The organism is Helicobacter sp. 16-1353 (assembly GCF_003288815.1).
GTDB lineage: Bacteria > Campylobacterota > Campylobacteria > Campylobacterales > Helicobacteraceae > NHYM01.
Genome location: NZ_NHYM01000006.1, coordinates 1 through 57,671 on the forward strand (window position 1 = coordinate 1; position 57,671 = coordinate 57,671).

Sequence of the window (57,671 nt, forward strand, 5' to 3'; positions counted from 1 at the left end):
CTAGAATCTAGTGGATTAGATTCCAAATCCTACTTTGCTGGGGCTAATTACTTAGGAAGTTTTACAAATATATTCTATGCTGATTTGGGTGTGAATTATGGTGTTAAGTTTAATGATAATATTGGATTAGATTCTATTCTTGGACTTAAATATGCACTAAATAATCCACAAGGAAAAGTTGAGATTCTAAATACAATCCAAAGCTACGATATTGGAGCAGATAGATTTATAGCTTACTTTGGACTTGGAGTAAACTATGCCGTAACTTCAAATATCGAACTAGGTCTAAACTATCTAGGCAACTTTGGAGATGAATCTATACAAAATAGTGGATTTTTTAATGTTAAAGTGGGGTGGTAAATGGAAATAGGAAATTCATAATGCGTGATATAGAATCTGTGGAATCTAGGATTCCACAATAAATCACCCGAATTTCCCAGCGATGTATTCCTTTGTTAGCTTTTCTTTTGGGTTTTCAAAAATCTTTTGTGTTTTATCGACCTCGATTAATTTTCCTAGATACATAAATGCCGTGTAGTCGCTTATTCTGTGGGCTTGCTGCATATTGTGCGTAACAATTATAATGCTAATTTTTTTCTTCAATTCCACCACCAGCTCCTCAATCGCCTGTGTGGAAATGGGGTCTAGTGCACTCGTAGGCTCGTCAAATAGCAATATCTCAGGCTCGATTGCAATCGCTCTTGCGATACAGAGCCTCTGCTGTTGTCCGCCGGATAGCGAATCGCCACTTACCTCAAGCCTATCTTTGACCTCATTCCATAGATTTGCCCCCTTTAGGGCAGATTCTATTCTGTGAGCCAACTCGCTCTTATTTTTTATACCCTTCAAACGCAGTCCATACGCTACATTATCAAAAATCGACATTGGAAATGGCGTGGGCTTTTGAAAAATCATACCGATTTTAGAGCGAAGCGTGATATTGTCAATCTTTTTTTTCAAAATATTTTTGCCATTAAATATTACTTCGCCCTCGTATTTCACGCCATCATAAAGGCTGTGAATCTTATTTAGACACCGCAAAAGCGTGCTTTTCCCGCAACCACTTGGACCAATGAGTGCCAAGACCTTATTATGCGGCACTTCCATACTAACCCCGCTAATACTCGGCTTTTTTGCGTTTGGATAGTAGAATGAGAGCTTTTTAATCTCTAGTGCATTTTTCATTTTTCCCCCCTTTTGCTTATATTTAAGATAATTTTGCTGGTGATATTTATGCTAAGAATGGTAAATGCCAAGATAAATGCCGCGGCAAAGCCCAGCTCCTGCCACTCTGGGTAGGGCGAAGTAGTGTATTGAAACATCGTAATTGTAAGTGATGGAAAAGGCTCATTTAGATTTAGGCTTAAGAATGAATTATTAAGCGAAGTGAAAAGTAGTGGTGCAGCCTCGCCCATAATGCGGGAAAATGCGAGTAAAACCCCAGTTAGGATTCCTAGTTTGGCACTTTTATAAACTATGCTAATGGTGGTTTTATATTTGGGTGCCCCAAGTGCCGCAGACGCCTCTCTAAGGGAATCTGGCACAAGGGAGAGCATATCATCGGTGGTTTTTAATATGATTGGAAACATAATAATACTAAGTGCAACTATCCCAGCCCAACCGCTAAAATGTCCGCTAGGGACGACGATTATGGCATATACGAAAGTGGCGATTATAATCGATGGTGCACTCATCATAATATCATTTACATTGCGGATAAAGGCTTTGATTTTGGCATTCTTAGCGTATTCTCTCAAGTATGTCCCGCCTAAGATTCCAAAAGGTGTGCCTATGAGAAATGCCCCAAGGCTAAGGATAACTTGCCCTATGATTGCATTTCTAAGACCGCCATTATCCCACGGAGAAGCCGTGTCGCTTATAAAAACATTTAGATTTAACGCTCCAATGCCCTTAAATACGATAATTCCCAAAATTGCAAGTAAGATGACAATGGCAATTAATGCGGCAATTAGGCAGATACTTAGGGCGATTTTGCTAATTATTTTTCGTGTATTTAATCTGTTTAGTTTATGTTGTGCATTCTTAGGCATTTTGAATCCTTTTTAAAAGAATTGCTTTTGATAGGTAAATTACAAGAAAGCTAATAGCAAATAATATCAATCCTAGGTAAAATAGGCTTGATTGGTGCAAGATTCCATCGGCTTCGGCAAATTCATTTGCTAGAGTGGCTGGGATATTGGTAGCGGGGCTTACAAGCGAGCTAATCTTATGCGAATTGCCGATTACAAAAGTAACAGCCATAGTCTCGCCCAACGCCCTACCAAGTGCCAAAATCACCCCACCAATCACGCCAACTTTCACATAGGGGATAATTACATCTTTGATAACTTCCCATTTTGTCGCCCCCAAGGCGTAGGCAGATTCCTTTAAAATATCGGGCGTTTGAGCCATACAATCACGCGTAATAGCACACATAAAGGGCAAAATCATAATGCTAAGCACAATCCCAGCACTTAGCACCCCAAGCCCGATTCCACCGCTAAAATAGCCAATTATAGGCACCACATAAAATAGCCCAAGCATTCCATAAATGATAGAAGGAATTGCAGCTAAAAGCTCAATGCAAGAGCCTAGAATCTGCTTGATTTTCTTAGGGCAGCTTTGGTCTAGGAAGATTCCAGCCCCAAGTGCAAGTGGAGTGGCGAGGAGCATTGCAATAAAAGTCCCTAGCAATGTGCCAACAATCGCACTCCCACCGCCAAAAATCTCCTTATTTGGAATCCAGCTCGTATCAATTATAAAGCCCAGCCCAAAGGCTTTTATAGCAGGTAACGCGTTTATAAAAAGCACGATTCCAATGCCAAGTAGCACCATAAAGCATACAAACGCCGAAAACTTCGTGGTATTTTTAAAGATAGATTCAAACATTTTAGCCCCTAAATATTGCAATTTTTAGAATTATAATGTTGGATAATTACAATTAAATTACAAAATAAATCTAATATTTATAGAATCTCTTAGAGGGCTTTAACTTTATATTCTATCGTTTAGATACTGCTTTCATAATTCTACTATTAAAATCTATCGATGAAAAATCCCACAAGATTCTGCAATATGAACTCATATGCTTTAAATCCTAGCTATAAATCTTAAATCTATACAGGCATAACCCCATAGTGTTGTAGTTTTGATTCCACATATGGAATATCTGCAATTAGATTACTAGCCCACCAAGTGCCGATATTGCCGTCCATATGGTCTGTATCCTTTGGATTGTCAATCTCGCAAACTATCGGTAGAAACTCCACGCCAAATATAGAATCTATTGGATATTCAGCCATATTTGAAGCCCTTAGAGCGATGGCTTTTGTGCCACTTTTCATATATCCATAATTCATTATAGAAGTTCCATCGATACTTAGTAAAACCTTTGCTCTGCTAAGGATATTTATCTTATCTTTGAAGCTAATTTCTTCCATATAAATAGTTTTAAAACCATATTTATTTTCTAAGAGATTGCGGAATTCCACTTCATTGCTTAGGAATCTTTTTGCACTTTTTGCCCTTGAAATGTAGATTCTCTCTCCTATATCCTTAAAATTTTCATCATAATAAAATTCCCTTAAAAACTTCATTGCACTAACTAAGTATTTTTTATTACATTTTACTTGTGTGGGGATAAATACATTATTTGCTTTTGAGAGCATTTTTTTAGGGATTTTAGCGTCATTTACGCAAATGATATTTTCTTGTCTTATGGCAAATGGGCAGTTTGGGTTATGCTCTTTTGTGAGGCTTAAAAGTGCTGGATAAATGTATTGGTTGAATTGCCAAGAATTTCGTATTGGAGCGATTATAATGAGATTATCAAAATCAATTTCTGGAGTTTCTAGCGTCGAGCTTTCCTTGTTCCCCCCCCCCATATGGATAATTTTTGATTTAGCATATAGAGCTTTTAAACAGGCTAATAATCTAGGGAATTCCTCAAAACTAAAATGCGAAAAGCAATCCCAATTTGGCGAATGATATAGAATCTTTGGCTTATTATTTTTTAGTTTTCTTTGCTCTCCACCAAAAAATAAGCTAAGCAGAATCTTAATAACTTGCTTACATTCTGCTGCATTTAATGGGATAAAAAATCGCTTCGATAGATTCTTGTAAAAATTATAGTTATGATTGACAAATCCGTGATTTCCAAATCCACCTGTATTTTCTTGGATTATTTTACCATTACTAAATGCCCCTCCGCTTGTCGTTACAATCTCAATATTATCAAAATGTAAAATATCAAAAGGGCTTAGTTTGAATTTCATATTTCTTGATAGCTTCACAGGCTCATTTGCCCTCCCGCGTGTATTTAATAATTTTGTATTTATATCTTGCAAACTGCTATGTTTGTTTTCATCCATTAGGCTTTTATATTCTTTGGAATCTTCATCTATTAGATTTGAGATATTAACCTCAAAATATTCTTGCATTTGCTCTCCTTATATTTATTTTGGCAAATTATATCCAATCCAAAAAGATATTTTTAATATTATTATCTTTAATGGCATTTCTTAATTTAGCGATTTTTGCTTCTCCGTCGTTGAAGTATCGTTCGTGCGTTTCACAGGCGATATAGTCGATTTTCTCATACAACTTTGTTTCTATGATTTTATCCATAATGTCAAACTCAGCACCCTCAACATCAATCTTTAAAAAATAGATTCTTTTATAAAATGGCAGAATCTCATTTTGCACATACTCCACCAAATCAACCACTTTCACCTCGCAATACTCATCATAAATTTCCTCATTATCCCCAGCGTTATCTATGCGATTGCCTTGCGAGAGAGTGCTATTTCTAAGGAATTTTGTCGTGCCGTTTTTATTGGAAACTGCCACTTTATTTAATAACACATTTGGATTATTTTTGTATTTAATTTCTAGGATTGAGTGGAGATATTCATTTGGTTCAAATAATGCCACTTTGCTACCACATTGTAGTAAAATATCAGTAACTAGCCCAGCATGAGCCCCGCAATCAATGCTTATAACCCCCCCCAATTTGAGAATCTGCTTTAAGATTATTAGAATCTATATTGTCAAATCTACTCTTAGTGATTGTTGGAAGTTTATAGAAAATATCAAAATATTGCGTTGGAATATGTGCGTTATGAAGTCGCAGTTCAAGCAATCCCAAGCCATTATCCGCTAGGGCATTTTGTAATAAATCCAAACGATTGGTATAATAGGCAAATTTATCGCGGATTCTTAAAATTGGATTTAGTCGCCTAAGATTATATAGCACCCTTTGGGAGAATAGAATCTTATTTTTATAATCGCCTTTTTGCTTTTTAATCTTTCTATTTATGTATTCCCAAAATGTTTCTTGTTGCATTTTCTACCTTTAAGTAAATTTAAACGCAAATTAAAGCATATAATTTCTTTAAAATATATTTATTTTCTTTGTTGCTCTATAAGTTTATGCCATAAAAGCAGCGTTTTACTATACCAATCATAGTATTTATCATTGCTATTTTTATTTGATTGTAGGTGTTTTTCTAATAGATTTATTCTAGAATCCACATTCATTTTTTGTGTTTCAAATGGGCTTGGACGAGTGTATAACACTTCGTTATTTTTCATAATGCTAAATATGTCTTTTTTGGCATTTGAATCTAGCGAGATAATTAATCTATTATGTTTTCTAAAAGTAGCCTTAAAGCCATATGTTTCATTGTGATGTTTATTAAATGATGATTTTTCTATTATTTCATATCCAAGATAGGCGCATAGGGCGATTAGGTGGATTCCAAAAAAGTTTATCGCTCCGCCACCATCTTTATCATTTCTTTTCCAAGTTTGTAGATTATTTTTATAATGATGTGCTTTAAACTGCCAATTTATAGATATTACGCTAGATTCTCTTGTTGCTAATTCTAGTATTTTAAACCAATTGCAATATATAAATAAATAGGCGATTCTAGCGTTTAGATTCGCATTAGCAAATAGCTTTGTTTGAATCTCCATTGCTTTTTGCGGGTTTGTGGCAAGTGGCTTTTCTAAAAAGATATTGTTGATGTTTTTAAATTGCAGAATCTTATCGATTAAAATCTCTTGTTTTAGTGGATTTGTGGCAATTACACAAGAATCTATTGTGCTTAAAATATATTCCAAATCATCGCTAAAATCTACCAAATCCGCCAAATCCCTTATATCATCTCGCTTTAGGATAATTTCCCTTGCTTTTAGTGGCAAGATAGTTTTATAGCTTTTGGCAATTGCTGGTAGATAGCCATATAGCCCAAATCCACTTCCAAAAATGCTAAAGATTTTCATCTAAAATATCTATGATTTTATCAATTTTGATATTATAAATCTTAGCATTTTGGGCTAGATACCGCCTTATTTCATCTTTGATATGCCAAGCGATATTTAAGATAATTTGATGATTTGTCTTAAAAAGTTCATTATCGCTTAATATGGGGATTCTAGTTCCCGGAGCATAAAATCCTATCTTTTTAGAATTTGGTTTTTCATAGATGGCGTTTATATGTTTTTCATTTAAGGAAAGCATTTGTAGGAGAATCGCCCCTCGACCCGGAAATGCCTTTGCACTTAATCTGCCATATTTTTCTATATATTTTAATAATTCTACGCTTTTATTTTCCTGCCAGATTTTTATATCTTTATCCATTTTGCTAAATTGATTTAAAAATTGACTTTCATTTATTTGTGAGGGATTTTGCGGAATATTTTTTTCTAGGTTGCCAATAAAGATTCGTATATTTCCGCCATATCGCTTTGGGAATTCTATTTTTTCTATGTTTTTACCCAGCCTTTTTGCTATAAATTCAAATGATTTTAAACTATAGGTTCTTGGGTGTTCGTGGTAAAAAGTATCAAATTGCAGATTCTTTAAAACTGCTCCTAAGTAGTGATTTTCAATGATGATTTTTGTATTTTCATTTGTAATTATTTTTAAGGATTCTATAAGTTGTCCTAAATCATCAATATGTGCAAACACATTTGTAAAAGTGATAAAATCAAATGTGATATTTTCTAGCTCCCTTGCGGTATTTATATCAAAATACTTATTTATAACCTTATGATTTTGCTTTGCCTCAAGTGCGGCTAAAGTTGGCTCTACGCCAAAAGTTAGCGCGTTTGCATTTTTAAAAAAATTCAAAAGACTTCCGTCATTACAGCCTATATCAAGCACCTTTTTCCCGCTTAAATTGCCATAGGATTCTATTACGCTATTTACTAGATTAGACATTCCATCTAGCACATCTTGCGTTTCTTTTGCCCTATAGTGATATTCTTTGGGGAATAATTCCTCTCGTGGAATTTGATATTTTTGATGAGCAGATAGGCAATTTGGGCAAAATAGTATTTCTATGGGATATGTTTTTGTGATTCTACTATCATTTATTTTTACTAAATCATCGCATAATGGGTGATTTCCTAGATTTAAAACGGGTATTAAATTATCATTATTACAAATTTCGCATTGTTTTATTATTTTCATTGTGATTCCTTTTTTTAGATTTGGTTGTTTTGTGATTGCGAGCATATAAAGCTAAAGAATGAAGATTGAAAATATGTATTATGAGCCAATAGAATGTTGAAATAAATAATTATGTTTTTGTGTTGAAAGAAATTATATGTATGAAGAGTATATAAAGTGTAGCAAATGAGATTTAGTCTGTAGCAAATATGCTCTAGTCTAGTCCCCCCCCCCATAAGGATTTTTTAAGATTTTCTAAAAGCTCGGCATTTTTAAGGAATGGAGCATTTTTATCTTTTGTAGAAATATCGCTAATTTCAAGCTTCCACTTGATATTTATCATTGAATCTAGCGGATTTATAATCGCTTCGGCGTTTTGATTATAAGATTCGCTAACAAGATATAAAACCTCTACATCATTGCTTAATGTTTGGAATCCATGTGCAAAACCCTCTGGAATATATAAATATCTATTATTTCGTTTGCTTAGAATCGTCCCAAAATATTGCAAAAATGTCGGCGAATCCGCTCGTAAATCTATCGCCACATCATAGATTTCACCCTTTAGAGTGCGAATTATTTTTATCTCGCTATGTGGCGGAAGCTGAAAGTGCATTCCGCGAAGTGAGCCTTTTTGCTTTGTAAATGAATGATTGATTTGACAAATAGGCTTATTTAGCCCGATTTCTCTAAAATCATCACTGCAAAAATATCGCTCAAAATAGCCTCTTGTATCTTTAATCTGCTTTGGGATTATGATATTTAGATTTTCTAGTGGGGTTTTTAGAAATGTAAAGCGTCCCATTTACGCCACCAAATCTAAAAATGGAGAATCTAGTAATTGTGAATCTAGGGCAGAATCTAGCGTAGAATCTAATATAAAATAGCGGAATCTTGGATTATAGAATCTAGAATCTACATTGGATTCTAGAAGTGTAGAGCATAGATTCTTAGAATCTAATGCAATGTAGTAGAATCTAGAATCTAGATTCCCCCCCCCATTTATGTTTTTGTTTATTAGATTCTTATCGCCAAATTTATTTACAAATTCATCGATATGTTGGGCGATATATGCGATTTTATGTTTATTTATACCCGGATACACACCAATCCAAAATCCATCATTCATAATCTTATTTGTTTGCTTAAGCTCCCCGCACACACGATAATCTATGCCCTCTATCAAGCTATCAAATGCTGGGTGAAGTAGCATATTTCCGCCAAAAAGATTCCTAGTTTGTATATTTTTAGATTCTAAAAATTCGGTGATTTGATTTCTGCTAAAGCCCACATTATCCCTTAAGATAAGTAGGAATCCAAACCAACTTGGAGTAGAATCTTTTGTTGCCTGTGGTAGATGAAAAATACCGCTTAAATGCTTTAGGGAATCTAATAAAAGGGAATGATTTTCTTGTCGTTTTTGAACGAAAGATTCTAGTTTTTCTAGCTGAGCTACGCCGATACTTGCTTGCATTTCGGTGGCTTTTAGATTGTATCCAAAATGTGAATATACATATTTATGGTCATATCCAAATGGAAGCCTCCCAAAACTCTGGGAAAATCTCGCTCCACAAGTATTATCCCTACCACCTTCACACCAACAATCTCGCCCCCAATCCCTAATGCTTAGAGCGATTTTCTTAAGTAGCGGATTATTCGTATATACCGCTCCTCCCTCGCCCATAGTAATGTGATGTGCTGGATAAAAGCTAGAAGTCCCAATATCACCAAATGTGCCTGTGAATCTACCATCATATTTCGCCCCCAAAGCATCGCAATTATCCTCGATAAGCCAGAGATTATATTTATTGCATAATTCTTTTATCGCTTTTAGATTAAAAGGATTCCCCAAAGTGTGAGCGATAAAAATCGCTTTTGTTTTAGGACTTATGGCGGATTTTAGGTTAGATTCTAGATTTTCAATATCGATATTTGCATTATCCAAGTCAATATCCACAAAAACGGGAATCGCACCAAATTGAATGATTGGTGAAATCGTAGTGGGAAATCCCGCAGAAACAGTTATAACCTCATCGCCCTTTTTTATCGCTCTATCTTTTAGAAGTGGCGAAGTTAACGTGGCAAATGCTAGGAGATTGGCACTTGAGCCGGAATTCACCAATAATGCAAAGCTAATTCCTAGATATTTGGCGAGTTTAGATTCAAACTCTGCGGCATATTTATGTGCAGTGAGCCAAAAATCAAGCGAAGAATCTACAAGATTTACCATCTCTTTTTCATCATAGATTCTACCAGCATAATTAATCCTATCGCCAGCTATAAAATCCTTATCTTGCATTGGTTTATGAGCTAGTTCATAATATTCTTTTACTTTTTGCAATATCTCAAGCTTTAGATGTTCCGCTTTCTCCATATCCTTATACCCCGATTTTGGCTTTATAATGTGGAATTATATAGTATTTTGTAGTAATTGTATAATTTTTTAATCCCAGATTCTAAATCCCTAAATTTAACATTTGGCAATATCGTTTTTAGCAGACTATTATCGCCCGTGTAGATTTTGCCCTCTTTGGAGATTCTATAATCCACATAATGTATTTTTTGAATCTTAATGGCAATTTCTTCCATACTATAGGCTTCATCTGGGGTTATATTTATAGATTTTTCGCTTGGAAAATTATCCAACAAAATCTCCAAAATATCGCATAAATCTTCTACATCTAAAAAGCTAAAAGTGCTATTTTCATTAATTTCTATTGGTTTATTACTAAGTGCACAGAAAAGACAATAGCTTATAAATCGCTTTTTTATTTCATATTTCCCAAAACAGCCAAAAAGATTCAAGCTAATAATATTATTAGAATCCATAATATCCCGCAAAATGTAGTATTTGCTAAGCCCATATTCATCTTTTGGGATAGATTTGCTAAAATCGCTTTCTTTGATTTTATGGAGATTCTGCATTCTATTATATTGTGCTCCTGAACCAAAGGAAATCATTTTCGTATCGCTACTCATTATATTTTTTAGATTCTCATACATTAGGATATTTTTTTGACAAATATTTGTTGTGTGTTGCGTTATGCCATAGCTTGCGGAGTGGATTATAAAATCGATATGTTTAATTTGCTTAAAGCTTTTTAGGGCATTGGAATTAGTTAAGTCTAATTCGCTACTACTTGGGGCGAAAATATGGTATTTATTTATAAAATATTCTTTGATATGTCGCCCGATAAAGCCATTTCCGCCAGTTAAAAATATGGTTTTCATAATTATAGATTTAATAAATATTGATATAGTTTTCGCTCTAAGGGCGGAAGTTGGTCGCAATTTGGCTTGTTAAATTCTAGCTTTGGAAATACATATGTATCAAAATCAAATATTACTTCGATAATGGCGGCTTTTGGGTAGGAAAATATATGTTTTTTAATATCTTGCTTTTTTATTATCTTAAAATATTTTAATCCATAGGCTTTTGTGATTTTTTTAAAATTTGGGGTAGAGTAGCCAGAATCTTTGGTTGTTGCAACATAGTTTTTATCAAAATAAATCTCTTGAAAATGTCGTATCATACCTAGCGATTTATTATTTATGATGATTATTTTAATGGGTAATTTTTCTTTTCGTATGAATTCTAATTCTTGGATATTCATTTGGAATCCACCATCTCCGCAAATACAATAGATTTTTGTATTTATAGAATCTTGGGAAATATTAGAATCTTTAGAGCCAAAATATGCCCCAATTGCCATAGGAAGTGAGCAACCCATCGCCCCAAATGATGATGAAAAAAGGATTCTTTGCTTATCTTTGATATTAAAGCATTGTGCCACCCAAACTTGATTTTGCCCTACATCTGTGGTTATTATCGCATTATTTGGGATATATTTGCTAATAGCATTTATAGCTTTTGTTTCAAATCTTGCGTCTTTATCTTTTAGTGTTTGTCTAATCTCTTTGCATATTTTTAGCCATTTATGCCACATATAATTTCTAGTTGTAAAATCGTTAGAATCTCTCAAACAAACCGCCAATTTATCGATAAAATCTCCGCAATCACTATGGATTTGTAATTCATTTTCTTTGATTTTATTGATAAATTCATTTTCATCTATATCAATTCGTATTAACTTTGCATTTGGGGCGAAATTCTCCTTTTTTGCACCAATTTGGCGAATATCAAGCCTTGAGCCGATACTTAGAATTACATCAGATTTATGTATGATAAAATTTGCCATTCTTAATCCATATGCACCTAAAAAGCCGAAATTTAGCGGGTGTTTTGTGGGAAGTAGGTCGATATTTGGCATTGAGAGAATGATGGGGATTTGCAATAATTCTAATAATTGTAAAAAATTATTTTTATATGGATTTACGCCCATTCCAGCGATAATACAAGGTCGCTTAGAATCCTTTAAAATCGCTAGAATCTCGCTAAAATCCATCTCTTTTTTACTAGTTATTTTGTATTCATATTGCCTTAGTGTGGATAAATCTATATTCTCTTTAAAAATATTCATAGGAATATCAAGCACCACAGCCCCACATCGCCCATTTTTGGCTATATGCAAACTTTTTTGTAATTCATAGAGAATCTCATTTTTATCGTTGATGTATGTTGCGTATTTTGTGCAGTTTTTAAGTAGCGGGATTATATCCATCTCTTGGAATCCCTTTTGCCTAATTGGCAGATTCCCCTTGCTCTCGTCTATATTTACATTTCCAGTTATAAATAAACAAGGAATTGAATCAAAATATGCATTTGCAATTCCCGTGATTAGATTTGTAGCACCCGGTCCGCTTGTAGCATAGGCAACACCGATATTTCTACTAGCTAGGCTATATCCACAAGCCGCAAAGCTAGAGCCTTGCTCGTGGTAATTTATATGATTTGTTATCTTATCCTTACGCTTATCTAGGGCATTTATAAGGTGGATAACCATTCCGCCCGGATAGCCAAAAATATCTTTTATACCATTTTGTATTAGAAATTCCACGATTAAATCTGCCACATTCATATCATTTGGCATAGAATCCCACTTCATACGGCAATCCTTAATGTGGAATCTGCTGTTTTTGCGTGGATATTATTGATTTGGTGGAATGTGTGGAATCTAGCGTGGAATCTAGATTTTTCGCGGAATGATGCTAAAAGTCTTATTTTATATTTTTGTGCCACCCCCCCCCATTTTCATCTATTAGCTTTTTAATCCCTATTTCAAAGCTTGTTTTTTCTTTCCAATTTGGCAATGTATCTCCTCCCTCAAATGGAATAAAATTTTCTCGCTCCATATATGGTTTTGCACCCCAACGAATATCTAGCTTTTTATTTGTGATTTTTTGGAAAATATCTGCTAATTCTCGCAATGTTTTTCGCTCTTTTGAATGTAGGGCAAATCTCTTGTTTTCCGCAAGATTCCTATATGGAGAATCTAGCAAGTCTATCAATACCTTAAATGCATCTATAATATCATCGATATAGATTAAATCTATAAGTTGCATTCCTCCGCTCATCTCTAAAATCTCACCTTCTTTCATATTTATCCAAATATTAAATATCTTATTTCTCGTGTCATTTGGTCCATAGGTATCATTTAGAAACATCGAAGTAAAGGTGATATTCGTAGTATTTGCGTAAAAATCAATAATGCTATTAAAAGCACTCTTACTTGCAGCATAGAGATTTAGCGGATTATTTGGCATATTTTTATAAAACTGCCAAAAAGTGCCGACATTTATAAACCATCCTTGAAATTCTATCATCGCTAATGCTTGACAAACCTCGCTCCCAAAGGTGATATTTGAATCGATTAGATTTTTTACATCATTTGCATTATGATTTTTAAGATACAAAGTAGCTAGATGGATAACGCCTAAAATATGCATTTTTGTGGCTAGAAAATCCGCTAGATTCTTAGTATCAATATAGCGGTAAATCTCGCAATCATCTAGATTCTCTACATTGGAATCTTGCCTAACAAGAGCGATAATTCTATATTTTTTATTTAATGCTTGAATTAGATTTTTGCCGATAAATCCACTTGCCCCTGTTATTACAATACTTTCAAGTGCAAATTTTGGTATTTGTGGATTAGCCAAAAAATCATCTAATCCATCAAATCCTAAATCTCGTTTTGAGATAATGAAATCCCCTATATTGTGATTTTTAGCGACTTTCTCCCAATTAAATCCAAAGCTATCATAGGCAATGCCACAATCGCAATTTTGACTATATCCGCTAGTTTGCATATAATGGACTTTTGTAGCATTTTCTAAGCTTAAAAAGCCGTGTGCAAAGCCTTTTGGGATATATAGGCAGGTGCTAGAATCCAAAACAATGCTAAAATATTGCCTAAATGTCGGCGAATCCACTCTTAAATCAACAACTACATCTAGGATTTTCCCACTTGATACAAATACAATTTTTGTATGCTCTTTTGGTGGAAGCTGAAAGTGCATTCCCCGCAAGACACCTTTTTTTGAAGTGGAATAATAAGATTCCATAAAATTAGAATCTAAATCATTTTGCTTGAAAAAATCGCTATTAAATTGCTTTATAAACTCGCCTCGCTCGTCCTTAAACACATCTAGTTTTAAAATAAATAAATGTTGAAATGCTGTTTTTAGTATCTCCATTAGGCGACCTTTTGGAGATAAGCTAGATTTTGCTTATCAAATTTAGTAGAAATTTGCGGGGAGATTCTAAATAATATTTTTGTAGCGATTTGCGGATAGATTCGTAGATAAGAATCTTGTGAAAATGTTGGGGAATTTTGATAATCTTGCGTAAAAATCCACAAATAAAAGAAAGAAATATTAGCAAATGCTATTTTATATTTTTGTGCTACCCCCCCCCTATTTACATTATTTATATAGTATAAAATAGTTTGTTTTATACCATCATCAATAGAAGTTTTTGGAATCCAGCCCATATTTTTCAAAGCTCTAATATCTGCTTTGATATTCATATTTTCAAACTCATTATATTCTTTTAGTCCAAATAGTAGATTTGCATTGCTTGGCTTTTTCATAATCTCATTATACATTATTAATATTTTTTCACAAAAATCCCTAAGTTTTATTTGTTTTCCACTGCCAATCTCAAATGTATCCATAGAATCTAGCGAATCTACATAGTAAATAATACTCTCAAATGCACTTATAACATCATCGATATACACAAAATCCCGCATCTGCTCACCTTTAGTAAGCTCGATATTTTTATCTTTCATTAGATTATTGATTAGATAGCAAATAAATTTATTTTCATCATCTTTTGGACCATACATATGCTCTATTTTGGCATTGATTATTTTTATTGTTTTAAAATATTTAAAATATTCGCTCAAATGCGATTTACTTAGGCAATACGGACTAGCAAGTGGATTTTGCAATGTATCACAATTGATAAATGTTTTTATACCTTGCTTTTGGGCGAATTCTAGAATCTGCAATGCAAATATTATATTTGCTTCTAGGATTTGGGATATACTCTCGCCATTTCGCCCGTAGTTTGTAGCTGTGTGGATTATATAATCGATTTTATATTTTTTTAGTAGCTCTAAATCATTTATGAATTGTATATTATTATTTTCACCATCGAATCGCCATAGATTTGAACCCAATCGTTTCAATCCCAAAATGCAATATTTGCTTTGCAATCTTAGTGCTAGATGGCTTCCTAAAAAACCGCTAATGCCCGTTATTAGAAGTGTTTTCACGCTGTATTTACCCTTTATTTTTTGACATTATATAGATTTTAGATTAAAAAGAATTTATTAGCGATTAACTTAATTTTTTATTAGCTTTTTAAATTGCGTTTTTATCTGCTTTAAAATCGCATAGATTCTTGGTGAAAATTGCTTAAGTTTCCATTTTAGATGTGATTTTAATATTGGGTATGCGTCTAAAATGGCGATTCTAGGGCAATATACGCAGAATCTATGGCTAAATTTTATATGTGGCAGAAGCTTTTTTAGGTCGCTTTTATTAAAATCCAAGTCTTTAGCGTAGCCCACAAATGGCAAATAATTCAAAAGAAGCGGGATAAAGCTTTTGCCTGAATCTAATAAAAACTCCTTTTTTAGCTGGTTTTCCATAGTGTTAGCTAGAGATATAAGAGAATTAATAATCAAATAATAGCTATTTAGCGAGTGTTTCATATGTGGAATTGAGAGCTCATTAACTATCGTTGTAGTTATAGAGCCAGAGCGAATGCGGTAGTTATAAATAATTCTATTAGCGATAAAAATATCGCTAGAGACCACAAAAGCATATTTGCTAAATAGCACATCTTCGTGGTAGATTTTGGGGATAAATTTAATATTATGATTTAGCAAAAAATCTGCATTATAGATATAGTTCCAAATAGCATTGCTAATATCCAAGTGCGAATCTCTTAGTAAAGCTAGTGTTTTATAATGCTGTTGCTTGTATTTTTGGGGCGATTTTATTGCTGGATTTATGTGCTTTATGCCATCAATATCGCTATAATATTTGCTAAAGGCGATAATTTCGACTTTGTTTTGGCTTAAAATTTGAGCTATATATTCCAGTGCGTAAGTTTCCAAATAATCATCGGAATCTAGGAAAACGATATAGGAATCTTGTGGGTTTTGGGAATCTGTGGAATCTATAGAATTATAGGAGTTTGGGGAATCTGCTGAGATTCTGGAATCTCGTGGCGATTTAGATTTAAGCTTGGAATCTTTGGAATCTAGTGTAGAATCTTGGGAAATATTAGAATCTTTAGAATCTCGTTTATTTTCTACCCCCCCCCATTTTTTTATTATTTGCAAATAATCTAGCCACATATTCTAGTCCCACATTCCTTGAACTAAAGCCATAATTTGCTTGATTTATAAGGGTAAATCTAGCGTCGTTTTTGGCATAGATTTTCGCTATTTCGCCACTTTTATCTGTGCTTCCGTCATTTATTAAAATTGCCTTAAAATTCCTATAGCTTTGATTTAGCACGGAATCCAAACATTGATTTAGGTATTTCTCTACATTATAAATGGGGACAATAATAAAAAATGTAGTTTTTTCTAATCCTTTTAAATCATTTTCCATTTTCGCCACCTTAAGCATATTTATCTAGTAATATAAATTAGATTCTACTATATTTGGATATTTAGAATAAAAGTTTCTCAAACCCGAATCCATTTCTTTGGCACAAATGCATCGATATTTTTACCAATTTTACCTAGATAATTTTCTGGTATGATGATAATCTTTGCCCTTGTGTTGAGATATGCTGCCCACCAACTAAAAGATGAATTTGCAGTGATTAAATAATGTGTATTTTGCATTAGCACCAAATCCTTATAGCTACTTGCCCCACGATTAAAGTCTATTATGTGAATTTGTATTTTATTTGAAATGTTATTTGTAGAATCTGTCAAATATGTAGTAGAAATTTCTATAGAATCTTGCGATCCCCCCCCCCATACATCTTTTAATAAAGCAATAAAATTATTTTTTATAAAATCTAAATCATCGCTAAAAATAAAAATATTTAGTTGTGTATTAACTTTTGATTTGATGTGCTTTAATGCTCTTTTGTAGTATTCTAGCCCAAGTGCAATCCCGCCTTGAAAACTTAGAAAATCTCCCCTTCGTATGTGGATTCCAAGTGATGGGTGAGATTTGATTTTGGAAAGTAGAAGTTGATTTTTAGAATCTAGTTTTTCTCGTGGCACAAACTCTTTTATTAATTCATCTCGCACAAAATCAAAATATTTTAAATCCATAAAATAACCAATATAAACCTCAAAAGGCACATTATTGATATTATTAAAATTATCATTATAATCATAGATTCGCAAGAATCCTAGCTTTAAGAGTATTTTACGCCAGATTCTACAAGCAATATTCCTAGTGTAAAACCATTTATTTTGCGGTGGATTGAGATTAAAAATCTTGCAAACCTCCTCGCCATTGTGCTGATTTTTACCAAATGTTTGATTTGTAATCACAAATACATCATTATATTTCGTCGCTAAACCCCTATAAAATGCATATTGAAACATTTGATTGCCCAGCCCTGAAAATAAAACAACACCTTTCATATGATTCCATACTCCTTTAGTTTGGATTCCAAATAATCTATATTGACTAATAAATCACTAAAAAACCAAGATTCTCCATTGTGATTTGGGATATATTTATCGACCTCGCAAACTATGCAAAAGAAATTTATCCCTGCGATACTTGCACTAAATTGATTAAACTCCTGCATATCGTAACATCTTAGGGCTATGCAATTAGAATCCTTTGGCATAAAAATCATTCCTGTTAGATTTGTCCCATCAATCCCAAGTAGGTTTTTTGTCCGCATTAGGATATTTATCCGCTCTTTGAAGCTCAAATCTTCCATACTCACTTCTTTAAAATTATATTTCGCTAGGAATGTTACCAAACTATCTTCGTTTGCAATTTTCCTGCGATTCGCCTTTTTGCGGGAGACATAGACATTTTCCCATTCCCATTTAAAATTCTCATCATAATAAAATTGTTTTAAGTGGTTTATCGCCTCTGTGATGTATGTTGGGTTGCATTTAATATGTGTTGGGATTAAAGCATTATGTAACTTTATAAATGGTGGAGAAAATAGCTTTGAGTATGTATTTGTGTAGATTCTCCTACTTTTATCGATATTTAGGCTTTCTAAGATAGGATTTATAAAGCTATCATAAAGTGCTTTTGTGTCAAACTCTCGCCTTTTTGGTGGGACTACGACATAGAAATCCATATTTTTTGCTTTTAATTCTTTAATCGCAAAATAAAGCCGCGGATAGCCCTCAAGGCAGAAATGTGTGAAGTTATCAAACCACGGGCAGAAAAATAGTATTTTTGGAGTGGAGGATTTTGCCCTTTTGGAATTATTACTAAAGGAATAGAAAATATTTTTTATCGCCCATTTTATGGAGTTTAGATTGAGTGTTGTTTTGGATTTTTTGAAGTTATTATAAGAATCTTCGAGTTGATTATTTAAGATTCCACATTCAAAGGAGGAAAGTGCCTCTTTTACTAGTTTATCATCTGTGAATACCCCCCCCCATTACTAACCCAAACATTTTCAAATTCTAATATCTTAAAATCTTCCAAAATAAATTCCATATCTCTAGCAATTTTTATCTTTTTTCGCTTATTTCCAAGTGTGTTGAATCCTACTAGATTCTGCATTTGAAAACTACCCAATTTCTTTTCATCTACTAAGCTTTTAAACTCGATAGAGTTATCTTTTATCTTGTCATTTATATGAACTCTTAGTGTTTCCATTATTTTCCTTTGTATTGATTTTAAGTGATTTTAGCAAAATTCTAATATAAATCTTAAATATTTGAATTTGTGCAGTGGAGCGATGAAATCCAAATCAGCAAAAGAATCCATAAAAATATTTTAGGATTCTTGCTTTTTATAGAATCTCCCATTTATTTAAAAAGTTTTATTTAAGCGAATCTTACTTGTAGATTATAAAATATTTTATAGATATTATTTATCCCAAATCGCCCACGGAGCTTTATTTTCCGCCCACATTTGACATAAATCATTCTTATCCCTAAGTGTATCCATACATTTCCAGAATCCATAATGCTTATAGCTGAATAATTCCCCATCTTTAGCTAGATTCTTAAGTGGCTCTTGCTCGAATATGCAAGAATCCTCATTGATATAATCAAATATCTTAGGCTCACATACGAAAAATCCCCCATTAATCCAACCCATATTGTATTGATTGCTATCGCCCTTTGGTTTTTCTATAAAGTTTAGCACCTTGCTATTTTCATCTATATTTAATGCCCCAAATCGCCCCTCAGGCTGGATACTAGTCATCGTTAGGGCTTTTTTGTGTTGCTTGTGGAATCTTAGAAGTTCACTAAGATTTATATCTGCCACACCATCGCCATAGGTTAGCATAAAGGTTTCGTTATTTACATAATCTTTTGCATATTTAATTCTTCCGCCTGTCATCGTATCTTGCCCCGTGTAGAGCATAGTAACTTTCCACGGCTCGTGCCTAGTGGCGTGAATATCAATGGAATTATGCTCCATATCCACGGTAATATCGCAATACCTAGTGTAATAATTGATAAAATAGTCTTTAATAACATGCGATTTATAGCCCGTTAGAATGATAAATTCATTAAATCCATAATGGCTATAGATTTTCATAATATGCCAAAGTATCGCCTTTCCGCCGATTTCTACCATTGGCTTTGGCTTTAAATCTGTCTCTTCGGCTAATCTCGTGCCAAACCCACCTGCTAAGATTAAAACTTTCATCTATATCCTTAAAAAATCTATTATTTATAAAAGTAAAATTTTATCGTATTTAAGAGTATTTAGAAATATCAAATTAGAATTTTAATAAACATTTTAGTTATAATATTTTCTGCCTTAAAATACTTTTGGGAGAGAGTTATTTAGGGCGTTCTATCCATATTATTTTTAAAGGGGAATAAATGAGAAATGTTGTTTTATGTCTAATTGCATTTTGTTTCATTTTCGCAAATGATAATCTTAAGCATTATCCTGCACCAAATACAGGTTGTCTCACCTGTCATAATGATATTGAGCCTATAAAGCCACATAATTCCCAAATGGCACAACAAATCTATATAATGAGTGAATCTTTTGGCGACCCAAATGGCTGTGTGCTATGCCACGGTGGGAATCCAAAAGAAACAAAAGACAAGCTAAAAGCACACTTAGGAGCACCATCTGGCAGTATGCTAAAGGAATTTACAGCAGTTCCGGGAGCTCTTAGTGAGATTGATAAAACTTGCGGTTTGTGCCATATGAATCAAGTTAGTTCTGTGCCAAAATCCATAATGAGCACAGATGCAGGAAAAATAAAGGTTATAACATTTGGTTGGGGTTTGGATACGCAAGATGATGTGCATAGATATGCTAATCATCACACTATTGATAGCGATGGAAACGAGCCAATTTATGGTAGCGAAATCTATAAAAAATATATGATTTCACTTATAGAACAACATAAAAATCAATTCGCCGATGAATTTAAGAAGATTCCACAAACTAATATGGAAAATCTAGCTAAGAATCCAAACACTGCTGCTTATGCGTATTTACGAAATTGCAATGCCTGTCATCTACACACTAAAGGCAAGCAGGTTAGAGGACATTATCGAGGTATGGGTTGCTCTGCTTGTCATATGCCATATGGGGTAGAGGGATTCTATGAGGGGGCAGATAAATCTATAGATAAGACAAAGCCCGGACATATCCTAGTTCATAGTATGCAAGGAGGTAGAAACTCGCCAGTAAATGTGAATGATGGAAGTTTTAGCGGGATAAATATATCTACTTGTAATGCTTGTCATAGTTCTGGGAGACGAGTGAGCCTCCAATATCAAGGTTTATTTCCAGTAGATAGAAGTGGACAATATATCCCATTTGATAGTAAAGGACATATGCAACAACCTAATGCAAGTTATCTTTATAAGCATATAAGAGAGGATGCACACTATAAAGCTGGAATGTTATGTCAAGATTGCCATACAACCGCAGATGTGCATGGAAATGGGAATCTAGGCGGAGTAGCACTTGGAAATATAGAAATAGAATGCCAAGATTGCCATGGGACACCTACCAAATATCCTTGGGAACTTCCTATTGGTGTGGGAGAGGATTTTGTAGATACAAGTAAAATCTCCAATAAATCATTAAAAGATTTTCTATCAAAAGCTCTTTCTCAAGCTAGAGGATTGTCAAATATAAATGAGGAAGAGGCACAAAACTTTGGCTCTAATTATGATAAAAAAGATGGATTCCTACTCTCAGCTCGTGGAAATCCGCTAAATAATGTAGTAAAAGATGGCGATAAAGTCATACTTCATAGTGCTAGTGGTAAGGATTTAATTGTTCCAATTCTAAAAGATATTGAAAAAAATAATACTTGGAAAAATCCAAAAGGTCGCCTTGCTATGAGTGCTGTAATATCTCATATAGATAAGATGGAGTGCTACACTTGTCATTCCACTTGGGCTTCAAGCTATTATGGATATGATTATAAGCTTGATTTTAGCAATAAATCGCAAATGATTGATTGGATAGAATCCTCAGAATCTATCGATAAAAATGGTAAAACAGCAGATGCCACAAAAAAATATATAATGCAAAAAGGTTCTATAGAGGGCGATTATAGCCACGCAAGATGGGAAGAGCCAATGCTTGGTATAAATGGCGAGGGAAAGGTAACTCCGCTTGTGGGAGTGATACAAACTGTAGGAACTGTTGTAGATGAGAAAGGAAATGTTATCTTACAAAATAATGTCGCAAAAACTAAAGATGGCTTATTGGCAATTGATATGCAGCCGATGAATCCACATACTTCTAGTCTAGAGGCGAGAGATTGTGCTGAGTGTCATTTGAATAATAAAGTAATGGGCTTTGGATTCTATGGTGGAAATCCACAAAAAGAGGTTTTTATAGATATAAAGGATAGCAATGGAAAGGTATTAACAAAGCATAATAATGTCCAAATTGCCCCCATTAAAAATATTACAAATGGAAGTTTTATGCAGATTCTCGATGAAAATGGTAAGCAAATAATGAGTGTAGACCCGCATTTTGCAACTCCCGGAGCATTGAGTAAGGAGCAGATTAATACATTAAAAGATGAACAATATATGCAAAAAGCAAATGAAATGCTAGAGAAAATAGACAAATAAAGCCATCTAAATGTAGGTAGCTAGAATCCTTTGGAATATATTTTGCTTTATAGGCTTAAATATTCCAAAAGGATTTTTATGCAGATTAACCCACATATATACAATAAACCACTACAAACAATAGATAAAAATGCTAATGATATAAAGCTAAGAGAGCAAACAGATTCTTTTGAAGCCTTGATTCTAAAAACATTGCTTGACACTTCGCTAAATATGGATAACCCACTTTATCCAAAAGAAGTTGGGAGCGAAATCTATCAATCTATGTATAAAGATAGCATATCGCAAAGCCTAAGTGGCTCATTTGGATATAGTGATTTATTATTTAATTATTTAAAAGAATTACAAAAAGAGAGTTAAGCGGTGGATAGTTTTGAAGATATTTTTAAACATATCTCATCAAATATTAAAACACAAGATGAAAAGAATCATACATTAGATATTTTAAATGAGTTTATAGAGCAAACATATAAAGCAGAAAAAGAGTTTAATGACCTAAAAGATGTTTTTAGTCTAGTATTAGAATCCTTGCCAAATCCCATTTGGGTTATAAACGAAGATAAAAGCTATTTTTACTACAATTCCTATGCCAAAAAAATAGATAAAATCCTAGAAAATTATCCACCAAATCTCAATGAATGTGAGATTCTATTTGATAAAGAATATTACTTAATGCAACGAAGCAGTAAGAATAATAAAACCCTAATTACCGCCACAAACATAACAAATGAAAAAAGAAAAGAGCGACTTGCTTCGATGGGGCAAATATCAGCTCATCTTGCACATGAGATTCGCAATCCAATTGGAGCAATTGCACTTATGCTCTCAAGCCTATCAAAAAATATCGATACAAAGAATAAAATCTATATCTTAGAAATGAAAAAAGCTTTATGGAGAGTAGAGCGACTTATAAATGCTACTTTATTATTTAGTAAGGGTGTAAAAGCCACAAAACAACGTCATAATAGCTCTATTATAAAAGATTATGTTGAAGATTCTATCGCATATTGCGAGCATACAAAAAATATTAATTTTATCTATGATATTAAAAGCGATGTGATTATTTGCGATTGTGAGCTTTTGGAGTTATTATTGCAGAATCTTATTTTAAACGCCATAGAAGCAATTGAAGAAAATGATAATATAAATCAAGGTGTAATAAAAATCGAATTTTTTATAGAAAATAATTGGCAGTTTTTAAAGATTTATGATAATGGGATTCTCGCTAGTGATATTGAAAATCTTTTTGAGCCTTTTAGAACAACAAAAGTTAAGGGAAATGGCTTAGGTTTGGCACTTTGTAAGCAGATTGCACAAGCACATAATGGCAAAATATCATATAATAATAAAAAAGATAAATATTTTTTAATAAGTTTTGGAATCTAATTTCAAATCTTAAAATTTCTATTAAGAATACCTTAATTTTAAGTATATTTTTTATAAAATTCTAGATTCAAATTTCAATCAAGAGGGAATGAATGGCTGATTTAATAAGCAATACTGATATTGTGAATGTTAGTATTGAGGATTCTATTACGGAGAGTTATTTAGATTATTCTATGAGCGTTATTGTGGGGCGTGCGTTGCCCGATGCAAAAGATGGCTTAAAGCCCGTCCATAGGAGAATCTTATATGCGATGCACGAGCTTGGGGTAACTGCAAACTCCACTCATAAAAAGTCGGCAAGAATCGTGGGCGATGTCATTGGTAAATACCACCCGCACGGCGATACGGCGGTTTATGACGCGCTCGTTCGTATGGCACAGGACTTCTCCATGCGATTAGAGCTAGTCGATGGGCAGGGGAACTTCGGCTCCATTGATGGCGATAGTGCTGCAGCTATGCGATATACTGAAGCTAAGATGACAAAGGCGAGTGAGGAGATTTTACGCGATATCGATAAGGATACGGTTGATTTCGTCCCAAACTACGATGATACGCTAAAAGAGCCAGATGTAATGCCTACGCGCATTCCAAACTTGCTAATAAATGGCTCAAGCGGGATTGCGGTGGGAATGGCGACAAATATCCCGCCACACAGCATTAATGAGATAATCGACGCCCTAATTTATCTAATCGATAATAACGACGCGACCTTAAGCGAGATTATGGACTTTGTGAAAGGACCAGATTTCCCAACTGGGGGCATTATCTTTGGTAAGAATGGAATCTTGGAGGCTTACAGCACTGGCAAGGGCAAGATTAAGATTCGAGCCAAAACACATATTGAAAAGACCAAGCAGAGGGATATTATCATCATCGATGAAGTCCCATACCAAGTAAATAAGGCAAAATTAGTCGAGCAGATAAGCACCTTGGCTAAGGAGAAGGTGATTGAGGGCATTTATGAGGTGCGAGATGAATCCGATAGAGATGGAATCCGCGTGGTAATCGAGCTTAAAAAAGACGCGATGCATGAGATTGTGCTAAATCATTTATTTAAGACAACCACGATGGAGACGACCTTTGGGATTATTCTCCTAGCTATTAACAACAAAGAGCCAAAAATCTTTACGCTTATGGAACTCTTGCATTTATTCCTAAATCATAGGCGGACGATTGTAATCCGCAGAAGCCTTTTTGAGCTAGAAAAGGCTCGTGCTAGGGCACATATCTTAGAGGGGCTAAAAATCGCCCTAGATAATATCGATGCGGTTATTAAACTTATTCGTGCCGCAAAAGATACGCAAGTGGCACGAGATGAGCTAATTTCTCAATTCGCCCTAAGTGAGATTCAAGCAAAGGCGATTTTAGAAATGCGATTGCAACGGCTAACTGGGCTAGAGCGCGATAAAATCGATAATGAATATAAGGATCTTTTGGAACTAATCGAATATCTAAGCGGAATCTTAAAAAGCCAAGAGAAGCTAAATGGCATAATTAAAGAGGAGTTGCAAGAGACCAAGTCTAAGTTCCACACCGAGCGTAGGACGCAAATCGAAGATGATTACGACGCAATCGACACAGAGGACTTGATACCAAATGAGCCTGTGGTGGTTACGATGAGCCACAGAGGCTATGTGAAGCGCGTCCAGCTCAAAGTCTATGAGAAGCAAAATCGCGGTGGCAAGGGCAAAATCAGTGGCAATACGCACGATGACGACTTTATTGAGAGCTTTTTCGTGGCTGATACGCACGATACGATTATGTTTATCACAAATAAGGGGCAGTTGTATTGGCTGAAGGTATATAAGATTCCAGAGGCGAGTAGAACGGCGATTGGCAAGGCGGTTGTGAATCTCATAAACAAAGATAGTGGCGAAAAAATTATGGCTACAATCACCACGAAAGACTTTAGCGAGGATAAATCGCTGGTATTCTTCACCAAAAAGGGCATTGTGAAGCGGACAAATTTAAGCGAATATAAAAATATCCGCTCCATTGGCGTTAGAGCGATAAACTTGGACGATGATGATGAGCTAGTAACCGCACACATCGCAACTCCGTCCGTGCAGAGCGTGTTTATCGCCACATACAAGGGCATTGCGATACGATTCCCGCTTGATAATCTGCGTGAGATTGGGCGTGTAAGTCGGGGCGTAACTGGAATCCGCTTCAAACTAAAGGGCGATTTTGTCGTGGGTGCGGTTATGATAGAGAGCGATGAGGACAAGCTCTTTAGCCTAAGTGAGCTTGGCGTAGGTAAGCAAACTCTAGCAAAAGAATATCGTTTGCAAACCCGCGGTGGCAAGGGGATAATCGCTATGCGACTTACCTCCAAAACTGGCAATTTGGTAAATACGCTAAACTTTAATAACGCAAACATCGACCTAATGCTACTTACAAGCTCTGGAAAAATGATAAGAGTCGATACAGATAAGATTCGCGATACGAGTAGGAACACGAGTGGCGTGAAGTTTGTCGCACTAAATGAGAATGATAAAGTGGTGCATATCTCGCAATGTCCTAAGGAAGAGAAAGATTTAGAGGACTTGGCGGATGATAGTGAAAATAATAATGAATTATGAAAATTTTAGTTTTTGCATTATTTATGGGAATCTTAATTGCAAATGATGAGTTTATTATCTCTTATAAGGCATTAGTAGAAAATCATATATTAATTGGCGAAGAATACAATGTATCAAAGGCTTTATCTTTAAGTAAAGATTATAAGGTAATTGGTATTTGTGATTTTATCCCAGAATCTCATAAAACTAATGATATGGAATCTAATGAAAACTCATTTAGAATCTTGAAAGAAAATAAGGATATTGTGCTTGATTGTTTGCAAAAATATCTACATATAAAAATACGAGATGATGCAAGATTTATAAATAATGCACTTCATTCTAAAATCGCATTTGAGTTGCAACCACAAAGGATTCTAGCGGTATTTGATGGAAATAAAATGAATATTCAAATCATAGAGAAAATAAAATGAATATAGTTATTGTTGATGATGATATAAATATGCGTAAATCGCTGGAAATGTCTTTAAGCAAATATAGTGAATTCAAGATAAAAAGTTATAAAAATGCCAAAGATGCATTAAAAGGCATTGATGAAAATAATTGTGATTTAATAATTACTGATATAAATATGCCTGATATAAATGGCATTGAATTTTTAAGAAAATTAGATGGTAAATATGAAGCGATAATCATTACAGGATATGCTTCTTTGGGTGTTGCAGTTGATGCATTGCGATTGGGGGTTAAGGATTTTTTTATCAAAACTGCTGAACTTGACATTGATTTATTGGTTATGGCTATAAAGAGAAGCCAAAAAGAGCGAAAAATAAAATCTAAAACCCAAGTAACAAAAATCAATAATGACATAAATTTGGACGGAGAGAATCTCATATCTATTAAAAATATCGCCTTAAAGTCCGCTAAAAGCGACGCAAATATATTGCTTTTGGGTGAGAGTGGTGTTGGAAAAGAGGTTTTTGCAAAGTTTATACACAATAATTCAAATCGAAGCGAATCTCCATTTATAGCGATAAATATGGCAGCGTTACCGGAAAATCTCCTAGAATCTGAGCTTTTTGGCTACGAAAAAGGAGCATTTACTGATGCAAGTCAATCTAAGATAGGATTATTTGAGTTGGCAAATAAAGGTAGTATTTTTTTAGATGAGATAGCAGAAATGCCACTTCCACTACAAGCAAAATTACTTCGTGCAATCCAAGAAAAAGAAATCACGAGATTAGGTGGGACAAAAAGTATTAAGATTGATGTTAGATTTATATCCGCTACAAATGCAAATATCTATGAAAAAATTGAAAATAATACCTTTAGGGAGGATTTATTCTATCGTTTGCAAACAATCCCGCTTAAGATTCCGCCACTAAGAGAGCGAAGAGATGAGATTATTTCCATATCAAATAAATATTTAAGAGAAGTAGCAAAAGTTTATAATTGTGGCAAAAAAGAATTATCAAGTGAAGCTATAGAAACATTACTATCGTATAGATGGCCCGGAAATATTAGAGAGCTATTAAGCATTATTGAGCGAGCCACAATTTTAAGCGAGGGCGAGATTATTACAAAAGAGGATTTATTTCTAGAATCAAGAGATAAAAAAGTATCAAAATTTGAGCAACTTGAAAAAGAATATATTAATGAAGCATATTTAGCAAATAATAGAAATATCGAGCAAACAGCAAATATCTTAGGAATGAATATTGATGTATTGAAATATAAACTTACAAAATTAAAAATTCTTTGAAAATGGTTTAGAATCTAAGTAGATTATAAATTAAGATAGATTTATCCACCTTAATTTATAAAATATTATTTATTTAAGAAATTATTTGAATTTAGTTTTTATATCTGTAATCCACGCATTTAGCCTAGATTCTGTTAAATCGCTTTGATTATCCTCATCTATTGCTAATCCTAAGAATTCATCGCCAACTAAACCTTTTGAGACTTGAAAATCATAGTTTTCATTCTTTGTTTTGCCAATTATCGTGGCTTTTTTCGCTAACTCTGCTAGAATCCCAATTGAATCACAAAATGAATCGCTATATCCATCTTGGTCGCCTAATCCCACGATTGCTACAATTTTCCCGCTAAAATCATCTTCGCTAAGATTTCCTGCAAAATCCTCCCAATCACTTTGTAAATCACCATCTCCATAGGTTGAAGCTGCAAGTATTAAATTAGTATATTTTGCAATATCTTCTTTACTAGCACTTGCTACATCGATTAACTCGCAATTTTCTAGCTTAGAAGCGATTGTTTCAGCGATTTCTTGAGTGTGTCCTGTAGTTGTTCCATAAAAGATTCCTATTTTTTCCATTTTTAATCCTTAAAATTATTATAATTTTTATTTTTATTTTCTAAATGAGAATTGTAACACTAGATAAAATTTGCTAAAAATACAATAAAATCCTAAACTATTTTATAGTAGATTTGCCACTATGTTTGCTATAATACGAAACTTTTAAACACAAACAAATCTTTTAAGGTATTTTTTAGTATGACAAATAATCAAAGCGATAATAAAATTAATTCATTTCAAAACACTTTAAGAACTACACAATATGTTAAAGATAGATTGCAAAGTGGTTTAAATACCTTTATCAATCACGAATCTTTCGGTGGTGTGCTACTCTTTTTCTGCGTAGTTTTGGCGATGGTGGTGGCAAACTCAAAATACGGCGATTTGTATTTTAATTTCTTAAAGCTGGAATTTGGTGCATTCATCGGGGCTGGGCTTGTTAGCATTAATGTTTTGCATTTTGTAAATGATGTTTTGATGGCATTATTTTTCCTAATGGTTGGGCTAGAGATGAAGAGGGAAGTCCTATATGGGGAATTAGCAGGATTTAAAAAGGTTAGTTTTTCTATACTTGGGGCTGTTGGGGGGATTGTTATCCCTGTTATTATTTATTTGTATTTTAATCACGACACACCATCAGCTCATGGATTTGGCGTGGCGATGAGCACGGATACGGCATTTGCACTTGGGGTTTTATTGATATTTGGAAAAAGAATTCCGCATATTTTAAAGATTTTCCTTGTAACACTAGCTGTTTTTGATGATTTAGGGGCGATTTTGATTATTGCCATTCTTTACACAAATACGCTGGATTTATTTTGGCTTTATATCGCTTGTGTGCTTACCTGTGCGTTATTTTATCTAAATTATCGCGATACAAAATATCTCTCAAGCTATCTATTACTTGGAATCTTTCTTTGGATTGCTGTTTATAATAGCGGAGTGCATGCAACTATAGCGGGGGTTATTCTCGCATTTGCCATTCCGGGGCGCTCAAATATCCGCAAAAAATATTTCATAAATATCCTAAATATGCTCGAAGAGTGGAATAAAATCGTTGAGAGTGAGAAAAAAAGCAATCTTTACACAAAAGATGAAAAGCCAAAATACTTTCTTATGAGCCTAATTCAGGGAATAATCACATTTTTTGCCCCAGATGAAAAGAAAAAAATCGACATTGAGGAGACTTCAAAGCAAGTTCATATGCTAGACACGATGGCAAAATACTCGCTCTATGCACAAAATCCGCTGGTAAAAATGGAGATAGTTTTACAGCCGATTTGTGCGTATTTTATCGTGCCTATTTTTGCGTTTTTAAATGCTGGGGTTAGATTGGATTCTAGTGTGGATTTTGGTATTGATGGAATCTTACTAGGAACTATTCTTGGGCTTGTTGTAGGAAAACCACTAGGTGTTTTGGTTTTTGCATTTTTAGGTGAAAAGCTAAATATTGCCATTCGTCCGCCGGGGTTAAGCTATAAACATATATTTGCTGTTGGTGTAATCGCTGGAATCGGCTTTACAATGTCTATGTTTGTAGCAAATCTTGCCTATGATACGGAAGGTCAAATAATCCTAGCCAAGCTATCAATCCTTATGGCATCCGCTATAGCTATTTTACTAGGCATAGTAGCCTTATTCTATGCTACTAAAAATGAAGCAAAAGAGCTAAAAAAATCTAAAAATATTAAAGAGGAATCTAGTGGAGAATCTATCGATTCTACTACTAATATTTAGATTTTCTTGCGATTACTAGCAAACTTCCGCCGATGAAGTTTGGTAAATATGGTATTAGCTTGTTTTCAAGCCTTAAAATGGCGATTAGAATCTTGTTAATAATTGGGTTGATTTTGGGGATATTATCGCCCTTTGGCGTGTAGTTTGGCTTGGCTGGGTAGAGAAGTCGACGCAAAAATAAAAGTGGCGTAACGGATATAAAAAAGTATTTCATCTCTAAAACCTCAAATCCAGCAGATTCTAGGAGCTTTCGCATTGATTTTTTAGTATATCTTCGCTTATGTCCTAGGTCTAAATCATGCTCATTCCATAGGAATTTAAAGGCTGGGACAGTGATAATTATATTTCCCCCCCTCCCACACTTTATTTGCTTTACTATTATCTAAAACGCTTTTACAAATATTCTCAATCGCTAATCTATCATCTTCGATATGCTCGATTACATCAAAGGCACAAACGCAATCAAACTCGTCCTCGAACGGCGAATCTAAGAGATTAAAGCAAAATCGATTACTAATCCCATAACTTTTTGCATAATCAAGGGCATTTAGATGCATTTCGCCAACTGCGATATTTTCATAGCCATCTTGCATTAAAAATCGCGTTACATTCCCAGTCCCAGCCCCAATATCGATGATTTTGGCAGTTTTGGCGACATATTTATTCATATATTTTTTGATGATTTCCTTGCGGATAATAAACCAAAAGTGTCGCTCCTCATTCCTAAAAAGCTCCTCAAATCCGCTAAATTTATAATCCCCCTCATTCTCTGCTACCTCAAAAACCTTGTGATTATTGATGGTCTTAAAATCTCTTTTTATCATTAAAATCCTTTTTTGCATTATGTGAAACGAATTCCCACGCTAATTTCATCAATAAAGATTCTAGGCTTTCACACCATTTGTACCAAAAAATAAAAGGGCAGTTTAGTGGAATCTTGCTTTTTTATCAATTGAAAAAAATCTACAGGGATTTTTGCATTTAAAATTACTGCTTAAAGTTTTATGCAGATTTTGCACGAATTTTGGGGTGAAATTTGCATTTAAAAAGCAGAATAGCGAAGTGGATACGATATAAAAGCCAAAAAGCTTAGATTCTTATCCGTTCCGCAAAATAAATCTATAAAAATGCTACATTACCATCGTGATGAATAATGTGAGCTATGCGACCTATGAGAGCTGTGAGAGCCATGCCAAGCCACCATATTATCGCCTATTTGTTGGGTGCTTAGACTTAAATCAAGCGGAGTATCTGCCTTGATTTCTGCTATATCATTAGCTGTGATATTGTTCGCATTTGCCCCAACAAAAATCGACGCCACAATTGCAACTACAGAGCCTAAAAGCTTCATTCTTAACCTCCTTTGAAAAAAATTAGTGTCAATTGACACTTGTATAGCTATTTAAAATAGCCATACAACTACCAACTACACGACTTTTATGGGAGCGATATTTGTATATGGATATTTATTTGAAGTGGTAAAGATTCCACAGCATTTATCTTTTACATCGCATTTTAGGCACTCTTTGGCGTAGTCATTTTTCCATTTTGATATGGATTTGGTGGCAAATCTCCTTATATTTTTATTAAGCAAACATAGTGGAATATTATAGATTGAGACATTTAGTCCATAGCGATTTAGCTTGTAAATGGCTTCTTGTAGCTCATTTGCATACTCCTTTGGATTGATGTTGATTTTTTCATAATTATCTATAGCATATCCCGTATATTCTAAACCCATTATTGCGATGTGAAATACAAATGGATAATTCCTATAGATAAAATCCGCAATAGTAGGAAGTCGCTTAAAATTTAGCCTTGAGACAACTATCCTTAGTTCGATTTTTTCACCAGCTTTTGCTAGATTGTAGATTCCATTATGCATTTGATGAAAGCTGTTTTTAGCCCCCATAATCTCATCGTGTAAGGTGTCAATATCACTTGCAAATGAAATTGCCACAAGCGAATTGCTTTTTAGCTTGGCAAATTTATTTAAAAATACTAAATTATTAAAAGTCCTGCCATTGCTTAATGTGATTAGAAAATTATGTGGGAATTTCTCCCTAATTTTTTGCATAAATTGTAAGTAATATTCTTGCAATAAGGTCGGCTCACCGCCAGTAATACAAATGCTTTTCTTGTAGTGATTTGGTATCAATTCTAGTATTTTTAGATTCTTTATTTCTAGCTCTTTATTGTGTGCTTTTGGCGGTTGGGGGCACATCACGCATTTACAAGAGCAAGAATCTGTTAGGAAAAAGCAATTATCATCATTCTCATATTCCCATAAAAATACAATTTCCCCGCACAAAATATCCACAATATCATATTCACCAAACTTCTCAAAACTCTCTTGCGAGATTGTAATGGCGTTTTCCCTTTGTGTTTTTTGCGTGGTTATAATCCCACCCCAGCCAATGTCGCTATATTTTATATTCTGCGTTAGGAGAATCTTATTTTTTCTATTCAAACTACGCTTTTTAGTAACGCTAAAAATCCCACGAACTTTAGAGCTATTAGAGCTATCGATATTAATAATTTTCATTTTGTATATCCTTTAAATCTCGCCTTGTAATCCAAGAATAAAAAATATCCATAATATCTTTGTCGTTTTTCCGCAGATAAGAAAATAAAATATTAAAAATGGCTTTATTTTTTTGACAAAATGCAGAATCTATCCTATCGCCCATAATATCTTTTGTCTCTAAATAATTTCTAACAGGGTCAGCACCGCAATACGGCGAAAACACGCAATCACTACAAATAGGTAGAATCTCCAAGCAAGATTGATTTACTATGTTTTTTAGAATCTTGCTATTAAAAATCTCACTATATGAGTTCTCATACACATTTCCCATTAGAAAATATTTATCGCCCATTTTGGCTAACATTCTGCCCTCATCAGCTGGATACACATCGCCATTATAATCATAAATCACCCCGCTAATTCCCGCTCCAGATGGCGACTGCAAGTCTACAAATCCAGTGGGAAATGGCGTTAAGATTCTGCTAAGCAATAGATTTGTGTAATATTCCACAAAATGGATTCCGCGTTTATTTAACTCTAATATATATTCCAACGCCTCCACATACATATCTATAAATTTGTTCGTGTGGTAGCCAATCTTATCCTTATTTTCCTCCGCAAAACCATATGGGTTTATACTTCGCAAAAAGATTCCATCGAATTTCTGCTCGACATACTCATCGATAATTTGCTTAATTTTATCTAGCGAATACGAAGTAGTAGTCATCAAAGCCCCGATTTTATCGCTACCAATCTGCTCTCTTGCTAGTTTTAGATTTTGTATTAGCGTCTCATAAGTGCCTTTATTGTTTTTGTAGATTCTAAAGCGATTATGCACACTTTCATTGCCATCTAGCGAAGTGGATAATAAAACATTATGTGCTTTTATGAAGTCTAATCTATGGGCTATATTTGTCGTAAGATTCGTGCAGATTACAAATTCCAGATTCTTATTATGTTGCTTATTTTTCTCCTCTGCGTATAAAATGCTAGATTCTATCGTTTGCCAATTTAGCATAGATTCTCCGCCTTGAAATTCGATTTTGATATTTTGCGATGGCGAATTAAATATCAAATCAATTATCTTAAACGCCGTTTGTGGCGACATATCGTATTGCTTGGCGTTTTCCTCCTCGCAAGATGCTTGGCAATAAGTGCAGATTTGATTACAGCGAACGGTGATTACCATCATATGCAGATTTGTAAACTCCCGCAAAAATCCCTTTTTACTCCTATATCGCGTAGCTGTCATATCGATTGCATCTCTTAAGTTTTTTGCACTATCAGCGATAAAGTTCTTGCTTTTCAAATCAAAATATATTTGGGAGCGAGAATCTAGCGTGTAATTTATCAATGCATTAAAATCATCTTGCTTTAAGAAATAAAAATCCCCAGCCATGCCAGTCAATAATACTTCATCGCCGAAATTATCAAAATTAAACGGCAGAATCTTATAGCTCATCTACCACTCTTTGCAAATCGGCAATCGGTTTAAATGCTTGTTCTACAATCAAATCTCTAATTTTTTGATTTTGCTTTGATAGTATCCTTTTGGTTTGCTGTTGTGATAGAAAATAGAAAAAATCCTTTGCGATATTATCTATTTTATCGTGGCATTCTAAAACTATATGGAGTGTGGCATTGCTCATTTTATTGCTTGTAGAAAGTAGCAAAATGCACTCGTTAGATATGCGGTGATGTGCCAATATAACATCTTCAGTGCTATAAATATCAGCGTCTAAATCTATAAGAATCTTATTAGATTCTAGTTTGTAATTACTCATTTTCGCCCTTATTTAACGCAAGTTTTATAAATACTATGACAGCGGAATCCATAAGGGCAATCCGAATCGTATCTGCAATCCCCATCGCTATCGTAATTTGGCAGTAAGCTATCCCCTCTTGGTGGGCTATACTGCGGAGTTCCCACTTCATCTACAGTTTTCATGCACTCGCCCTTAGATTGCATATAGGCTTTAACGCAATGCTTACCCAATCCACACTCCAAATCACTCTGGCACGCCCATACAACGCCCCACACACAAACTAAAAGCAATATTAGCATTTTCATAGAATCTCCCTTTTTTGCAAAAAATAAAAAATGTATTTTACCCCCCTAATTTAAGTTTTCCTTAAAGATAATATTTTTGGGAAATGTTTAATAATTGCTAGATTTTTGCATTTTGAAAATTCCAAGATTCTAAAGTTTTGATAAAATACGCTTTTAAGAGTTTTATTAAAGGATTATATTTGAGTAAGGTTGTAATCGGCTCTCGTGGGAGTGTCTTGGCGTTGTGGCAGGCGAATTTTATAAAAGATAAATTGGCGGATTTTGGCATTTCTTGCGAGATAAAAATCGTAAAAACCACAGGCGATAAAATCCTAGATGCACCGCTCTCAAAAATCGGTGGCAAGGGGCTTTTCACAAAGGAGTTGGAGGAGTTGCTCCTAAAGCGCGAAATAACTCTAGCCGTGCATTCGCTAAAAGATGTGCCGGTGGTGCTTCCAAAAGGATTAATTCTAGCGAGTATTACGAAGCGAGAAGATGTTAGGGACTGCTTTTTGAGTCATAAATTTCAAGATATAGAATCTTTGCCAAAGGGCGCGAAAGTCGGCACGACCTCGCTTCGTAGGGCAATGCAGCTAAAATATATGCGAAGTGATTTGGAAACTATTAGCCTAAGGGGGAATGTGCAAACTAGGCTTAAAAAGCTCCATTTGGGCGAGTTTGACGCCATAATCTTAGCGAAAGCTGGGGTAAATCGACTTGGGATTAGCGAGAGTGATGTGCGTTTTATCACGCCAATTGGGGTGGAATCTATGATTCCAGCGATGGGGCAGGGGGCGCTTGGGATTGAATGTAGGGCGGATTGTGCGATTTTGGAAGTTTTGCAAAAGCTAAATGATGAGGTTGCAAGTATCGAATGTGGCTTGGAACGGGAGTTTGTGCGGTTGCTTGATGGTGGCTGTCAAGTGCCAATCGGCGTCCATGCGAACTATAATGGCGATAAAATCGAGCTAAATGCCGTAATTGGGCTTCCAAATGGTGCGGAGATAATTAAAGATTCTATTATTGGGGGTAGGGCGGAGAATCTAGCTTTAAAATTATTTCAAAAGGTCGAAAAAAAAGGTGTAAAAGAGCTTTTAAAAAAAGCTTTTGAAATGATAGATTTTCTATAAAGGTGTATTTTGAATAGATTTTGTTATAAAAATGCTATATTTTATTACTCATTTAGTGATTGTGCTTATATTTGTGGCAATGATGCGATGTTTCATTATGCTTCTATAGAATCCTGTTCGGAGGATTTTTATAATGCACTTTTAGAGCGGGGTTGGAGGCGATTTGGTGAGATATTTTTCGCTCCGTTTTGTGATTATTGTCAAAAATGTATTTCTATTAGGCAAATTGTTGATGATTTTACCTTGTCTAAAAATCATAAAAAGATTATAAATAAAAATAAAATCATTAATATCAATATCGAGATTCCTACATATAGCCTAGAAAAAGTTGAACTTTATAATAAATATCACACTAATATGAATATTAAAAAAAAATGGGAGTATAATCAAATTGATAGAGATAAGTATATTCATATGTTTATAGATGGAAAACAAAATTTTGGTAAAGAAATAGATTATTATATTGATGATAAATTAATAGGTGTTGCTTTTGTAGATATATTGAAAGTGAAAAGGGCAATGAGTGCGATATATTTCTTTTACGACCACGATTATAGTCATTTATCTTTAGGGACTTTTTCTATTCTAAAACAATTAGAAATTGCTAAAATGCTTAATTTAAAATATTTTTATCCCGGATATTGGATTAAAAATCATCATTCTTTGGGCTATAAAGAGCGATTTAAACCTTTTGAAATTTTAGTAAATCGTCCAAAAATCTATGAAATGCCAATTTGGAAATCATATGAATAAATTTAGTAAAGGAAAATTATGAGTTTTACAAAGATTATTTCTCGCTGTTTTGGTGTGATTGCAAATATTAAATTCTTTCCGCCAATCCAACACTTTATTAATAAGCAATATATTCGAATCTTTAAAATAGATTTGAGGGAATTTCAACCATATTATTATTATAAAAGTTTGAATGAGCTTTTTACGCGTGGATTGCGGGTTAATAGGGAGTTTGATAAAAGTGATGAGATTTTTATCTCACCTATTGATGGCAAAGTAATGCAAACAGGAAAAGTAGAAAATGATAAGGCATTGCAAATAAAAGGCTTTAGTTATTCAGTAGAAAGGCTTGTTGGTGAGAATGTGGATTCCACCTTGAGATATGCAAATTTATATCTAAGCCCAAGCAATTATCACCGCTATCACGCACCTTGCGATATGTGGGTGGAATCTATAAGCCATTTTAATGGGGCATTATTGCCCGTGCATATGAAGTCGCTAAGGAAAAATCGCAATCTTTTTGTGCGAAATGAAAGAGTTGTATTAAAAGCGAGAGATAAATTTGGTAATATACTTTATTTTGTTGCTGTGGGAGCACTTAATGTTGGTGGGATAATTTTTTATATTGAGCCTAGAATCCAAAATAAACATAGTTCATATAAAAAAAGTTTTCATTATAAAAATCCAAAATTCATTAAAAAAGGCGAAGAAATAGGAATGTTTAAGATGGGCTCTACTATCGTTTTATTGGCTTCACAAGTGGAGATTCTAAAAAGTGATTGCGATATTTCATTTGGTGAGAGTTTATTTAAACATATAGAGCAAAAAGATATATAAAGGATAATTTTTGTTAGATTTAAAAGATAAAATAAAATCATTGAAAAAGGATTTAAACGCCCTAATTGTGGCTCATTATTATCAGCGAGATGAGATTGTAGAGCTTGCTGACTTCTGTGGCGATAGCTTGGAGTTAGCAAAAAGGGCGAGCAGTGCGGATAATGAGCTGATTGTATTTTGTGGCGTTAGCTTTATGGGGCAGAGTGTAAAGCTACTCTCGCCAAAAAAGCGCGTGATTATGCCTCGTCTTGCGTGTTGCTCGATGGCTCGAATGATAGATTCCAGCTATTTTGATAAAAGTATTGCGAAGCTGGAATCCTTAGGCATAGAGCAGAGCGAGATTTTCCCAATGACTTATATCAATTCAAATGCCGATGTAAAGGCAAAAGTAGGCAAGATGAATGGGGTCGTATGCACTAGCTCAAATGCCGCGAAAATTTTTGATTACGCATTGAGCCTAAATAAAAAAATCTTTTTTATGCCAGACCGCTGTTTGGGCGTGAATCTGGCGAATAAAAATCACAAGAAAAGCTCTATTTTAGGGCTTTCTAGCGATAAGACGATAAAAGAAAGTGAGGTTATTTGCTATGATGGATTCTGTTCCATTCATCAGCTTTTTAGCGTGAGTGATATTGAATTTTACCGCGAAAAATATAGCGATATTATTATCGTAGTCCACCCCGAGTGCGACCCAAAAGTCGTGGATAAAGCGGACTTTTCCGGCTCTACTAGTCAAATTATTTCTTTTGTTGCAAATCTCCCAGAGAATGCAAAAGTCGCCGTTGGCACGGAGTTTAACCTTGTAAATCGCCTAACTAAGCAAAACGGGAATAAGGAAAATATATTCGTGCTGTCCTCCACCAAGCCAGAATGCCCTACGATGAATGAAACTTCGTTAGAGGATTTGTATAATGTAATGCTTTCATTTAAAGAGGATATGCCCTATAATGAGGTCGAGGTGGAGAGCGATGTTATAGAATACGGAGCAAGGGCGTTAAATAAAATGCTGGAGCTATCGTGAGAGAGTTTGTGGAAAATGCTCTAAGGGAGGATTTGGGGCGGGGCGATTTATTCGAGCGGGTTTTGGGCGAATCTGCTTTGGGGAGTGGGTTGCAAAATGGGCTAGATTTAGCGAATTTTGTGCGAAATGGGGCAAATGAGATTGAAAACGACTCAATAAATGGCTTAAGAAATAAAAAAGTAACCGCCAAGATTCTAGCCAAAGAGGACGGAATCTTATCCGGGAGAGCCTATGTGGAGGAGCTTTTTGGGCTTTTTAGTATAGAATCTAGATTCCACCTTAAGGACGGAGCGGAGTTTGTAAAAGGGGCGATTTTATGCGAGATTAAGGGGGCTTATGTAGATATTTTAAAAGTCGAGCGAACAGCGTTAAATATCCTCCAGCACAGCAGTGGAATCGCCACAAACACCGCAAAATATGTGAATGTCTTAAGGGAAAATGACCTAAATACGACCCTTTTGGATACGAGGAAAACTCGTCCATTGCTTAGGGCGTTTGAGAAATATTCTGTTTTAAATGGTGGCGGGAGGAATCACCGCTTTGGGCTAGATGAGTGCCTAATGCTAAAAGATACGCATTTAAGGCATATTAAAGATTTGGCAGAATTTATAAAAATAGCTAGGGCAAAAATCCCGTGGAGCTGTAAAATCGAGGTTGAATGCGAGGATTTTAAGGCGACAAAAAGGGCAATGGAGAGTGGCTGTGATATAGTGATGTGTGATAATATGAAGCCAAGTGAGATTGCAAAAGTCGTGGAATATCGAAATAATCTTTCTAGTGGGATTCTAATCGAGGCAAGTGGGAATGTGAGTGAAAATAATATCGTAGAAATCGCCAAAAGTGGCGTTGATGCAATAAGTGTGGGAAGCCTCATTCATCACGCAGTTTGGGTAGATTTATCGATGAGAATGGATTGAAAAGGCAAGTTTACTTAGCTTGATAGGGGAGTAAAACGAATGATAGCAAAGTTTTAGATTCTAAACTTAACTTTTTTAAGATTCTTAGATTTTGATAAAATTTCGCTATCTCTCGTTTTAGAATATAATGCTTTTATAGCTTAGACGTTGAAAGGGTGAAGCCCTTTATTTTAGGAAAATTTTATTTGCCCAATTAAGTAAATAAAGGATAAATCAATGGATAGAGAATCTTTTTTTATTTCTAAATTACAGGATTCAGGTGTTACTCTAAAGCTAGATGATGATGGAATCCTAATTGATAAATATGTCTATGCTATGGATTTATTCTGCGAAAATGTGCATTTTACAAAAGAGCATTTTAGCTATTATCAAATCGCAACAAAGGCGATGTTGGTAAATATCTCCGACATTCTTGCGATGGGAGTAAAACCACAATATGCGATGCTTGGAATCTCATTTAATGATATTATGAAACCAAAAGATATTAGTCAATTTCAACAAGGCATAGTGGATATTTGCAAACAATATAATATTAAGATTATTGGTGGCGATACGATAAAAGACGATAAGTTAAATATCGCAATTACAATGTTTGGTAAAAAAAATCGCTACATCATTCAAAGAAAAAATTTTAAAGCAAATGATGTAGTTTTTTTTACAGGGACTTTGGGAAATGTCTTAAAGGATATGAAGTTTTTATATAATGGAAGAAAACTTGCTAAAAAATCAAAATTCTACTTACCAGAATTAAAAGAAGAATTTATTTATGATATTTTGCCATTTATCAAAGGTGGAATGGATATTTCTGATGGATTATTTTATGAATTAAATAGAATCTCCAAGCTAAATAATGTTAGATTTAAGTTTTATAAAAAAATAAACAAATATATGGCTTTAAGTGGAGAAGAATATGAACTTTTATTTTCTGTATCAATTAAGCACACAAGAAAGCTTCAAATTATTGCAAATAAACATAGGGTTAAGATTACAAAACTTGCAAAAATATTGAATGGCAGACAAAGATTCTATTGTCGACCACACCACAAATAAATTTATTGATTTTTTGTTATGGCTCGTTCTGCTCCAGTATCTTGTAGAACTGTTGCATTTTTCTCAGCAAGTTCTTTTTCTGTTTTTATTCTATGCTCGACATAATCTTTATTTGCTTCTTCTATTGGATTTTCCCACCAATCTGCTAAAGGATTTCTTTTTTCCACAAACGAGTAGTAACATACTACACCAACTACCCCAACCACAACTATTTTTCCTAAATTACTCATTTGCTACCTCACCAAATATTAATTTATACTATAATTATAACAAATTTATTTAATATTTATTTGCTAATTTGACATAAGTATATGAGGTATTCGTGCAAAATATAATCGAATTTTTAAAAACACATAATGAAATTAGGATTATAGATGATGAGTTAGATATTGAGCTAGAGATTCCCCACATCGCTTATATCGAGGTGAAAAAGCCCGATTCTAAGGCACTTTTATTTACTAATCCAATCTCAAAACGCCTAAATAAAAAGTATGAAATGCCCGTTTTGATGAATCTTTTTGGCTCTTTTAATCGCCTAGATTTGCTTTTCCCAAATCATCAAAATATCGCTGGAGATATTGAAAAACTTTTAAAATTCACCGCTCCAAGCGGGTTTAAAGATTCCCTATCTAAGCTAAAAAATATTTTAAATTTCCGCCATATTTTCCCTAAAAAAGTTAAAAAAAATCTGCAAGAAGTGGTGCATTTGGGCGAAAATGTGGATTTGGAAAGTCTTCCTATTTTAAAAACTTGGGAGAGCGATGGTGGGGCGTTTATCACTATGGGGCAGGTTTATACGCAAAGTTTGGACGGGAAAATTAAGAATCTAGGAATGTATCGCCTTCAAGTTTTTGATAAAAATCACTTGGGAATGCACTGGCAGATTCATAAAGATTCCACGAACTTTTTTAGCGAGTATAAACGGGCGGGGCGGAAAATGCCAGTTAGCATTGCTATCGGTGGCGACCCACTTTACACTTGGTGCGGACAGGCTCCAATGCCCTATGGAATGTATGAGCTAATGCTTTATGGCTTATTTCGTAAATCCCGCCCAAAGGTCGCCAAGTGCCTAACCAACGACCTTTTCGTGCCGTATGACTGCGATATTGTCTTAGAGGGATTTGTGGATACAGAAAAGTTCGTGCTCGAGGGTCCTTTTGGCGACCACACGGGCTTTTATACGCCAATCGAGCCGTATCCAGTTATGGAAGTTACGGCAATTCGCACGATAAAAAAGCCCATTTATCTTGCCACCGTGGTCGGTAAACCCCCGCTAGAGGATAAATATATGGGTTATATGACCGAGCGGATTTTCTTGCCACTTTTGAAAACCACGACCCCGGCGTTAGTTGATTATTATATGCCTGAAAATGGCGTTTTCCACAATCTAATCTTGGCGAAAATCGACCCAAAATACCCCGCCCACGCAAAGCAGATTATGCATGGATTTTGGGGAGTAGGGCAGATGAGTTTTGTCAAACACGCCATTTTCGTCCCCAAATCCGCTCCGGAATTAAGCGACAATCTCGCAATTACCGAGTATATTTTAAATCATTTGGATATAAATGACTTGCTAATTTCCTTTGGAATCTGCGATGCCCTAGACCACTCATCGCCACATTACGCACAAGGCGGGAAGCTTGGGATTGACTGCACTTTGGCGGAATTTGGCTCTGAATGTGCGGGGGGAAATCCTAAAAATTTGAGAGATTCGGCGGAATCCGCGGAATCTAAAGGGGAATCCGCGGAACTCAAGGCGGAATCTGTGGATTTTAAGAATCTAGATTCTACTAATTTAGAGATTTTAAGCGACCTAGAATTATTAGCAAAAATCAAGCGAGATTATAGCGAAGTGGCGGATTTACGCCAGTATTTCACACATACGAAAAATCCGCTAACTATAATTTTAATTGATAAAAAAACGCGAGTTTTAGACCACATCGACGCCTTTAATCCAAGGCATTGTAAAATCGTTTTTGCCCTTGATAGCGAGAATAACGACCTTGAAAATTTATATATGCTACTTTGGCGGATTGTAAATAATATCGATGCGAGCCGTGATATAGGGATAAAAAATGGTATCGCCCTAATCGATGCGACTAAAAAAGGCGAGTTGGAGGGGCATTTACGCGAGTGGCCCAAAGATGTGGTTTGCACGAGGGCGATTGTGGAGGGCTTAGTAGAGCGTGGTATTTTGGAGAGAGATGAGGAATTGTGGAAAAAATATCAAATCTTTTAGTAAAATTTTAAGTTTGATAATATTTTATAATTAAATAAGATAAAGGAAAAAAATGATAAAAACATTTGGTTTATTTATTTCTATATTGTTATTTAGCGTCGTTTTAGTTGCTTGTGGCGAAAAAAAAGATGAAAATTCGCAAGATATAAATACCAGTGAATCTACTACTATAATAGAATCTCAAAATAACGCTACTATAGAATCTAATATAGAGGATTCCAATAATATCGTAGAAAAATCTACTTTAGATGTAATGCAGGATATAACACCAACAGAAGACAATCAAGCAACTTCACCATCACAACTTGCAACAACTATTACAAGTAATGCTAGTGATTTGTATAAAAAGTGTATAGCTTGTCATGGGGTAAAAGGTGATAAAATAGCTCCGGGCAGTGTTGGAGATGTATTAATTTACGATTTATCTAAGAATGAAATTATAGAAAGTCTCAAAGGATACAAAGCCAGAACGCTTGATAAAGGCGGGACTGCAGCGATTATGTATCTACAAACAGCGAATCTTAGCAATGATGATATGGAAGCTTTGGGAGAATATATATCAAATCTAAATAAATAATACCTATGTTTATAGTAAATGAGATTTTTGAGGCTAAATATACTAAGGAAAAATCCACATTCTTAGCATATTTACTACCTATAAAAGATTATCATTCACATCTTATTTATTTACAAAAAGAGCATAAAAAAGCCGCCCATTTCGTTCGTGCCACTAGAATCTATAACGAATACTCCCAAATCATAGAGCATTCCAGCGATGACGGCGAGCCGAAGGGAAGCTCCGGCGTGCCTGTGCTAAATGTGATGCGTGGGAATGAGCTAGTTGATTGCGGGATTATCGTGGTGCGGTATTTTGGTGGGAAATTGCTTGGCGTTGGTGGTTTGGTTAGGGCTTATACAAATGCTTCATTAAATGTTATTAAACATTCCACATTATTAAAATTCGAGCAAATCACAACTTATACCTTAGAATTACCATTGCATAAAATAGAAATGGCAAAATATTTATCTAAAAAGCTAGAAATTGATGTTATACATTTTGATTTTACGCAAAATTTTGCAATAATTCACATTGAAACTAATGCTACTAAGATTGACAAATTTATAAGTGCATTGAATCTACAAAAATAAAGGAACTAAATGGAATATTATTTGTATATTAAAGCCCTTCATGTAATTGCTTTTGTTGCTTGGATGGCTGTTTTGTTTTATTTGCCACGACTTTTTGTTTATCATACTGAAAATAAAGAGAATAAGGATTTTGTTAAGGTTGTAAAGATTCAAGAGGATAAATTATATTATTTTATCGGCACTCCAGCAATCTTAGTTACAATAATAACTGGACTTATTATGATAATCCTAAATCCCGGAATGTTTAAAACAGGCGGTTGGATGCATGTAAAACTCCTATTTGCGGTATTTTTGATTATTTATCACTTGGATTGTGGTAGGCGATTGAAGCAATTAAAAAATGATATTTATATAAAATCTGGTAAATTCTATCGATTTTACAATGAGATTCCTACTATTATTTTATTTGTGATTGCGTTCTCCGCAATATTAAAATTCTAATTTTTGGTATTATCTAATGGACAAACTTTGGGGTGGTAGATTTAAACAAGATTCTTCTAGATTATTGGAAGAGTTTAATGCTTCTATTAATTTTGATAAAAAATTATATAAAGAAGATATTTTAGGCTCTAAGATTCACGCTGAAATGCTTTATAAAATTGGTGTTTTAACCCAAGAAGAGAAAAATAACATAATAAGCGGATTAAATAGAGCATATCAAGAGATTGAAGATGGCGATTTTGACTTTAAGATTCAAGATGAAGATATTCATATGGCAGTTGAAAAAAGGCTAACACAACTTATAGGCGACACTGCTAAAAAGCTCCATACTGCACGAAGTAGAAATGACCAAGTCGCACTTGATTTAAGGCTTTATTGTAGGAATAAAAACAAAGATATACAAGATTTATTAAAGAAATTAATTACTACTTTAGTAGAAATTGCTAGGAATCACACAGATACAATTATGCCCGGAATGACGCACCTCCAACACGCACAGCCTGTAAGCTTCGCTTTCCATTTATTGGCTTATTGTTTTATGTATAAAAGGGATTTTGAGCGACTTGTAGATGATTATAAACGCAATAATTATTCTCCGCTTGGTTCTGCTGCATTTGCTGGGACTCCTTATAATATTGATAGGGATTTTAGTGCTAAACAATTAGGATTTAATGCCCCTTGTCAAAATGCTACCGATGGCGTTAGCGATAGGGATTTTGCATTAGATTTGCTATATGGAATTGCGATGATTGCTATGCATACTTCACGATTTGCTGAAGAGCTTATTTTATGGAGTAGCTTTGAATTTAGATTTATAACTATTAGTGATTCATTTTCCACTGGAAGTTCTATTATGCCAAATAAGAAAAATCCAGATGTAGCCGAGCTTTTACGCGGAAAAACAGGCAGAATCTATGGGAATCTTATATCCCTTTTGACAACTCTAAAAGCATTACCTTTAGCCTATAATAAAGATATGCAAGAAGATAAAGAGGCTATTTTTGATAGTGTTGAGAATATTTTATTATGTCTAAGGGTTTTAAACGAAATGCTAAAAGAGATTTCTATAAATAAAGATATGATGCTACAAAAAGCTAGAATGGGGCATATTACTGCTACTGATTTGGCTGATTTTTTAGTGCAGAAAAAAGGTATTAGTTTTAGAGAATCTCATCATATAGTAGGTAAAATCGTGGCATTTGCGGAAAGTAAAAATTGCGATATAAGCGAATTAAGCATAGAAGAACTTCAAAATCAAGATAATAGAATAACAATTGATGCAAAAGAGGTTTTAGATTTATCCCATTCTCTAAATTCTCGCAATTCATTTGGTGGAACATCACAAAGTCAGGTTAAAACGCAAATTGAATATTTATTAAAGTGGATAAATGAGTAACGATTCAAACAAGCAAGATAATATCGTTAGTATGTTTGATGATATTGCTAAAAATTATGATATTGCAAATAGAATCTTAAGCTTAGGTGTTGATACAAGATGGCGAAAAGAAGCTTGTAGTAAAGCTATTAAATTATTACAACATAAAGCAGAATCTAATTTGCAAATAGTAGATGTAGCCTGTGGCACGGGAGATATGATTTTAAATTGGCTTAGATATACAAATAATGCAAATATTACAGGTATTGACCCATCAATAAATATGCTCAATATCGCTAAAGAAAAGCTCCCAAAAGACATAATGCTAATTAAAGGAGAAGCAAAGAAATTAGACATACCAAGTAAAAGTATCGATTTACTTTCTATTGCATATGGATTAAGAAATGTCGTTGATATGGATATGGCATTAAATGAATTTACAAGAGTATTGAAAAATGGCGGGGTATTAGTCATTTTAGAATTTACAAAAAAAGACAAACAAAATATTATTGATATTATTGCATCATTTTATACAAGAAAGATTCTGCCGTTGCTTGGCGGTTTAATATCTAAAAACTATAAAGCATATAAATATCTTCCAAATTCTGTAAATGACTTCTTAACACTAGAAGAATTGGAATCTAAGCTTAAAAATCTAGGATTTAATATTAGTGTTAAAAAGCGGTATATTGCTAATTTATGTAGTCTTATTATCGCACAAAAGATTCCAAATGCCAATCTATAATATATTTTTAACTATCTTAGATGTAGAATCTTTTTTATTAAGATTAATGGATTTATTATGATGGATTATTCAAATTCTATACTTTCTTTACTCGTTCCTATTGTTGTTATCGTTATGGTTTTTGTTACGCGTAGAGTGGCACTTTCTTTATTGGTTGGAATCCTACTTGGCGGGATTATGATGTTTTATAACGACATAATAAATATTCCCGTTTATGTTTATAAAAATATCTCATCTGTATTCTACACATTCGATGAAAACGACAAGCTTATTATTAGTTTTAGTAGCGTTTATATATTTGGATTCTTGATTTTACTTGGAATCTTAACGCAAATCATATTATATTCCGGTGCTATAAATTCATTTGTAAATTGGGCACACAAAAGAGTAAAAAGTGCCAAAGGCTCGGAGTTTATCGCATTTATCGCTGGGATTATAATTTTCGTTGATGATTATTTTAATGCCCTAACAGTTGGACAAATAAGCAAATCACTAAATGATGCTAATAAATCCAGCAGAGAGCGATTGGCTTATGTGATAGATTCCACTTCTGCACCGATTTGTATTATAATGCCGATAAGTAGCTGGGGTGCGTATATAATCGGCGTTATGGATACAAATATCCCAAAGGATTTTGGTGATGGATTACTTGTATTAATAGAAAGCATTTGGAGTAATTATTACGCTTGGTTTGCGTTATTGGCTGTATTTCTTACTATATTGTGGCAGGTGAATCTTCCTGCAATGCAAAAAAATGTAAATATAGAGGTTAAGGATTTATTACAAAAAAGACATTTTGATGATAAAGAAAGTTCTATTTGGTTGCTTATTATCCCAATATTGACATTAATGATTTCTATATTTTTTATGTTTTTTTGGACTGGATATACTGCTAGTGAAAATCATAGTTTGATAGATATTTTAGCAAATACAAATACTTCATTTTCGCTATTTGCTGGAGGATTAATTACTATTTTTGTGAGTATTATTATCTCAATGAAACATCTTAGACTTTCGTATTCTTATGAGATTCTAAGAAAAGGTTTTCTTAGTATGCTTCCGGCAATTGTGATTTTAATCTTAGCTTGGGCGATTGGTCCTGTTATTCGCGATGATATGCAAACAGGTATTTATCTAGCAAATGTAAGTAGGGAATTATTATCCAATAATGTTGTTTCATTTATCCCTGCTGTATTATTTCTAATATCATCATTTATAGCTTTTGCTACAGGCACGAGTTGGGGGACATTTGCGATTATGATACCTATTGGTGTTGGTATTATTGAGGCTAGTGGTGGTAATGCAATGTTGGGAATCTCTGCAATCCTTTCTGGAGCAGTTTTTGGCGACCATAGCTCCCCGATTTCGGATACTACGATATTATCTGCCACAGGTGCGGGTTGCTCTGTGCAAAGCCACTTTATTACACAATTGCCATATGTTTTAACTGTTGCTATTATCTCGCTTATTAGCTTTATATTTTCTGGAATCTTTAATAACATCATTGCTGGATATATTGTTGGGATAATAGGTATTTTTGGGATTTTTTATCTATATAAACAATATCTAAGCAAACCGCTTAATTTCAATTAAGATTCCAATATAAATAAAGGAGTTTCAATGCAGATTAGGGTTTATTATGAAGATACTGATTGTGGCGGGATTGTATATCATACGAATTATTTGAAATATTGTGAACGTGCGAGAAGCGAATTGTTTTTTAGCAAGGATTCTATGCCAAATACAGATTCTATTGGGCTTGTGGTTAGGCATATTACGGCTGATTTTTTGGATTCCGCTAGATTGGGTGATTTACTCATCGTGAAAAATAGCATTACAAAACTTGGAAAAAGTAGTGTTATATTTAAACAAGATATTTATTTAAGGGATAAGATTATATTTAGCGCAGATGTAAAACTTGCCTGTATAGATATAAAAACGAAAAAAATAGTAAGGATTCCAGACAAAATTCGCTATATTTTGGAGAAATACAATGCAAAATGTTAAAGATTCTAAGATAGAATATCCAACTTTATGGGAATATCTAATCATCACAAACAATAAAGAAACCCTTGAATTTGCAATAAAAGAAAAATTTGAAATGTTGGATTATACTCTCAATCCCTCCAAAGAGAGCAAAAATGGAAGATATGCAAGCTTTACTTTTACAATTCAAGTTATAAGTCAAAAAGAAAGAGATGATATTTTTAAGATTCTAACAAAAATAGAAGATGTAAAATTTGTGGTTTGATTTTATATTATTTTAAAAATAAAAAATGTAGAATTTGCATTCTACTTTATTGCGGGAATGGCGGAATGGTAGACGCACCAGACTTAGGATCTGGCGCCGCAAGGTGTGGAGGTTCAAGTCCTCTTTCCCGCACCACATTATTTTTAGATAATCTTTCAAATCAACATTTTTAATTTAATCATTATAGGAATTTTTATGGATATATCAAATCAAGCAAATCTGCCGACAAAATTTGGCAATTTCATCATTCAATCATTTAGAGAATCTGTTGCCAAAAATGACGGCTGTAGCTGTGATGTTGAACATTTGGTTGTTATGACAAAAGAACTTGGAGCAATTCCGCTTGTGCGTGTGCATTCGGAATGTCTAACGGGCGATGTTTTTAGTAGTATGAAATGTGATTGTGGTGATGAGCTACAAATAGCAATGAAAAGAATCTCAAAAGAAGGTGGAATGATTATTTATTTGCGGCAAGAAGGTCGTGGAATCGGGCTTTTTAATAAAATCAATGCATATAATTTGCAAGATAAAGGCTATGATACAGTAGAAGCAAATGAAGCATTAGGATTTAAAAGCGATAATAGGGATTATACGATAGTTGGTAAGATTTTGAAATATTTTAATATTGAAAAAATACGATTACTTACCAATAATCCGCGTAAAGTGGAGGAGATTTCAAGATTTGTCAATGTAGAGCGAGATAGCATCCTAGCTACCCCAAATGAATATAATAAACATTATCTACAGATTAAAAAGACAAAATTAGGACATATTTTATAATTAAATCTTAGATTATTATTTTTAGCTAATAACTTTTAAGATTTTATTTTAAAAAATACAAGTAGCCTAATCTTAAAATCAAGCGACATAAAGAATATTTTTTAACAAATTATTTAATCACCCAAGTAGACATCTATTTTACTTTTTAGATTCCATTATTAATAAATTCTATGTGCTTAAAATTTACACAGCCTTATATAATTTATAGGTAATTTAAGCTACATAAAATGTTTATTTTAGTCATATAAAGAAACTAAAATTAAATGGAGATAAATATTGAAATCAATCATTAAAATAATCACAATACTAATTTTTTCTTTAGGCGTATCTTTTGGAGCTAGTTATCCGCCAATAAAATCGAAAGATGGTTTGGCAATCTCTAGCAATATATTGGCAAATGAAGTAGGGCAGAGCGTCTTAGAGAATGGTGGAAATGCTATCGATGCAGCTGTGGCAGTAGGATATGCATTAGCAGTAGTTCATCCAGCAGCAGGAAATATTGGTGGCGGTGGGTTTGCTGTTATTCATCTTGCAAATGGAGAAAATATAACTTTAGATTTTCGAGAAAAAGCCCCACTAAAGGCGACTAGAGATATGTATTTAGATGAAAATGGAGAGGTTATAAAAGATTCTAGTGTGATTGGTTATCTTGCAGCTGGGGTTCCCGGAACTGTAGCAGGAATGAGCGAAATGCTAGAAAAATATGGCACTAAGGAATTATCTTATTTAATACAACCTGCTATAGATTTAGCTGAAAATGGCTTTGCTTTGACGAATAGACAGGCTCAAACTATGCTTGAGGTAAAAGATGAATTTGTTAAATTTAATTCATCAAAAAAATATTTTTTAAAGAAAGATGGAAGCACTTATAAAGAAGGAGAGATTCTAGTCCAAAAAGATTTAGCAAAAACATTAAAAGCCATACAAAAAGAGGGTAAAAAAGCATTTTATGAGGGTAGAATCGCTGATTTAATTGTCAAAGATATGCAAAAAAATGGCGGAATAATCACAAAAGAGGATTTGAAAAATTATAAGCCTATTTGGAGAAAGCCTGTTATTGGAAATTATCGCGGATATGAGATAGTATCTATGGGAGCACCTAGTTCCGGTGGTATACATATCATAGAGATTCTAAATATTATAGAAAATGCTAATATAGGAGAACTTGGATTTGGCTCATCTAAGAGTGTTGCACTAATGAGCGAGGCAATGCGACAAGCCTATGCAGATAGAAGTCAATATTTAGGAGACCCTGATTTTGTAAAAGTGCCTACACAAAAACTAATAGATAAATCCTATGCAAAAAAGATTTATAATAAGATTAATCCAAATAAGGCGACTTCTAGCAGTGATATTCGACCGGGATTAAATATCAAAGAAAGCGATAATACAACGCATTATTCCATAGCCGATAAATGGGGAAATGCAGTTTCTTTAACCTATACAATAAACGCTTCTTATGGAAGTGCAGCTGCTATAGATGGAGCAGGATTCTTGCTAAATAATGAAATGGATGATTTTTCAATCAAACCCGGCGTGCCAAATATATATGGATTAATTGGTGGTGAAGCAAATGCCATAGAAGCAAATAAACGACCACTTAGCTCAATGTCGCCTACGATAATATTAAAAGATGGAAAATTATTTATGGTAGTTGGAAGCCCGGGAGGTGCTAGGATAATCACTACAGTTTTACAAGTCATAAGCAATGTAATAGACCATAAAATGGATATTTCTCAAGCAGTGAGTGCTCCTAGGTTTCATATGCAATGGTTGCCAGATGAGATAAGAATTGAAGAGTTTGGTATGCCTAAAGATGTTATGGATAATCTAGAAAAATTAGGATATACAATCGTTACAAAACCTGTAATGGGCGATGTAAATGCAATACTTATAGATGATAATATTTTTTATGGCTCTATGGACCCAAGAAAAGAGTTTTAAAGATAAACTCTAATTTGTAGCTATAAATCTAAATAGAGTAGGGCATAAATCTATTTGATTTAAAAAAGATTGGGGTAGAGTGGTTTATGAGCTTTTTTAAGAAATGTTAATTTAAAGCTATTTGTTAAAGAAAATAGAACGGATTCTAATATTAGGTATTTTTGCTATTATTTGGATATTTGGAATCTTCCAAACGCAGATACAACTTAGTTTTAATACTTTATTAATTTTGCGTAAATAGAAAAAATGATAGAAGTTATGGCTAAATTTTCCACATATTGATAAAATGATTATGGATTTTGCTAGATTTAGTGATTATAAATGTAATCTCTTAATAAAAGTTTGAAAATTGCAGTTTTCAATACTAAAATATATAAATAAATACCAAATATTAAAATAAACTTAAATCTTAATAGAATCTTAAATATACAAAGATGCTTAAGAAAATTTTAAAGTTTTTTAAATTGCCAAAATTAAGATTCCAAAAAAGTTTAATTCTTTTATATTTATAAAATGGAACGCAGTTTTTGCTCATCTACAATAATAATTTTTTTATTATTATCGAATCCAATTATATTTTCATCTTTTAATTTTTTTATACTTCTTGATAGTGTTTCTTGAGAAATATTTAGCATTTGAGATACGACTTTTTTACTTAGCATATTAAAAACATCATAGTTTTTATTCAAAAGTGAGGCTAATTTACTTTTTGTATCATAAATCATATTAATATTGATTATATATTCTTGTTCCTCAATGATTTTATTTGCCCTATTTAGCATATTAAGGGATAATGCGGGGTCGCTTTTTATGATTTCCTTAAAGGATTCTACATTGATACTTAGTATTTTGCAGTTTTCTAAGCAAAGAATATTGAAAAAAGAATTATTGCTTAAAAAAGTATGGTAATCAATAAGTGGCGGATTACTTTCATTGGCACAATAATTATGAAGTAGATTAACTATCACTTCATTATCAAATTTATTGATTTTATAAACTTTAACTAATCCGTGAAATAGATAATGGACATTATCCACAATATCATTCTCATAATAAAGAATAGAATCTTTTTGATATTCTTTAATATGTGAGATATTTATTATTTCTTCAAAAGTTGCTGGTTTAATATTTTTAAAATCGTCCATATTTTCTAAAACCAACTTTAAATCAACAGAGCAACTTAAAGGACAATGCCTAATTTTATACATAATAATTTTCCTTTATATTTAATATTAATTTATATACGCGTTGTCCCGTAGTTTGGGGCTTGTAAATTAATATTACACTCCACCCCCCCCCAACTTTGAATTCTCTTTGTATTTTCTAATGATGTTACCAAATCGCCCTCCATAAAAAATTTCGAAGTCCCATTTTTAATAAATTCTAATATCATAAACGCTTTTTATCCTCCATTACAAACTCTACAAAATAAAGCTTTTCATTATACAGATAAATTTATTCAAAGTAACGCATAATATTATATCCACCACTATTTAGATATTTATCTTTTTCGACTAATTTTAAATCAGATTTAACCATATCATCAATCAAGCTATTAAGGTCATATTTTGGTTTCCACTTTAGAATCTCTTTTGCTTTTGTAGAATCTCCAATCAACAAATCAACCTCCGTTGGGCGAAAATATCTAGGGTCAACGCTTACGATTTCACTACCTTCTTTAAGTTTATATTCACCGTTACATTTTGAAACATAACCCCTCTCCTCTACTCCACTGCCCTTCCATTCTATCTCAATACCAAGTTTTTTAAACGCAAGTTCTACAAATTCACGCACAGAAGTTGTAACCCCTGTGGCAATCACAAAATCATCTGGTTTATCCTGTTGTAAAATCAAATACATCGCTTCCACATAATCTTTTGCGTGTCCCCAATCTCTTTTTGCACTGAGATTCCCTAAATAAAGTTTATTTTGCAACCCTAATGCAATTTTACATACAGAGCGAGTTATTTTCCGTGTAACGAAAGTCTCTCCTCTTATCGGGCTTTCGTGATTAAATAAGATTCCATTACTTGCAAAAATGCCATAAGCCTCTCTATAATTTACACTTATCCAATAAGCATATAATTTCGCTACCGCATATGGGCTTCGTGGGTAAAATGGGGTTTTCTCGCTTTGTGGGACTTCTTGCACTAATCCATAAAGCTCACTTGTGGAGGCTTGATAAATCTTTGTGGATTTAGTAAGCCCTAGAATCCTAATTGCCTCTAGCAATCGCAAAGTGCCTAATCCATCGGCATTTGCAGTGTATTCCGGTGTTTCAAAGCTCACTTGCACATGACTCATTGCAGCTAGATTATAAATCTCATCGGGTTGGACTTCTTGGACTATTCGAATTAGATTTGTAGAATCTACTAAATCCCCATAATGAAGACGAAATCTAACATCATTTTCATGCAAATCCTTATATAAATGGTCTATTCTATCGGTATTAAATAAAGAGCTTCGTCGCTTAATTCCATGCACCTCATAGCCTTTATTTAACAAATATTCTGATAAATATGCTCCATCTTGTCCTGTAACACCTGTAATAAGTGCTTTTTTCATATTAATCCTTAATTTAAGTCATAAAAATTACCAAAGAATTATAATATAAATTAATTTGATAAGTAGAAAAATATTCTTTATATAAAAAAGTATATAATGTTCCTTGACATAAGGCAAACCTATCCCGTTACTTTTGAGTTACTATTTTTTTCGTTTTAAAGCTATGCTTTGAAAATACACAAAATTATGTGGGAGGAATTATGTTACGAAGAGACTTTTTAAAAAGTGCAGCTGTTGCTTCTGCGGCAGCTACTGCTGGAATTTCAATACCAAGTGTCTTAAGTGCACAACAACAAAATGTTGAAGGTGGTTGGAAATGGGATAAAGCTGTGTGTAGATTCTGTGGAACTGGCTGCGGAATTATGGTAGCAACTAAAAATAAACAAATAGTTGCTGTTAAAGGAGACCCAGAAGCACCAGTGAATAGAGGTTTGAATTGCATAAAAGGATATTTTTGTGCAAAGATAATGTATGGAAACGATAGAATAACAGAGCCTTTACTGCGATTAAACGATAAAGGTGAGTTTGATAAAAAAGGTAAATTCAAGCCTGTTAGCTGGAAAAGAGCTTTTGATGAGATGGAAAAACAATTCAAAAAAACTTATAATGAATTAGGTCCAACTGGAATTGGAGTATTTGGCTCAGGACAATATACAATCCAAGAGGGCTATGCTGCTGTTAAGCTTATCAAAGGTGGCTTTAGAAGTAATAATATTGACCCAAATGCAAGACATTGTATGGCGAGTGCGGTTGTTGCGTTTATGGAGACTTTTGGTATTGATGAGCCAGCTGGTTGCTATGATGATATAGAGTTAACTGATACGATTGTTACTTGGGGAGCGAATATGGCAGAAATGCACCCAGTTCTTTGGAGTCGTGTGAGTAACCGAAAGCTTTCAAATCCAAATGTTAAGATTATAAATCTAAGCACTTACACTAATAGAACCTCAGATTTAGCGGATATTGAGATTGTTTTTAAACCGCATACAGATTTGGCTATTTGGAATTATATTGCAAGAGAGATAATCAATAGAAATGCGGTAAATACAAAATTCGTTAAAGACCATTGTATATTTACAACGGGATTTGTAAATATCGGCTATGGTATGAGGAATAACCCAAATCACCCGAAATTCAAACCAAGCGAAAAAGATACTGTTGCAAAAGAAGTATCAAAGGTCGTTAGTGATAATGAGGGCACTACATTGCAATATTTAGGGATAAAAGCCGGAAGTGTTATGAAAAATGATAACGCAAATAATGGCGGAAATCACTGGGAAATAAGCTTTGAGGATTTCAAAAAAGGTTTAGCTCCATATACACTTGATTTTGTTGCAAAATTAGCAAAGGGTGATGATAGTGAGAGCCTAGAATCTTTTAAAACTAAATTAAAAACTTTGGCAGATTATTATATTGATAAAAATCGCAAGATTGTAAGCTTTTGGACGATGGGAATGAACCAACATCAAAGGGGAACTTGGGTAAATGAGCAAAGTTATATGGTGCATTTACTACTTGGAAAACAAGCTCTACCCGGAAATGGTGCATTCTCCCTAACTGGACAGCCATCAGCTTGTGGAACAGCTAGAGAGGTTGGGACATTTTCACATAGACTTCCAGCGGATATGGTTGTAGGAAATGCAAAACATAGAGAAATGACAGAAAAGCTATGGAAATTACCACCCGGCACACTAAATGGCAAGGTTGGAGCGCATTATATGAAAATTATGCGTGATTTGGAAGATTCTAAGATTAAGTGGATTTGGGTGCATGTAAATAACCCTTGGCATAACTCCGCAAATGCCGAGCATTGGATAAATGCGGCTAGGGATTTGGATAACTTCATCGTAGTTAGCGAATGCTATCCGGGAGTCTCCGCAAAAGTAGCGGATTTGATTTTGCCAACAGCGATGATTTATGAAAAATGGGGCGCTTATGGGAATGCCGAGCGACGAACCCAGCATTGGAAACAGCAGGTTCTACCGCAAGGAAGTGCGATGAGCGATACTTGGCAGATGATGGAATTTTCAAAAAGATTCACGCTTAAAGAAGTTTGGGATAAGGAATATCCGGGATTGGCATTAAAACCTGTTTTAGCAGCAGCTAGAGCAATGGGATATAATGACAATACCACACTTTTTGAGCTACTATATGCAAATAATGACGCAAAGAAATTTACTACAAATGACGCTATGCTAAGAGGCGTTGATAATACCGAAGTTTTAGGCGATAGTAGAAATGTCGTTGGAAGCGATGGAATGGCATTCAAAGGATATGGATTCTTCATTCAAAAATATCTATGGGAAGAATATAGACAATTTGGCTTAGGACATGCTCATGATTTAGCGGATTTTGATACATATCATAAGATTCGAGGGCTTAGATGGCCTGTTGTTGATGGCAAAGAAACCCAATGGAGATTTAATGCTAGATATGATTCATATGCTAAGAATAATGAGGGCAAAGAGTTTGCATTCTATGGAAATAAAGGCAAATCTATCCCAAGTGGGAATCTAGCAAAGCCGGGCGATAAAAAGGTAAATATTAATAATAAAGCAAAGATATTCCTAAGACCTTATATGGACCCAGCAGAAATGCCAGATTCTAACTATCCATTGTGGCTATGCACAGGTAGGGTTTTGGAGCATTGGCATAGTGGAACAATGACTATGAGAGTGCCAGAGCTTTATAGAGCCGTGCCGGAGGCATTGTGCTATATGCATAATGAAGATGCAGCTGCAAATAATCTAAAGCAAGGTGATACTATTTGGATTGAAAGCAGAAGGTCAAAAGTAAAAGCAAAAATTGATACTAGAGGGCGAAATCGACCGCCTAAGGGATTGATTTATGTGCCTTGGTTTGATGAAAATGTATTAATCAATAAGGTCTGCTTAGATGCAACCTGTCCTTTATCAAAAGAAACAGATTTCAAAAAATGTGCAGTAAAAATCTATAAGGCTTAAGTAGGGCGTAATGCAGAATGTAAATAAAGATAGGCGAAATGTAATTTTGAAAGCTGTGCAAGGAGCTGGAATCTTTGCTTTTAGTGGGTTGATTTGGGGTGCATATGTAAGTAAAGCGAAAGCTTCTACATTCTCACTTCGACCGCCGGGAGCAAGGAATGAGAGTGAATTTTTAAAGCTATGTATTAAATGTGGTAGATGTGTAACTTTCTGCCCGTTTAATACGCTTAAACTAGCACAGCCACAAGATGATGTCCCAACTGGGACGCCGTTTTTTATACCTAGGGAGATTCCTTGTTATATGTGTGTAGATGTCCCTTGTGTGCCTGTATGTCCTACAAAAGCCCTTGATGAGGAATCTATATCGATTATAGAGAATGGAAAATCTATGATGGATATACGAAAAGCACAAATGGGCGTTGCGATAGTAGACCAAAAATCTTGTGTCGCATATTGGGGGATTCAATGTGATGCTTGTTATAGAGCCTGTCCTTTGCTTGATGAGGCAATCAAGCTAGAATACAAGCAAAACGATAGGACTAATAAGCACTCTTTTCTTTTGCCAGTAGTTGATAGCGATGTCTGCACGGGCTGTGGATTATGTGAGAGAGCGTGTATCACGGAAAAACCAGCCATTATTATATTACCTAGAGATAGAGTTTTAGGTAGTGTTGGGACAAACTATATAAAAGGTTGGGATAAGGAAGATGAAAAGCGATTAGAGGAGCTAGATACGAGAGAATCTAAGATTCCAAAAGCTTCAAAAAGCAATGACGGGGTTATGGATTATTTGAATAGTGAGGAATTTTAATGAAAAAATATAGATTTTTAATTCTAAGACGAATTATTCAAATAGGAATCCTAGTAGCAT

60 protein-coding genes, 1 tRNA gene and 1 pseudogene (1 of these 62 running past the window's edge) are annotated in these 57,671 nt (G+C 34.1%); 29 read left to right on the forward strand and 33 right to left on the reverse strand.

Annotated elements, in window-relative coordinates:
* Positions 1 to 360 (forward strand): autotransporter outer membrane beta-barrel domain-containing protein (locus tag CCY99_RS04660; RefSeq protein ID WP_146744940.1); only part of this gene is annotated, 360 nt, incomplete at its 5' end.
* 63 nt (positions 361 to 423) lie between these two features.
* Here CCY99_RS04660 and pstB read toward each other — a convergent pair.
* From pstB to rfbF, 21 genes and pseudogenes are all read right to left on the reverse strand, one after another.
* Positions 424 to 1,185: a phosphate ABC transporter ATP-binding protein PstB gene (gene pstB / locus CCY99_RS04665; RefSeq protein WP_112060255.1), complete on the reverse strand. Its 762-nt coding sequence runs from the start codon at positions 1,183 to 1,185 to the stop codon at positions 424 to 426.
* Positions 1,182 to 2,051, reverse strand: a complete 870-nt coding sequence (gene pstA, locus CCY99_RS04670; protein WP_112060256.1) for a phosphate ABC transporter permease PstA — start codon at positions 2,049 to 2,051, stop codon at positions 1,182 to 1,184. Before pstA ends, pstB begins: the two co-directional genes overlap by 4 nt.
* A complete protein-coding gene (gene pstC / locus CCY99_RS04675) occupies positions 2,044 to 2,889 on the reverse strand; it encodes a phosphate ABC transporter permease subunit PstC (protein WP_112060257.1) in 846 nt (281 codons plus the stop codon). Before pstC ends, pstA begins: the two co-directional genes overlap by 8 nt.
* Positions 2,890 to 3,116: 227 nt before the next feature.
* On the reverse strand, positions 3,117 to 4,439 hold the full coding sequence (locus CCY99_RS04680; protein WP_112060258.1) for a glycosyltransferase family 61 protein: 1,323 nt from the start codon (positions 4,437 to 4,439) through the stop codon (positions 3,117 to 3,119).
* Positions 4,440 to 4,467: 28 nt separating this feature from the next.
* On the reverse strand, positions 4,468 to 5,010 hold the full coding sequence (locus tag CCY99_RS04685; RefSeq protein ID WP_181646843.1) for an FkbM family methyltransferase: 543 nt from the start codon (positions 5,008 to 5,010) through the stop codon (positions 4,468 to 4,470).
* On the reverse strand, positions 4,988 to 5,344 hold the full coding sequence (locus tag CCY99_RS04690) for a hypothetical protein (protein ID WP_112060260.1): 357 nt from the start codon (positions 5,342 to 5,344) through the stop codon (positions 4,988 to 4,990). Before CCY99_RS04690 ends, CCY99_RS04685 begins: the two co-directional genes overlap by 23 nt.
* A gap of 59 nt (positions 5,345 to 5,403) precedes the next feature.
* Positions 5,404 to 6,285: a Gfo/Idh/MocA family oxidoreductase gene (locus tag CCY99_RS04695; RefSeq protein ID WP_112060261.1), complete on the reverse strand. Its 882-nt coding sequence runs from the start codon at positions 6,283 to 6,285 to the stop codon at positions 5,404 to 5,406.
* Positions 6,272 to 7,477, reverse strand: coding sequence for a class I SAM-dependent methyltransferase (locus tag CCY99_RS04700; RefSeq protein WP_112060262.1), 1,206 nt, complete (start codon positions 7,475 to 7,477; stop codon positions 6,272 to 6,274). Before CCY99_RS04700 ends, CCY99_RS04695 begins: the two co-directional genes overlap by 14 nt.
* A gap of 193 nt (positions 7,478 to 7,670) precedes the next feature.
* The gene (gene rfbC / locus CCY99_RS04705) at positions 7,671 to 8,261 is read right to left on the reverse strand and encodes a dTDP-4-dehydrorhamnose 3,5-epimerase (RefSeq protein ID WP_112060263.1); all 591 of its coding nucleotides are present in this window, start codon (positions 8,259 to 8,261) and stop codon (positions 7,671 to 7,673) included.
* A 234-nt stretch (positions 8,262 to 8,495) separates the two neighbouring features.
* Positions 8,496 to 9,830: pseudogene (gene rfbH / locus CCY99_RS04710) on the reverse strand (lipopolysaccharide biosynthesis protein RfbH); the annotation flags it as partial.
* A 23-nt stretch (positions 9,831 to 9,853) separates the two neighbouring features.
* Positions 9,854 to 10,687 (reverse strand): NAD(P)-dependent oxidoreductase, encoded by an 834-nt coding sequence (locus tag CCY99_RS04715; protein WP_112060265.1) that lies wholly within the window; start codon positions 10,685 to 10,687, stop codon positions 9,854 to 9,856.
* Positions 10,688 to 10,689: 2 nt separating this feature from the next.
* A complete protein-coding gene (locus tag CCY99_RS04720; protein ID WP_220092239.1) occupies positions 10,690 to 12,462 on the reverse strand; it encodes a thiamine pyrophosphate-binding protein in 1,773 nt (590 codons plus the stop codon).
* Positions 12,459 to 12,596, reverse strand: coding sequence for a hypothetical protein (locus CCY99_RS09550; RefSeq protein WP_181646844.1), 138 nt, complete (start codon positions 12,594 to 12,596; stop codon positions 12,459 to 12,461). Before CCY99_RS09550 ends, CCY99_RS04720 begins: the two co-directional genes overlap by 4 nt.
* On the reverse strand, positions 12,575 to 14,053 hold the full coding sequence (locus tag CCY99_RS09895; protein ID WP_258443461.1) for a dTDP-4-dehydrorhamnose 3,5-epimerase family protein: 1,479 nt from the start codon (positions 14,051 to 14,053) through the stop codon (positions 12,575 to 12,577). Before CCY99_RS09895 ends, CCY99_RS09550 begins: the two co-directional genes overlap by 22 nt.
* Entirely contained in the window at positions 14,053 to 15,138 is a 1,086-nt protein-coding gene (locus CCY99_RS04735) for an NAD(P)-dependent oxidoreductase (RefSeq protein WP_181646845.1), read from the reverse strand. Before CCY99_RS04735 ends, CCY99_RS09895 begins: the two co-directional genes overlap by 1 nt.
* Positions 15,139 to 15,207: 69 nt before the next feature.
* Complete coding sequence (locus CCY99_RS04740; protein ID WP_112060267.1) at positions 15,208 to 16,230, reverse strand: hypothetical protein; 1,023 nt, start codon at positions 16,228 to 16,230, stop codon at positions 15,208 to 15,210.
* Positions 16,178 to 16,489, reverse strand: coding sequence for a glycosyltransferase (locus tag CCY99_RS04745; RefSeq protein ID WP_112060268.1), 312 nt, complete (start codon positions 16,487 to 16,489; stop codon positions 16,178 to 16,180). Before CCY99_RS04745 ends, CCY99_RS04740 begins: the two co-directional genes overlap by 53 nt.
* A gap of 77 nt (positions 16,490 to 16,566) precedes the next feature.
* Positions 16,567 to 17,487 (reverse strand): alpha-1,2-fucosyltransferase, encoded by a 921-nt coding sequence (locus tag CCY99_RS04750; RefSeq protein ID WP_112060269.1) that lies wholly within the window; start codon positions 17,485 to 17,487, stop codon positions 16,567 to 16,569.
* On the reverse strand, positions 17,484 to 18,416 hold the full coding sequence (locus CCY99_RS04755; protein ID WP_112060270.1) for a glycosyltransferase family 61 protein: 933 nt from the start codon (positions 18,414 to 18,416) through the stop codon (positions 17,484 to 17,486). The genes CCY99_RS04750 and CCY99_RS04755 overlap by 4 nt, the downstream gene beginning before the upstream one ends.
* Before the next feature lie 32 nt (positions 18,417 to 18,448).
* Positions 18,449 to 18,700, reverse strand: coding sequence for a hypothetical protein (locus CCY99_RS04760; protein ID WP_112060271.1), 252 nt, complete (start codon positions 18,698 to 18,700; stop codon positions 18,449 to 18,451).
* A 213-nt stretch (positions 18,701 to 18,913) separates the two neighbouring features.
* Positions 18,914 to 19,705, reverse strand: coding sequence for a glucose-1-phosphate cytidylyltransferase (gene rfbF, locus CCY99_RS04765; RefSeq protein ID WP_112060272.1), 792 nt, complete (start codon positions 19,703 to 19,705; stop codon positions 18,914 to 18,916).
* A 179-nt stretch (positions 19,706 to 19,884) separates the two neighbouring features.
* Here rfbF and CCY99_RS04770 point away from each other — a divergent pair, with 179 nt between their 5' ends.
* The 6 genes from CCY99_RS04770 to CCY99_RS04795 all read left to right on the forward strand — a co-directional run bounded on the left by CCY99_RS04770 (position 19,885) and on the right by CCY99_RS04795 (position 27,789).
* Complete coding sequence (locus CCY99_RS04770; RefSeq protein ID WP_112060273.1) at positions 19,885 to 22,119, forward strand: hypothetical protein; 2,235 nt, start codon at positions 19,885 to 19,887, stop codon at positions 22,117 to 22,119.
* 78 nt (positions 22,120 to 22,197) lie between these two features.
* The gene (locus CCY99_RS04775; protein WP_112060274.1) at positions 22,198 to 22,479 is read left to right on the forward strand and encodes a hypothetical protein; all 282 of its coding nucleotides are present in this window, start codon (positions 22,198 to 22,200) and stop codon (positions 22,477 to 22,479) included.
* Between the two features lie 3 nt (positions 22,480 to 22,482).
* On the forward strand, positions 22,483 to 23,505 hold the full coding sequence (locus CCY99_RS04780) for a HAMP domain-containing sensor histidine kinase (protein WP_112060275.1): 1,023 nt from the start codon (positions 22,483 to 22,485) through the stop codon (positions 23,503 to 23,505).
* A gap of 92 nt (positions 23,506 to 23,597) precedes the next feature.
* Complete coding sequence (gene gyrA, locus CCY99_RS04785) at positions 23,598 to 26,087, forward strand: DNA topoisomerase (ATP-hydrolyzing) subunit A (RefSeq protein ID WP_112060276.1); 2,490 nt, start codon at positions 23,598 to 23,600, stop codon at positions 26,085 to 26,087.
* Positions 26,084 to 26,500, forward strand: a complete 417-nt coding sequence (locus tag CCY99_RS04790) for a hypothetical protein (RefSeq protein WP_112060277.1) — start codon at positions 26,084 to 26,086, stop codon at positions 26,498 to 26,500. Before gyrA ends, CCY99_RS04790 begins: the two co-directional genes overlap by 4 nt.
* Positions 26,497 to 27,789: a sigma-54 dependent transcriptional regulator gene (locus CCY99_RS04795; RefSeq protein WP_112060278.1), complete on the forward strand. Its 1,293-nt coding sequence runs from the start codon at positions 26,497 to 26,499 to the stop codon at positions 27,787 to 27,789. Before CCY99_RS04790 ends, CCY99_RS04795 begins: the two co-directional genes overlap by 4 nt.
* Before the next feature lie 81 nt (positions 27,790 to 27,870).
* On the opposite strand, the gene CCY99_RS04800 is transcribed toward CCY99_RS04795, so the two are convergent.
* A complete protein-coding gene (locus tag CCY99_RS04800) occupies positions 27,871 to 28,365 on the reverse strand; it encodes a flavodoxin (RefSeq protein ID WP_112060279.1) in 495 nt (164 codons plus the stop codon).
* A gap of 180 nt (positions 28,366 to 28,545) precedes the next feature.
* Here CCY99_RS04800 and nhaA point away from each other — a divergent pair, with 180 nt between their 5' ends.
* Positions 28,546 to 30,084, forward strand: coding sequence for a Na+/H+ antiporter NhaA (gene nhaA, locus CCY99_RS04805; RefSeq protein WP_112060280.1), 1,539 nt, complete (start codon positions 28,546 to 28,548; stop codon positions 30,082 to 30,084).
* Here the strand turns inward: nhaA and CCY99_RS04810 are convergent.
* The 7 genes from CCY99_RS04810 to CCY99_RS04840 all read right to left on the reverse strand — a co-directional run bounded on the left by CCY99_RS04810 (position 30,074) and on the right by CCY99_RS04840 (position 34,682).
* Positions 30,074 to 30,340 carry a hypothetical protein gene (locus CCY99_RS04810; RefSeq protein WP_112060281.1) on the reverse strand — a complete coding sequence of 89 codons (267 nt, stop codon included), beginning with the start codon at positions 30,338 to 30,340 and terminating at the stop codon, positions 30,074 to 30,076. The genes nhaA and CCY99_RS04810 overlap by 11 nt on opposite strands.
* A gap of 61 nt (positions 30,341 to 30,401) precedes the next feature.
* Complete coding sequence (locus CCY99_RS04815) at positions 30,402 to 30,908, reverse strand: class I SAM-dependent methyltransferase (RefSeq protein ID WP_181646846.1); 507 nt, start codon at positions 30,906 to 30,908, stop codon at positions 30,402 to 30,404.
* Positions 30,909 to 31,219: 311 nt separating this feature from the next.
* Complete coding sequence (locus CCY99_RS04820) at positions 31,220 to 31,435, reverse strand: hypothetical protein (protein ID WP_112060283.1); 216 nt, start codon at positions 31,433 to 31,435, stop codon at positions 31,220 to 31,222.
* A 75-nt stretch (positions 31,436 to 31,510) separates the two neighbouring features.
* Complete coding sequence (hxsC, locus tag CCY99_RS04825; RefSeq protein WP_112060284.1) at positions 31,511 to 32,629, reverse strand: His-Xaa-Ser system radical SAM maturase HxsC; 1,119 nt, start codon at positions 32,627 to 32,629, stop codon at positions 31,511 to 31,513.
* Positions 32,616 to 34,073, reverse strand: coding sequence for a His-Xaa-Ser system radical SAM maturase HxsB (gene hxsB / locus CCY99_RS04830; RefSeq protein ID WP_112060285.1), 1,458 nt, complete (start codon positions 34,071 to 34,073; stop codon positions 32,616 to 32,618). Before hxsB ends, hxsC begins: the two co-directional genes overlap by 14 nt.
* Positions 34,063 to 34,395: a hypothetical protein gene (locus tag CCY99_RS04835; RefSeq protein WP_112060286.1), complete on the reverse strand. Its 333-nt coding sequence runs from the start codon at positions 34,393 to 34,395 to the stop codon at positions 34,063 to 34,065. Before CCY99_RS04835 ends, hxsB begins: the two co-directional genes overlap by 11 nt.
* A gap of 8 nt (positions 34,396 to 34,403) precedes the next feature.
* A complete protein-coding gene (locus CCY99_RS04840; protein WP_112060287.1) occupies positions 34,404 to 34,682 on the reverse strand; it encodes a hypothetical protein in 279 nt (92 codons plus the stop codon).
* Positions 34,683 to 34,861: 179 nt separating this feature from the next.
* On the opposite strand from CCY99_RS04840, the gene hemC reads away from it, so the two are divergent.
* The 6 genes from hemC to CCY99_RS04870 all read left to right on the forward strand — a co-directional run bounded on the left by hemC (position 34,862) and on the right by CCY99_RS04870 (position 40,348).
* Positions 34,862 to 35,791, forward strand: a complete 930-nt coding sequence (gene hemC, locus CCY99_RS04845; protein WP_112060288.1) for a hydroxymethylbilane synthase — start codon at positions 34,862 to 34,864, stop codon at positions 35,789 to 35,791.
* Positions 35,792 to 35,800: 9 nt separating this feature from the next.
* Positions 35,801 to 36,544 (forward strand): arginyltransferase, encoded by a 744-nt coding sequence (locus tag CCY99_RS04850; protein ID WP_258443476.1) that lies wholly within the window; start codon positions 35,801 to 35,803, stop codon positions 36,542 to 36,544.
* 18 nt (positions 36,545 to 36,562) lie between these two features.
* The gene (locus tag CCY99_RS04855) at positions 36,563 to 37,360 is read left to right on the forward strand and encodes a phosphatidylserine decarboxylase (RefSeq protein WP_112060289.1); all 798 of its coding nucleotides are present in this window, start codon (positions 36,563 to 36,565) and stop codon (positions 37,358 to 37,360) included.
* A 10-nt stretch (positions 37,361 to 37,370) separates the two neighbouring features.
* Positions 37,371 to 38,381: a quinolinate synthase NadA gene (nadA, locus tag CCY99_RS04860; protein WP_112060290.1), complete on the forward strand. Its 1,011-nt coding sequence runs from the start codon at positions 37,371 to 37,373 to the stop codon at positions 38,379 to 38,381.
* Positions 38,378 to 39,298 (forward strand): carboxylating nicotinate-nucleotide diphosphorylase, encoded by a 921-nt coding sequence (nadC, locus tag CCY99_RS04865; RefSeq protein WP_181646847.1) that lies wholly within the window; start codon positions 38,378 to 38,380, stop codon positions 39,296 to 39,298. Before nadA ends, nadC begins: the two co-directional genes overlap by 4 nt.
* Positions 39,299 to 39,514: 216 nt before the next feature.
* Positions 39,515 to 40,348 (forward strand): thiamine-phosphate kinase, encoded by an 834-nt coding sequence (locus CCY99_RS04870; protein WP_112060292.1) that lies wholly within the window; start codon positions 39,515 to 39,517, stop codon positions 40,346 to 40,348.
* A gap of 2 nt (positions 40,349 to 40,350) precedes the next feature.
* Here the strand turns inward: CCY99_RS04870 and CCY99_RS04875 are convergent, their stop codons facing one another.
* Positions 40,351 to 40,578, reverse strand: coding sequence for a hypothetical protein (locus CCY99_RS04875; protein WP_112060293.1), 228 nt, complete (start codon positions 40,576 to 40,578; stop codon positions 40,351 to 40,353).
* A 92-nt stretch (positions 40,579 to 40,670) separates the two neighbouring features.
* On the opposite strand from CCY99_RS04875, the gene CCY99_RS04880 reads away from it, so the two are divergent.
* From CCY99_RS04880 to ggt, 12 genes are all read left to right on the forward strand, one after another.
* On the forward strand, positions 40,671 to 42,587 hold the full coding sequence (locus CCY99_RS04880) for a menaquinone biosynthesis decarboxylase (protein ID WP_112060294.1): 1,917 nt from the start codon (positions 40,671 to 40,673) through the stop codon (positions 42,585 to 42,587).
* Between the two features lie 52 nt (positions 42,588 to 42,639).
* Complete coding sequence (locus CCY99_RS09900) at positions 42,640 to 43,164, forward strand: c-type cytochrome (RefSeq protein WP_258443483.1); 525 nt, start codon at positions 42,640 to 42,642, stop codon at positions 43,162 to 43,164.
* Between the two features lie 5 nt (positions 43,165 to 43,169).
* Positions 43,170 to 43,736: a YigZ family protein gene (locus tag CCY99_RS04890; protein ID WP_112060295.1), complete on the forward strand. Its 567-nt coding sequence runs from the start codon at positions 43,170 to 43,172 to the stop codon at positions 43,734 to 43,736.
* Positions 43,737 to 43,745: 9 nt separating this feature from the next.
* Positions 43,746 to 44,177, forward strand: a complete 432-nt coding sequence (hemJ, locus tag CCY99_RS04895; protein WP_112060296.1) for a protoporphyrinogen oxidase HemJ — start codon at positions 43,746 to 43,748, stop codon at positions 44,175 to 44,177.
* 16 nt (positions 44,178 to 44,193) lie between these two features.
* Positions 44,194 to 45,573, forward strand: coding sequence for an argininosuccinate lyase (gene argH / locus CCY99_RS04900; RefSeq protein ID WP_112060297.1), 1,380 nt, complete (start codon positions 44,194 to 44,196; stop codon positions 45,571 to 45,573).
* Positions 45,566 to 46,297: a bifunctional demethylmenaquinone methyltransferase/2-methoxy-6-polyprenyl-1,4-benzoquinol methylase UbiE gene (gene ubiE / locus CCY99_RS04905; protein WP_112060298.1), complete on the forward strand. Its 732-nt coding sequence runs from the start codon at positions 45,566 to 45,568 to the stop codon at positions 46,295 to 46,297. Before argH ends, ubiE begins: the two co-directional genes overlap by 8 nt.
* 57 nt (positions 46,298 to 46,354) lie before the next feature.
* Positions 46,355 to 47,890, forward strand: a complete 1,536-nt coding sequence (locus CCY99_RS04910) for a Na+/H+ antiporter NhaC family protein (protein ID WP_258443487.1) — start codon at positions 46,355 to 46,357, stop codon at positions 47,888 to 47,890.
* A 27-nt stretch (positions 47,891 to 47,917) separates the two neighbouring features.
* Positions 47,918 to 48,304, forward strand: a complete 387-nt coding sequence (locus CCY99_RS04915; protein ID WP_112060299.1) for a YbgC/FadM family acyl-CoA thioesterase — start codon at positions 47,918 to 47,920, stop codon at positions 48,302 to 48,304.
* Positions 48,291 to 48,548, forward strand: a complete 258-nt coding sequence (locus CCY99_RS04920; RefSeq protein WP_112060300.1) for a DUF493 domain-containing protein — start codon at positions 48,291 to 48,293, stop codon at positions 48,546 to 48,548. The genes CCY99_RS04915 and CCY99_RS04920 overlap by 14 nt, the downstream gene beginning before the upstream one ends.
* Before the next feature lie 51 nt (positions 48,549 to 48,599).
* Positions 48,600 to 48,683 (forward strand) — tRNA-Leu (locus tag CCY99_RS04925).
* Between the two features lie 60 nt (positions 48,684 to 48,743).
* Complete coding sequence (gene ribA / locus CCY99_RS04930; protein WP_112060301.1) at positions 48,744 to 49,328, forward strand: GTP cyclohydrolase II; 585 nt, start codon at positions 48,744 to 48,746, stop codon at positions 49,326 to 49,328.
* A gap of 276 nt (positions 49,329 to 49,604) precedes the next feature.
* Positions 49,605 to 51,272, forward strand: a complete 1,668-nt coding sequence (gene ggt / locus CCY99_RS04935) for a gamma-glutamyltransferase (protein WP_112060302.1) — start codon at positions 49,605 to 49,607, stop codon at positions 51,270 to 51,272.
* Positions 51,273 to 51,778: 506 nt separating this feature from the next.
* Here the strand turns inward: ggt and CCY99_RS04940 are convergent.
* The 3 genes from CCY99_RS04940 to gmd all read right to left on the reverse strand — a co-directional run bounded on the left by CCY99_RS04940 (position 51,779) and on the right by gmd (position 53,837).
* On the reverse strand, positions 51,779 to 52,480 hold the full coding sequence (locus tag CCY99_RS04940) for a Crp/Fnr family transcriptional regulator (RefSeq protein WP_112060303.1): 702 nt from the start codon (positions 52,478 to 52,480) through the stop codon (positions 51,779 to 51,781).
* Between the two features lie 29 nt (positions 52,481 to 52,509).
* Positions 52,510 to 52,665 (reverse strand): hypothetical protein, encoded by a 156-nt coding sequence (locus CCY99_RS09555; RefSeq protein ID WP_181646848.1) that lies wholly within the window; start codon positions 52,663 to 52,665, stop codon positions 52,510 to 52,512.
* 62 nt (positions 52,666 to 52,727) lie between these two features.
* Positions 52,728 to 53,837, reverse strand: a complete 1,110-nt coding sequence (gene gmd / locus CCY99_RS04945; RefSeq protein ID WP_112060304.1) for a GDP-mannose 4,6-dehydratase — start codon at positions 53,835 to 53,837, stop codon at positions 52,728 to 52,730.
* Positions 53,838 to 54,037: 200 nt separating this feature from the next.
* Here gmd and napA point away from each other — a divergent pair, with 200 nt between their 5' ends.
* The 3 genes in view from napA to napH are tightly spaced (at most 10 nt apart) and all read left to right on the forward strand, a layout consistent with a single transcriptional unit that may run on beyond the window.
* Entirely contained in the window at positions 54,038 to 56,800 is a 2,763-nt protein-coding gene (gene napA, locus CCY99_RS04950) for a nitrate reductase catalytic subunit NapA (protein WP_112060305.1), read from the forward strand.
* A 10-nt stretch (positions 56,801 to 56,810) separates the two neighbouring features.
* Positions 56,811 to 57,611, forward strand: a complete 801-nt coding sequence (gene napG / locus CCY99_RS04955; protein WP_112060306.1) for a ferredoxin-type protein NapG — start codon at positions 56,811 to 56,813, stop codon at positions 57,609 to 57,611.
* On the forward strand, positions 57,611 to 57,671 hold the 5' portion of the coding sequence (gene napH, locus CCY99_RS04960) for a quinol dehydrogenase ferredoxin subunit NapH (protein ID WP_112060307.1). Its footprint extends 749 nt past the window's final position; only the first 61 of its 810 coding nucleotides appear in the window; the start codon lies at positions 57,611 to 57,613; its stop codon lies beyond the right edge, outside the window. Before napG ends, napH begins: the two co-directional genes overlap by 1 nt.

What these genes read in the sequence shown, in the direction of transcription:
- argH (WP_112060297.1), top strand. Translation starts at nt 44,194, where the DNA reads ATGGACAAACTTTGGGGTGGTAGATTTAAACAAGATTCTTCTAGATTA.
- CCY99_RS04815 (WP_181646846.1), bottom strand. Translation starts at nt 30,908, where the DNA reads ATGATAAAAAGAGATTTTAAGACCATCAATAATCACAAGGTTTTTGAG.
- CCY99_RS04745 (WP_112060268.1), bottom strand. Translation starts at nt 16,489, where the DNA reads ATGGAAAATGATTTAAAAGGATTAGAAAAAACTACATTTTTTATTATT.
- CCY99_RS09900 (WP_258443483.1), top strand. Translation starts at nt 42,640, where the DNA reads ATGATAAAAACATTTGGTTTATTTATTTCTATATTGTTATTTAGCGTC.
- pstC (WP_112060257.1), bottom strand. Translation starts at nt 2,889, where the DNA reads ATGTTTGAATCTATCTTTAAAAATACCACGAAGTTTTCGGCGTTTGTA.
- CCY99_RS04940 (WP_112060303.1), bottom strand. Translation starts at nt 52,480, where the DNA reads ATGTATAAAATTAGGCATTGTCCTTTAAGTTGCTCTGTTGATTTAAAG.
- ubiE (WP_112060298.1), top strand. Translation starts at nt 45,566, where the DNA reads ATGAGTAACGATTCAAACAAGCAAGATAATATCGTTAGTATGTTTGAT.
- CCY99_RS04800 (WP_112060279.1), bottom strand. Translation starts at nt 28,365, where the DNA reads ATGGAAAAAATAGGAATCTTTTATGGAACAACTACAGGACACACTCAA.
- CCY99_RS04915 (WP_112060299.1), top strand. Translation starts at nt 47,918, where the DNA reads ATGCAGATTAGGGTTTATTATGAAGATACTGATTGTGGCGGGATTGTA.
- CCY99_RS04910 (WP_258443487.1), top strand. Translation starts at nt 46,355, where the DNA reads ATGATGGATTATTCAAATTCTATACTTTCTTTACTCGTTCCTATTGTT.
- CCY99_RS04750 (WP_112060269.1), bottom strand. Translation starts at nt 17,487, where the DNA reads ATGAAAGGTGTTGTTTTATTTTCAGGGCTGGGCAATCAAATGTTTCAA.
- rfbF (WP_112060272.1), bottom strand. Translation starts at nt 19,705, where the DNA reads ATGAAAGTTTTAATCTTAGCAGGTGGGTTTGGCACGAGATTAGCCGAA.
- gyrA (WP_112060276.1), top strand. Translation starts at nt 23,598, where the DNA reads ATGGCTGATTTAATAAGCAATACTGATATTGTGAATGTTAGTATTGAG.
- CCY99_RS04760 (WP_112060271.1), bottom strand. Translation starts at nt 18,700, where the DNA reads ATGGAAACACTAAGAGTTCATATAAATGACAAGATAAAAGATAACTCT.
- CCY99_RS04870 (WP_112060292.1), top strand. Translation starts at nt 39,515, where the DNA reads ATGGATAGAGAATCTTTTTTTATTTCTAAATTACAGGATTCAGGTGTT.
- CCY99_RS04720 (WP_220092239.1), bottom strand. Translation starts at nt 12,462, where the DNA reads ATGAAGTGGGATTCTATGCCAAATGATATGAATGTGGCAGATTTAATC.
- hemJ (WP_112060296.1), top strand. Translation starts at nt 43,746, where the DNA reads ATGGAATATTATTTGTATATTAAAGCCCTTCATGTAATTGCTTTTGTT.
- CCY99_RS04795 (WP_112060278.1), top strand. Translation starts at nt 26,497, where the DNA reads ATGAATATAGTTATTGTTGATGATGATATAAATATGCGTAAATCGCTG.
- CCY99_RS09555 (WP_181646848.1), bottom strand. Translation starts at nt 52,665, where the DNA reads ATGATATTAGAATTTATTAAAAATGGGACTTCGAAATTTTTTATGGAG.
- CCY99_RS09895 (WP_258443461.1), bottom strand. Translation starts at nt 14,053, where the DNA reads ATGGAGATACTAAAAACAGCATTTCAACATTTATTTATTTTAAAACTA.
- CCY99_RS04875 (WP_112060293.1), bottom strand. Translation starts at nt 40,578, where the DNA reads ATGAGTAATTTAGGAAAAATAGTTGTGGTTGGGGTAGTTGGTGTAGTA.
- CCY99_RS04690 (WP_112060260.1), bottom strand. Translation starts at nt 5,344, where the DNA reads ATGCAACAAGAAACATTTTGGGAATACATAAATAGAAAGATTAAAAAG.
- CCY99_RS04695 (WP_112060261.1), bottom strand. Translation starts at nt 6,285, where the DNA reads ATGAAAATCTTTAGCATTTTTGGAAGTGGATTTGGGCTATATGGCTAT.
- CCY99_RS04740 (WP_112060267.1), bottom strand. Translation starts at nt 16,230, where the DNA reads ATGTGGCTAGATTATTTGCAAATAATAAAAAAATGGGGGGGGGTAGAA.
- pstB (WP_112060255.1), bottom strand. Translation starts at nt 1,185, where the DNA reads ATGAAAAATGCACTAGAGATTAAAAAGCTCTCATTCTACTATCCAAAC.
- CCY99_RS04890 (WP_112060295.1), top strand. Translation starts at nt 43,170, where the DNA reads ATGTTTATAGTAAATGAGATTTTTGAGGCTAAATATACTAAGGAAAAA.
- CCY99_RS04810 (WP_112060281.1), bottom strand. Translation starts at nt 30,340, where the DNA reads ATGCGAAAGCTCCTAGAATCTGCTGGATTTGAGGTTTTAGAGATGAAA.
- hxsC (WP_112060284.1), bottom strand. Translation starts at nt 32,629, where the DNA reads ATGAAAATTATTAATATCGATAGCTCTAATAGCTCTAAAGTTCGTGGG.
- CCY99_RS04790 (WP_112060277.1), top strand. Translation starts at nt 26,084, where the DNA reads ATGAAAATTTTAGTTTTTGCATTATTTATGGGAATCTTAATTGCAAAT.
- CCY99_RS04680 (WP_112060258.1), bottom strand. Translation starts at nt 4,439, where the DNA reads ATGCAAGAATATTTTGAGGTTAATATCTCAAATCTAATAGATGAAGAT.
- napG (WP_112060306.1), top strand. Translation starts at nt 56,811, where the DNA reads ATGCAGAATGTAAATAAAGATAGGCGAAATGTAATTTTGAAAGCTGTG.
- CCY99_RS04775 (WP_112060274.1), top strand. Translation starts at nt 22,198, where the DNA reads ATGCAGATTAACCCACATATATACAATAAACCACTACAAACAATAGAT.
- CCY99_RS04840 (WP_112060287.1), bottom strand. Translation starts at nt 34,682, where the DNA reads ATGAAAATGCTAATATTGCTTTTAGTTTGTGTGTGGGGCGTTGTATGG.
- nhaA (WP_112060280.1), top strand. Translation starts at nt 28,546, where the DNA reads ATGACAAATAATCAAAGCGATAATAAAATTAATTCATTTCAAAACACT.
- CCY99_RS04715 (WP_112060265.1), bottom strand. Translation starts at nt 10,687, where the DNA reads ATGAAAACCATATTTTTAACTGGCGGAAATGGCTTTATCGGGCGACAT.
- CCY99_RS04855 (WP_112060289.1), top strand. Translation starts at nt 36,563, where the DNA reads ATGAGTTTTACAAAGATTATTTCTCGCTGTTTTGGTGTGATTGCAAAT.
- CCY99_RS04835 (WP_112060286.1), bottom strand. Translation starts at nt 34,395, where the DNA reads ATGAGTAATTACAAACTAGAATCTAATAAGATTCTTATAGATTTAGAC.
- napA (WP_112060305.1), top strand. Translation starts at nt 54,038, where the DNA reads ATGTTACGAAGAGACTTTTTAAAAAGTGCAGCTGTTGCTTCTGCGGCA.
- ribA (WP_112060301.1), top strand. Translation starts at nt 48,744, where the DNA reads ATGGATATATCAAATCAAGCAAATCTGCCGACAAAATTTGGCAATTTC.
- CCY99_RS04920 (WP_112060300.1), top strand. Translation starts at nt 48,291, where the DNA reads ATGCAAAATGTTAAAGATTCTAAGATAGAATATCCAACTTTATGGGAA.
- CCY99_RS04820 (WP_112060283.1), bottom strand. Translation starts at nt 31,435, where the DNA reads ATGAAGCTTTTAGGCTCTGTAGTTGCAATTGTGGCGTCGATTTTTGTT.
- pstA (WP_112060256.1), bottom strand. Translation starts at nt 2,051, where the DNA reads ATGCCTAAGAATGCACAACATAAACTAAACAGATTAAATACACGAAAA.
- hxsB (WP_112060285.1), bottom strand. Translation starts at nt 34,073, where the DNA reads ATGAGCTATAAGATTCTGCCGTTTAATTTTGATAATTTCGGCGATGAA.
- gmd (WP_112060304.1), bottom strand. Translation starts at nt 53,837, where the DNA reads ATGAAAAAAGCACTTATTACAGGTGTTACAGGACAAGATGGAGCATAT.
- CCY99_RS04770 (WP_112060273.1), top strand. Translation starts at nt 19,885, where the DNA reads ATGAGAAATGTTGTTTTATGTCTAATTGCATTTTGTTTCATTTTCGCA.
- CCY99_RS04700 (WP_112060262.1), bottom strand. Translation starts at nt 7,477, where the DNA reads ATGAAAATAATAAAACAATGCGAAATTTGTAATAATGATAATTTAATA.
- rfbC (WP_112060263.1), bottom strand. Translation starts at nt 8,261, where the DNA reads ATGGGACGCTTTACATTTCTAAAAACCCCACTAGAAAATCTAAATATC.